This is a genomic window from Stenotrophomonas sp. CFBP 13725, assembly GCF_014841935.1.
GTDB lineage: Bacteria > Pseudomonadota > Gammaproteobacteria > Xanthomonadales > Xanthomonadaceae > Stenotrophomonas.
This window is the reverse complement of sequence record NZ_JACYUV010000005.1, coordinates 281,296-338,966: the sequence shown is the minus strand read 5'-3', so window position 1 is coordinate 338,966 and position 57,671 is coordinate 281,296. Positions and strand designations below refer to the sequence as shown.

The following is a 57,671-nucleotide window of genomic DNA, read 5'->3' as shown; positions in this document are numbered from 1 at the left end:
CAGGACGCCGTGGTGTTCCAGGACCTGGCGCTGGCCATTGTCGATGAGCAGCACCGCTTCGGCGTGCATCAACGGCTGGCGCTGCGTGACAAGGGGGCGGGCGGCAACAGCGTGCCGCATCAGCTGGTGATGACGGCCACGCCGATTCCGCGCACCCTGGCGATGTCCGAGTACGCCGATCTGGATGTGTCGGCCATCGACGAACTGCCCCCCGGGCGCACGCCGGTGCAGACCGTGGCGCTCAACGCCGACCGCCGTCCGGAGCTGATCGAACGCATCGCGCTGGCCTGCAGTGAAGGGCGGCAGGTGTATTGGGTGTGCACGCTGATCGAAGAAAGCGAAGAGCTGGACGCCACGCCGGCGCAGGCCACGTTCGAATCGCTGCAGGCGCTGCTGCCGGGCGTACGCGTGGGACTGGTGCACGGGCGGCTGAAGCCGGCGGAGAAGCTGGCCACGATGGTGGCGTTCAAGGCGGGTGAGATCGACCTGTTGGTGGCGACCACCGTGATCGAGGTAGGGGTGGACGTGCCCAACGCGTCGTTGATGGTGATCGAAAATGCCGAGCGGCTTGGTCTGGCGCAGTTGCATCAGCTGCGTGGCCGGGTGGGCCGGGGCTCTGCCGTATCGCGCTGCATGCTGCTGTACCAGATGCCGTTGTCCGCCATGGCGCGTGAGCGCCTGCAGACCATGCGCGAGACCAACGATGGCTTCGTGATCGCCGAAAAGGATCTGGAGCTGCGTGGGCCCGGGGAGCTGCTGGGAACGCGGCAGACCGGACTGGCGGGGTTCCGTATTGCCGACCTGGCGCGCGATGCCGGGTTGCTGCCGGTCGTGCACGAACTGGCCGAACGGCTGCTGCAGGAGCAGCCCGGCTTGGCCGACCGCGTGGTGGACCGCTGGATCGGCACCGCCGTGCGCTACGCCTCCGCGTGATCCGGTGCGTGCGAGCCAAGGGAGGGGCCGGGCGGGAGGGGATTGCAGGGGACGGCAACAGCCGCATCCTGCGGGCCTCGTTTCGCGCCATCCATGGCGCTCAACGCCCCTGCAAGCCCCTCCCGCCCGGCCCTGACCATCTGCGCGCGCGTCCGGCAGGGTGGTAGCGCCGAGCCGTGCTCGGCGAGCGCGAAGCGCGGCCTGCATCAGGCGGTGCGATGGCGGGTAGCATCCGCGTGATCTGGTAGCGCCGAGCCACGCTCGGCGGATGCCGGATGCCGGATGCCGGATGCAGGACGCAGGACGCAGGCCGCGCTGCGCGCTCGCCGACCATGGGTCGGCGCTACCGGAATGCGGCAGCCTCCCGCCCGGCCCCTCCCCGGAGAAACTGCATCACCCGACGCTGCGGTTGTATTTGCAGGTGATCGGGTGCGACACTCCGTTGCCGCTCAGAAGACGGCACCGATGACCCACAAGATCCCGCTGTTGATCGACACCGACCCCGGTGTGGATGACGCCCTGGCCCTGCTGATGGCGTTCGCCGATGAGCGCCACGAGGTGGTCGCACTGACCATCGCTGCCGGCAACGTCGGCTTGGACTACACCGTCCGCAACGCCCTCAAACTGTGTGAAGTCGTCGGCCGGGATGATGTGCCGGTGTTCGCCGGCAGCCCGGATCCGCTGCTGCATCCTTCGGTGGATGCCGCCCATGTCCACGGGCGGGATGGCTACGGGGACGTCGACCTGCCACCCCCGGTCCGCACGGCCGAAGCCGAGCACGCCGCATTGGCCATCCTGCGTCTTTCGCACCACCACCAGGGCGAGCTGATGCTGGTCATGTTGGGGCCGCTGACCAACCTGGCGCTGGCGCTGAAGCTGGACCCGACGCTGCCGACCCGCATCAAGCGCATCGCGGTGATGGGCGGGGCAGTGACCTGCCAGGGCAACATCACCCCGGCCGCCGAGTTCAACATCGCCTTTGATCCAGAGGCAGCGCACGTGGTGTTTGCCGCCTTCCCGCACCTGCTGGTGTCGGATTGGGAAGCGACCGTGGCCCACGGCCTGCCGCTGCCGCAGGCAGAAACCTGGCTGGCCGCGGACTCGGACCGTGCGCGCTTCTACGAGTTGATCTCCCGCAAGACCCGCGCGCTGTCGGAGGACAGCAAGGGCGATCGCTGGTTCACCGCCGACGCCTTGGCGATGGCGTGGGCGCTCAACCCGGAGGGCGAACAGCGGGTCGAGTCGCGTCCGGTGAATATCGAACTGAACGGCGTGTTCAGCCGCGGTGCCACGATCGTCGACTGGAACCGCCAGACGGGCCAGCCGGACAACTGCGACCTGCTGATGGCGTACGACCAGAACCGCTTCGAAGCGTTGGTGCGCCACGCGCTCGGCGCCTGACCGGGCTGCCTGTGGCGCCCTGCCACCAGGCAGGTTGCCCCCAGAAGCGGCGGGGCTTATAATGCCGCTCTTGCGTTTCCCTTACCCATATTTACGGTGTGAGCCCATGAAGGCCGATATCCATCCCGAGTACCGCGACGTCGTCTTTCATGACGTCACCTCCGATTTCAAGATCCTGACCCGCTCCACCATGGGCGCCAAGGAAACCACCAAGTGGGAAGACGGCAACGAGTACCCGCTCGTGAAGGTCGAAATCTCTTCTGCTTCGCATCCGTTCTACACGGGCAAGCACAAGGTGATCGACACCTCCGGCCGTATCGACAAGTTCCAGAAGCGTTACGCGCGCTGATACGTCGAGTTCCATGCTTGGGCCAGCGGCCGCGCATTGCGCGGCCGTTTGCTTTCCGGCGTATGGCCCGCCTCACCGTATGGTGCTGGAACGCTGCGTCCGTACAGCCGTGATGCGGTGATATGCCCGTAGGCAGGGGCTACGCCGCGACGATCACTTCATCTACGACTTCCGTCTAACCCCGTGAAAATGCTGCTGTGCGATAATGGCGCGATCCGCGGCAGAGGTCGTGGACGTCATTCACGTGCCTGACCAATGCGCTTGGGCAGGCGCCTTCCCCTTGAAGGAGCGCACACAGTGTCCGATCTTGATCAGGTCACGCTCAACGCCGGCGATAAGTCGGTCGTTCTGCCGGTCATCAAACCCACTCTCGGCAACGACTGCGTCGACATTTCGAAGCTGACCAAGGAAACGGGGTATTTCACCTACGATTCCGGCTTCACTGCCACCGCAAGCTGCAAGTCGGCCATCACGTACATCGATGGCGACAAGGGCGTTCTGCTGTATCGCGGCTATCCGATCGAGCAGCTCTCGGAAAAGTCGAGCTACGTCGAAGTTGCCTACCTGCTGATCAACGGCGAGCGTCCCGACGCCGCCCAGTTGAAAGCATTCAACGAAGAACTGGCTGCTGAAGCCACCGTCGACGCGTCGATCAACACGCTGATCGGCAGCTTCGCCAAGGATGCCCATCCGATGGCGATCCTGACCGCCGCCATCGCGCAGCTGTCGGGTATCTACCACGCGTCGCTGGACCTGGCTGACGCCGAACAGCGCCGCCAGGCCGCCGTGCGCCTGATCGCCAAGGTGCCGACCCTGTCGGCCCTGATCTACCGCCATGGCAAGGGCCTGCCGGCCAACACGCCGGATACCTCGCTGGATTACGTCAGCCGCTTCCTGAAGCAGACCTTCGAAGCCGCCGACGGCAGCTACGACCTGAACCAGGACGTCGTCAAGGCGCTGGACCTGCTGTTCATCCTGCACGCCGACCACGAACAGAACGCGTCGACGTCGACGGTTCGCCTGGTCGGTTCGACCGGTGCCAACCCGTACGCGTCGGTCGCTGCGGGCGTCACCGCGCTGTGGGGTCCGGCCCACGGCGGTGCCAACGAAGCCGTGCTGAAGATGCTGGAAGAGATCGGCACCGCCGACAACGTCGAGTCCGCCGTGCTCAAGGCCAAGGACAAGACCTCCGGCTTCCGCCTGATGGGCTTCGGTCACCGCGTGTACAAGAACTTCGACCCGCGCGCCAAGGTCATCGGCGAGATGACCGGCAAGGTGTTGAAGCAGCTGGGCGTGCAGGATCCGCTGCTCGACGTGGCGGTGAAGCTGGAACAGGCAGCGCTGCAGGACGAGTACTTCGTTGCCCGCAAGCTGTACCCGAACGTCGATTTCTACAGCGGCATCATCTACAAGGCGCTGCAGATTCCGACCGAGATGTTCACCGTCATGTTCGCGCTGGGCCGTACCTCCGGCTGGGTCGCGCATTGGCTGGAGCAGCAGGTCGATCCGGAAATGAAGATCGGTCGTCCGCGCCAGGTCTACACCGGTAGCGACGTGCGCGACTACCAGGGCTGATCGTCCAGCTACCTCGTAGTGAAGAACGCCCCGCACTGCGGGGCGTCTTTTTTTCTGGCGCACGGTGGGTGACACGCGGGTGGCCGCCTCATCGGCGGTCGTGACGGGGCAGGAAAAGAGTCAGGCAGGCGCCGCCCAAGGCCGAGTCGTGGATATCGACGCGACCGCCGTGGCGCTCGGCGATGGTGCGCACCATCGCCAGGCCGAGCCCGAATCCACCTGCCGTTTCGCTCAGGCGGACATAGGGCGTGAACACGTCCTGGCGGTGCGCGGGCGGAATGCCCGGGCCGTCGTCTTCCACCCGCAGGTGCAGCCCATCCCGGCGCATCTCCACGCTGACCCTGACCTCGGTCCGTGCGTGACGCACTGCGTTGCCCAGCAGGTTGCGCACAGCCAGTTCCAGCGCGACGGCATTGGCATGTACGCCGGTGCCGGGCGCGCATGCCCATCGCAGGCGCGGCCCCTTCTGGTTCATGAAGTTGGCGGCGGCCGAGTGCAGCAGGCCGGGCATGTCCACCCAGTTCAGCTCCACCAGCGGCATCCGGCCAAAGCGGACATATTCCACCCCCGCCGACGTCAGGTCTTCCAGCCATTGCAGGTCGGCCTGCATCTCGCGCAGCAGATCGTGTGCGCCACTATCGGCCGTTGCAGATGCCTCTTCCACCAGGCTGGCCGTGAAACGCAGTCGTGTGATCGGCGTGCGCAGCTCATGCGCCATGGCCTGTCCCATCAAACGCTGTCCGTCCAGCAGCGTGCGCATCTGCTGCGCCATATCCTGCAGGGCCCGCCCCAGCGGACGAAGCAGGTGGGTGCGCAGCGCAGGTATGGGGTGGTCGAACGCGTTGGCCCGCAGGTGGTGGACGGTGTCGTGCAGCACATGCACGTCATGCCACAGTCGGTGGATCAGGAAGTACAAGGGCAGCGCGATGGCGGCCACCACGGTGGACAACAGGCCCAACAGGTAGAGCACCTCGCTGGCGTGCAGCTCGGACAGGTCCGGCAGCGTGTCGACGAAGCGGACCAGGGTGACGGCCTGGTCGGTCGTGCCCAGGCGCTGGTTGCTGTAGGCGCCGTGCGAGGTCATGATGATTTCGCCCTGCGACAGCGCGCTCCGCTCGCTTTCAGGGACGAGTGCCTGCACCTGATCCAGTGGTCGCAGGTAGATGGGGTAGCCGAATACCGCCTGCAAGGCGTCCATCTCTTTCATCCGGTCGCCCGCATCGTGGCTCAACAGCCGTTGGGCAATCAGGGCGTGGGTCCCCTCCACCTCGTAACGCATCGACTGGTCATGCGTGTCATCGGTCCAACGCTCCCACATCATCGTGCCGGTGAACAGCAGGACCAATTGTGCAGTCACGAAGGCGGCGCAGTAGCGGATATAGAGGGGCAGGCGTCCGCGCAGGCGCGTGGGCGGGGTCATTCCCATGCCGCCGGGCTGAACAGATAGCCTTGGCCGCGTACGGTCTTGATGCGGGTCGGGTCGGGTTCGGTATCACCAAGACGGCGGCGCAAGCGCGAGATGCGCGCATCCATCGAGCGGTCCATGCCGTCAAAGCCGATGCCGCGCAGTCCCTGGAACAACGTCTCACGATCGATGATCCTGCCGGGGTTGCGGGCCAGCAGCACCAGCAGATCGAAGTCGGCCGTGGTCAGACCCACCGGTTGACCACTCAGATGCACATCGCGGCTATCCGGCTCGATACGCAGCTGTCCAAACACCAGCGCAACGTCGTCCTGTGCTGCCGGCACCGATGTCTGCCGACGCAGATGGGCACGCAGGCGCGCCAGCAGCACGCGAGGCTCGATCGGCTTGGTGATGTAGTCATCTGCACCAAGTTCCAGTCCCAGTACCTGCTGAATGTCATCGGCCTGCGCACTGAAGATGCACAGCACGCCGTTGTACTGCGCCCTCACGCGGCGGCATACATCCAGCCCATCCATATCCGGAAGGCCCAGGTCGAGCAGCACCACATCCGGCGGGGCGCACTGGATGCTTGCGATGGCCTGCTCACCACAGTCCACGCGGTGTACATCGAATCCATGCCCCAGCAGGTAGCGCGTTACAAGCGCGGCGAGGCGGTCGTCATCTTCAACCAGAAGCAAGCGTGACATCGGATGCTCGTCATTATCAAAGCCTCATGCTGCGGAGCTCTCTGACGATATGGCATGGGCAATAGCGACAGGGCGCCTGCCGCCGCACCGATGGTTCAGGTGCCATTTTCCTATCGGTTGCACGCGGTCACACACAGTCGCAGTTGCGTACACAACCACCACAGTCGCGCTGAGGAAACCGCGAAGCTGTGTCTCCATCATGACGGCTCCAACCAACGCATCAACCAGGAGTCGCAGATGAAGAAGATTCTCTCCCCGATCGCCGCTGTCGTTGCACTTTCACTGGCGCCCGCCGCCGCATGGGCCGATGTGCAGGACCGTTCCGGTGGCTACGCCGTCGGTGGCCTGGGCAAGACCAAGACCGAGGCGCATGGCAAGAAGATCGACCTCAATCAAGGCAAGCAGAAAGTGGGCACCGGAAAGTTCAACTACACCGTCGGTGGTGGCTACCGCTTCAATGACCACTTTGCAGTTGAAACCAATGTCCATGGTCAGGCCGGTAACAGCAAGAAAAAGTCCTCCCGCAACGGCAGCAAGGACGCCAAGTCGAACGGGGAAGTCGGGTCGCTCAACACCCGCGCCTACACCGTTTCTGGCCTGGTGATCATGCCGGTGGGCGAGCGCGTGGAATTGTTTGGTCGTGCTGGCGTGGGCCGCATGAACACCAGTTTCACCCCGACGGCGGGTAGCGCCATCGGCAAGGCGCGCAGCAGCGGCCTGGCCACGCAGTTCGGTGTCGGTGCCAACTTCCATGTGGGCGAGAACAGCTTCGTGCGCACCGAGTGGACCACGCTTCGGGGTAAAGGCAACGATCAAGTGGCCAAGGCACTAGGTCGCAACAAGCTGGTCTCCTCTGGCGTGATGGTTTCCTACGGCTATAACTTCTGAGCTTGCGGGGCTGCGCAGATGGCGTGGCCCCGCTTTTCCGGCACCTGCCGGTACGGCCCGCACGGAATGGATCATGATGCCCACGCACACACAAGCAGGCCCGGTGCTTCACCCTTCGACGGGCGCTGCCATTGCCGGCGCTTGGGTACTGGATGAGCGCTCGGTGCCGTTGCACGCGCAGGTGGCGCGCATGGCGGCACGACACCGGAGCAACGACCACGATGCAACGTCGTCTGATGGCGCGGGATGCTGGCAGGATGCGTTGCGCGGCATTGCCATGTCCGGGCAGGTGCGTGCGGGCGTCCGTGCATTACGCATCTCACCGTCCGGTCGCTACGTAAGCGTCCTGGATGGCGTGCTGGTCAGTTCCTGCGCGCCAGCCAACGGAGGCAACGGGGAGGAGGCGCAGCAAGGCTGCATGGACGTGTGGGACGCATGGCTGAACGTCCTTGATGCGCGGGGCGTGCAGCGTGCCGTGAACGAGCTGGAGGGGGCATTCGCGATGGCCGTGTATGACCGCGAACGGCACCACGTGACCCTGCTCCGCGATCGCGCAGGCCAGCGTCAGCTGTACTACGCGTTGACCAATGGAATGCTGCTGTTCGCAAGCCAGCCAGGGATGTTGTCCCGCCATCCCGCGTTCGAGCGCCGGGTGGACCGCAACGTGCTTGCGCTGTATCTCCGGCATGGCTACGTGCCTGCGCCCCACTGCATGTTCGCCGGGGTGCTCCAGCTTCGTGCCGGTTGCATGCTGCAATTGGACGCAACCCGCATTCGGCTGGGCGCACGCGGCCACTTGCACGGCGTGGACCAGCGTGCCTACTGGAATGCCGGGCAGGTCTACGAGGCCTCGGCAGCGCGTCGCGACGTGATCGATCCGGCCCATGCAGTCGATGCACTGGATCGTCGGATCCATGCGTCGGTGGCACGCGTTGGCGGAACTCCCGGCTGCGCCGCGTTCCTGTCCGGGGGCGTGGATTCTTCGATGGTGGCTGCGGTCCTGCAGGCGCAGAGCCCCACGCCGGTTACCACGGTGTGCGTCGGATTCGATGACGAAGGACACGATGAGCGCCGTTGGGCCGATGCGGTTGCGCGCGTGCTGGGGGTGAACCACAGCTCGTCCCTGCTGGATGGACAGCGTGCACGCGATCTGGTGCAGCAGCTGCCGCAGGTGTGGTGTGAACCCTTCGCCGATGCGTCGCAGCTGCCCACGCTGGAGGCGTGCCTGCAGCTGGAGCGGGGGCAGACCGTATTGACCGGTGATGGGGGCGATGAACTGTGGTTTGGTCACGGGGCGCACGTGCGGGCCGTGCGCAACGCACGGCTGGCCCAGGCACTGCCCGCCTGCGTGCGGGCATTGGCTCGGCGCAGGCTGCGGGGTGATCCCGAGCAGCCCCGGCTGGGTGGCGCGGCGGCCTTGCTGGCCAACGTGGCCAGCGATGACGTGCGGCATCATTTCCTGCTGCGTACCGTGCGCTGGCGCGACCCGGCGGCGATGGTGAAGGGCGCCGTGCTGCCGCGCACGCTGTACGACGATACCGGCTGCACACTGCGCAATGTGCAGCCTGCCGATCAGGTGCAGTACCTGGACTTCGCCATGGAGTTGAGCAATGGCATCCTGGTCAAGACCCAGCGCGCAGCGGCCAGTACCGGGCTGCAGGTGTATTCGCCGCTGCTCGATCAGCAAACAGTAGAACATGCATGGGCGCTACCGCATGAGCTCAAATTTCGTCATGGCGAACACAAGTGGGTGCTCAAACAGGCGCTGTGCCGCTACCTGCCCACCGAACTTGTGCATCGTCCAAAACGGGGGTTCGGCCCCCCCATCGCCACGTGGCTGGCGGGTCCGCTGAGGCCCTGGGCGGAAGCGCTGCTGTCCCTGCCTGCGCTGCAGGCGCACGGTCTGTTGGATGAGGCACGGGTGAGACGGATCTGGGGTGCGTTCCTGGCCGGCGAACGTCGATGGCATCCGCTGCTGTGGACGGTGCTGATGTTCCAGGCCTGGTACGAGCATCATCTGCGGTCGCATTGATTCCCGGCAGGTAGGGCCTGATCTACACCAGTAGCGATGTGCGCGACTGGCAGAATTCGGTCTTTTTACCGCGTCCAGTCAACCATCATCCTGTTCTGCAGCGTGTTTTTCTGCGCTGCATTACGGCATCTGCAACTTTCCTGCAATCGGTAATTTCCTGTGGTGCTTATCATCTTGCCGCCACCGCAGTACTCGTGGCGCATTTGACTCCAGGCGAACTGCCTGAAACCCCACAGGAGAGAGAACCGCATGAGCATTCATGGAAGCAGGGCGCTGCTTGCCTTGGCCTTGGTGTCCGCTGTTGCAACGGCACAGGCCGCGCAGGCAGATATCAAGGTCTGGGCAGATATCGATACCACACTGGCACTGCGCTCGGCCGATGGCAGTGTGCTGCCGTTGCAGGCGGAGCTGCCGTTCAATCCGGCTACCGGTACGTTGAGCGCCTGGTCGCATCAAGTACGCGTGTTCTCGAATGACATCACCAAGGACGTTGATATACGCGTCAACGGCACGCCCGAGCTGCGTCCTGTTATTGCCGGAACGGGTGCGAAGGAGATCAAGCTGGCTGTCGAGTTGAATGGCAAGAATCTCGAGACCGATCGTAACTTCCCTGCATCGGAGCTGTTCGATGGCGCGCTCCCCGGCGCATCCGTAGCCATGCCGCTGCGCATCGGGCAGGAAGGGAGTGCATCCATCACCGCGGCGGGTCTGTACGAAGGCGTGGTGAGCATCGTCCTGACCCAGCTGACGGCCGCACCTTGATCCTTTCACGGCCGGCCCTGATCAGGGCCGGCCTCTTCAGGTAAGCATCGTGACCAGCACCGTACCGGCCCTTGCCCGGTTGGCGACTGCACTTGCCCTGGCTTTGGGCAGCTCGCCGGCGGGCGCAGGCAGCATCCCCCCCGGTTTCGAAGATATCGCGGAAAGCCGCACCGAGCCGCTCGATGTCCGCCTGTATGGGCGCTCGGCCGGACCGTCGTCCGTGCACATCACTCTGGACACCGTCCAGCTGGAAGCACCGGAGGAGGTTCTGCAGGCACTGGGGTTGTCGATCGAAGCGCAGCAGAGCCTGCGCGCGGCACTGTCTCTGGCCCTGCCACGCAACAGCCACTTGGCCTGCCTTCATGGCGTACCTGCTCCCGGTTGCGGCTACCTGCCGCCGCCGGAAGACCACACGTCGGTGCGCGCGCTGTACAACGAAAATGAAGGGACGGTGGATCTGTTCGTGTCACCGCACTGGCTTGCCACCGAGCCTGCCCACGAACGCCACCACAAAGTCAGCAGCAACGCGGAAAACGCGTTTCTGCACCAGCAGATGTTCAACCTCAGTGGCGGCCGCCGATACCGGGCTTTCACCGGCCAAGGCGCCGGTGTGCTTGGCCTGTTCGACCACGGCCACCTGTCGGCCTCGTGGAACGCCAGCCAACAGGTGTATCGCGATCGCAGCGCGCGCGAGTTGCAATTCGACAATGCGTACTACCGCCACGACCTTGGTGCACGCCATTACATTCAGGGGGGGCGCATGGATCGCCGCAATCTGTCCAGTCCGCTGGGCGGCACCTTCAGCTTCAGCATGCTGCCGCTCGATCGTTTCCAGGGGCTGCGGGTGGGTACCACAGAGGCCTATGTGGACGCGCAGACCGTCATCCAGGCGGCACCGCTGACCGTGCTGCTGGCGCGCGACGCACGCGTGGATGCCTTCGACGGCGACCGCCTGCTGCAGAGCTTCTATCTACAAGGCGGCATCAATGAGTTGGATACGCGCAATTTTCCGTTCGGCATCTATAACGTGAGCCTGCGCATCTACGAAGATGGCGTGCTGGTACGCACCGAGGACGCGCCGTTCGACAAGGGTGGCGGCGTTGTCGATGAGGACCTGCAATGGTTCGTGCAGGGCGGGCGCCGCAACGAGCGTTACAGCGACCCGTTCGCTGACCAGCGGGTGATGATGGCAGGCCTGCGCGTGCCGATCGGCCGGGCCAGCGCGCTCAACGCCGGGGCGATGCAGCTGGGAGGATCGGCCTTCGGCGAGCTGCGCCTGGAATGGCGCCACACCTCGGTTACGCACGAACTGCGTGGTGTGTTCAGTGCCATGCAGGGGAGCGATGGCAGCCGGGGCCAGCAACACCAGCTTTCGTTCCGCCGTCGTGCTTCGTGGAATCTCCATCAGCAGCGCATGCGCAGCGTCACCTGCCACTCCCCACGCGCCGCACTGGATCGGCTGGGGTGTGCCGATGCACTCAGCGCCTCGGTCGCAATGCCAGTGGCCGGCGGTAGCGCTTACCTGGCCTTTACCCGGCGCCAGACCTGGCGGCCGGGCCGCGACCAGGTCGGTATCATCGATGATCCGTTACAGCCTCTGCTGCCGCCGTTGCCGCCCGATACCTTCGGCGGGGTGCAACTGAGCCGCAGCTGGCAGGGCAGCTTCAGCCGCAGTGACTACTGGAAGACCTTCGCCGTATCCAGTCGAGTCGGTGTGTGGCGTCAGCACACCGACGGTGATCTGCGCGGCCAGCGTGACCACGGTGTGTATCTCAACCTCAGCCTGAGTCGGCTGCAGCGTGGCGACCAACGCAGCGTGCAGACCCGCCATGGGCTGGACCTGCGTCAACCTGCGCACGCCAGACCGGATGCCAGCTACAGCATCAGCCGCGACCTGCGGCAGACCTACGATGCCCATCAACGTGATGTCAGCGTACAGCTGCGTGCAGACAACAGCAGCCGCTACAGTGCATCGCTTGGCGCGCAGTTCCAGAATGACATGGGCCAGAGCGGTGGGGTGCTGACACGTCATCAGCAGGGCGGTCGTGACGAACTTACCTACAGCGCCACGCACAGTTCCAGCTTCGCCGTTGGCTCACGCGGACTGTACTGGAGCGGGATGTATGGCGCTGACGCCGGTCTGGCCGTTGCAGTGGACGACAGCCATGATCTGCCGCTGACCGGGCTGGCCGCCGAGCTCCAGGTCAGTGGGCTGCAGCGGCAACGATTGCGGCTGGGTGAGCGCAGATTGCTGTCGCTGGCGGGCTATCAGCAGCACCGTGCCGAGGTCCAGGACGCCAGCGCATGGGACGTGCCGGCCAGCGTCCGTGTCACGGGCGGCGGTGCACAGTCGTTCTTCCTTGCGCCCGGCCGCCTGCTGCACATGCCGATCCCGCTGGAGATCACCTATACCTTCATCGGCAATGCGCAGGACATCGCCGGCAACCCGGTGCACGGTGCGCGCATCTTGAATGCGCCGGTGCCGGGAACAGGCAGCAACGGTGACTTCGTGGCTGATTTTGCAAAGCGCGAAACGGTCCTGTATCTGCTGCAGACCCACCAGGTGCTGCAGTGTCCCCTGCAGGTACGTGAGCAGCGCAGTGTGGTGCTGCTGGTGGGCGCTGTGCAATGCGTCCCCATCACCGTTTCGCAGCTGCCGGCCGCTGTCCGCAGCCAGGCACGGGTCAACCGCCTGCTGCGCGAGCAGTCTCTGATCGTGGAGACGGCTCAGGCCGCTGCGGCGGGGATTGACCGATGAGCGTCTGGCCAAGGTGCATCGTCCTGCTGGCAGCGGCCGCCCTCAGCCTGGCAGACGCGGCGGCGCAGAGTCGTCCAGAACAGGTAGAGCCTGGAAATTTCGGGCCGGTACTGATCGGCCGTGGATGGGACCGTTCCACGCCGCCAGCCAGTATCGAGGTACTGCCACTCAAGGTAGCCGGCCACCGCTGGGACGGAACCGGCGGATATGGGGCACTGTTCTTCACGTGCAGGTCCCGCTCCGACGCGGCCTATGGCCGGTGCGCCACCGAAGATACCGGCGATGACGCTGCAGGAACGGGCAGCCGTGTGGCCGTTCGATTCACCGAGCGGCGTAGTGGGACGCGGGTCGAGATCGACGTTGTGGGCGCTTTGCGCCGGATAGACGCCAGCGACCGATGCCACTCCAGCTACTGGTCGCAGCAGCCCCGTCCGCTGTCGACCTCCAAGAGCAGTCTCTGTGTGGGGAGCGGTCCGGTCGGCACCGGTGTCGAGCTGGAGATTCAAGCTGATCAGTTGCAACGGCTCGTGGCGGGCAAGTGGAGCGCGACGCTGGAGCTTGCACTCAACACGCCCGCGCAGCATGCCCTCGCCGTTTATACGTTCATGTTCGATTTCACGATTACCGACCGCGACGCGGTGGCCATCTACTTTCCCGAGTTCGACCGCACCCGTCCCAGCGTGGGACTGAATCTGCGTTATGACCCGATAACAGACCAGTTGGACGGGCGCAGCAGGCTGGACATGTGCCTCTACGACGGGCTGGGTTCGCTCAGCGACTACCTGGACATCACCGTGCGCGATACCGGTACGCAGCCACCGCCTGACGGCCATTTCTCGGTCTGGCACCAGGACGGTGGACACAGCGTGCGCGATCGCCTGGATTACACCGTGACCCTGGACCACGCAGGTGCAGGCCTGGTCCTGCGCAACGGTGTGACCCAGCAGCTGTCCGGCATTGATGTCGCGCGGTTGCGGCTGGTTCTGCTGCCGGGCATGAACCAGCCGGTCTACTGCGTGCCCACGCCGCTCACGTTCAATACGCCGTCCTTCCTCGTGACGGACAAGCTGCCCGGTTTCTACAGCGGTGGGTTGAAGGTCGAGATGACCGTGCCCGCCTCGAATCCATGAACCAGGGGAACCCTCGATGAAAAGAAGTCGTTACGCCGTCCTGCAGTTGCTGTTGCTGCTGCCCACACTGCCCGCGCACGCGAACTTGACCGTGCATCCGATGCGGACCTCGGTAGACAGCAAACGCGGCGCGCAGATCCGCGTCTATTCGCAGTCCCCGCAGCCCCAGTATGTGCAGGCGTCGTTGCGCCGGATCATCGATCCCGCCGGGACAGGCGAGCATGAAGTGGACGTTGCATTGGATGCAGCGGCCATCGTGGCGACGCCCGGCAAGTTCGCTTTGGCAGGCGGAGGCAACCGGCTGATCCGCTTGATTCCGCTGCAGCCCGTCAGCCACGAAACTGCTTACCGGGTGTACTTCGAAGGCGTCAGTGCGCCGGAAGAAAATGCGATGGATCTGCCTGGAAATCCACAGGCCAAGGTCGGCGTCAGTCTGGTGTGGGGGGCGCTGGTGAATGTGCTGCCCACCAACGGTCGCGTCGAGGTGGAGCTTCATGGCAGGCAACTGGCCAATACCGGCACGCTACGGCTGGGCATCACCAGCATTGCCGATTGCGAGCAGACCCGCTGCGTGGCCCACGACGTGTCCCGCAGCCTCTATCCAGGCAGCAGCCTTGAACTGCCCTTCGTCCCGACGCCCGGCCATCAGCTCCAGCTGCGCTACCGCCTTAGTCGCGATGGGTATCGCGAACACACCACCACGCTTTCGCCCTGACCCCCACCTGTGGGACGTCCCGCGTGGCGGGAGTGTCTCTCTTTTTTTCTCGAGAAATTTCAATGAAGAACGTACCGGCAACTCGCAGACATGCCGCACTGTCTCGGCGCCGCATCACGGTGGTGCTGTTGCTGACGGCAGGCCTGTCACCGCATGCGGGCGCCTACGCAATGAGCGAGCCACCGTTGGACTGGTGGCAGCAGCAGACGTTGACTGCTTTCATTCCCGGGACGGGGGGAGGCAGCCCGTTCGCGCGGTCAGGTGAAGCGGCGGCAGAGTGGGAAGCCGTGCGCAGGACAGCGGACGGGGTTCACCGCAGGGCATCCGCTGTCGCCGCCGATCTGCCCGTACCACGAGCCGCAAGTGAAGCGGTCGAAGTGGGGGGCAATGCGACTGCCTTGAACAGGGCCGTGGCGGTAGGATTCCGCACCTTTGCCTTCACCGATGCCACCGCAGTGGGCAGGGGTGCCAGGGCGGACGTCGAAGGGGTTGCCATTGGCAGCAGCGCCGAGGCGGGCAACTACAGTGTGGCGATGGGGTACGGGGCGAAGGCCTCCGCTGAGTTCAATGTGGCCATTGGCCATGGGGCAAGGGCAGCGGAATCAAGGGCGACGGCCGTAGGCCGCGACGCCATGGCGACCGCGCTGGGGAGCATGGCACTGGGCAATGCCTCCAGGGCCAACGTACGCAACGCCATTGCACTGGGCAGTGGCGCCATCTCAGAGCACGAAGACGCTATCGTGCTGGGCGCTGACTCACGATCCAGTGGCAGCCATCAGGTGTCGGTGGGCACCAACGAAAACCAGCGCCGCATCGTCCATGTTGCCGACGGCGAGGTGAAACAGGGCAGTACGGAGGTCGTGACGGGCAATCAGTTGTTCCGTACCGAGCAGCGTGTCGATGAAGCCAGGCACGAGGCGCTGATGGCCTCGCGCCACGCCGAAGTTGCGCGCCGCGACGCCGGCATGGCGCTTGAAAAGGCGGACCATGTAGGCGGTCTGATAGGCGACAGCACACCTGCCGGCGCGGTGCACCTTGGCCGCGGCAACAGCGGCACGCTGCTGGATATCGCCAACGGCAGCGGCGCACGCAGGACCATCCAGAATGTGGCCGATGGTGCACTGAGTGAACGCAGTACGGATGCGGTGACCGGGCAGCAGCTGTACCGCACCAACCGGGAACTCAGTACACAAGGCGGCTACGTGGCCGAACACCGTGTCCAACTGGAGCAGCTGCGCACCGACTTCGCGGGGTTCGATCGTGATCTGGGGGGCATGGTCCGGTTCAACGAGGATATGAGCGTGGTCGACGTGGGGGGCGCGCGCATCACGGGAGTGCGTGATGGGGATGCCAGCTCTGCACGAAGCACCGACGCGATCAATGGCGCGCAGCTGTTTGCTACCAACCAGCGCATAGATGCATTGGCGACGAATGGCCGCTTTCTCGCTATCGGCGTGCGCGGTGAGGAAAGGCCGGCCGAGGCGGGTCAGTACGGACTTGCACTGGGCAAAAGTGCCGTCGCATCGCCCGGCGGCGACGTGGAAGGTGCGGTAGCGATCGGCTACGGCGCTGAAGCGCTGGCCACCAACGCGGTTGCACTGGGTAGGGGGTCTTACGTCGTGGCCGGAGCAACGGACGGGTTTGCGCTGGGTACGCGGTCATCGGTGGCAGGCGAGGGCGGTATCGCCATCGGGATGAGCAGCCAGGTCGACGCCGGCGCCACCAACAGCGTTGCCATCGGCCGGTATTCGCGCGCTGACAGTGACCTGACGGTTGCCTTCGGCAACGACGCAGTGCGGCGTCGGCTGGTCAGCGTGGCACGCGGCAGGGGCGAACATGATGCCGCTACGATCGGGCAGCTCGATGACGCGCTGGCGGCGCTGGGAGGCGGGGCACGAATGAACGGAGGCAACGTGGTGGCCCCGGCCTACACGGTGCAGGGAAACGAGCACCGCACAGTAGGTGAGGCATTGCACGCACTCGATGGCGCGGTGGTCAATGGCAGCTCGCGGCTGGGCGGGGTGGAAGCTCAGCTGCAAGCGGTCTTTCAGCAATCACCCGCCCTGCGCAGTGACGGACAGCTTCAGCTGCAGTTGGCCGGTGCCAATGGGATGGTGCTCGGCAATATCGCTGACGGACGGGTTGCGGCCGGTAGCCGCGACGCGGTCAACGGCGGGCAGCTGCACGCGGTCCGGCAGCAGCTTGATGGGCGCATCGACGGCCTGCAACAGCGCATGGCGGTGGACTCGCTGCAAGCGCGTACGGACCCTTCCGACGCCGCTGAGCCATCGGCAGCCGCCGCAACGGCCAATGAGCAGGCGCGCGATGGCGCCCAGAGCGAACCGCCTGCGGAGGTGGGTCGCCCTGATACTGCCGCAGCCGCGGAAGCAGGCCCGAAACCGACCCCGCCGGCGCAGCACCGCTCAGCCGCGTCATCGCCGCCGGTGGATGCACGCCAGCTGGAGCAACTGCAGGAGCGGGTCAACGCCTATACCGATCGCGCCGTCGCCGGTGTCGAGCAGCGCATGCAGAGGATGGACCGGCGCCTCAACCGCATGGTGGCGATGAGCAGTGCGCAGAGCGCGATGGCGATGAACACGGCGGGCCTGCAGACCTACAACCGTCTCGGCGCAGGCATCGGCCATGCCGATGGCGAGTCGGCCTTGGCGGTGGGCTATCAGCGCGTGTTGAACGAGCGGGGTTCCTCCACGCTCAGCCTGCATGGTGCCTTCACCCAGAGCGGCGAAAGAGGAGTAGGGCTGGGGGTGGGCGTAGGCTGGTGAAGCCCCCCATGATCGGGCCACACTACGGGGAAGCTGCGTCACCTATAAGCTGACGAAGCTGGGACAGCGATGCGCGACGCATCGGCTTGTCATCCACGGGTGAAAGCGCGGCTTGGCGCAGCGCATCGTAGGGCAGCACGACCAGCTCGAAGGTCAGCGCTTCGGCCTCGAACAGCCAGGCCGGTGCGTCCAGGCTGCGGTGGCGATCAAGCCGCAGTCGTCGTACCCGCACGTCGGTCGGGATGCCATGCTCGTCGAGGAAGCGCTGCACCGCGTCGGCATCATCGTCGAACAACTGCAGCTGCACAGGGCTGTTGCCATCGGCCGTGCCCTCCAGCACCGGCCCGACCAGCCGCGGTGAGAACGCCTGCAGGAATTCCATCGCGCGCAGCGCAGCGTGCCGACGCAGCTGCAGCTGGCGGCCATGGTCGGGGCCGGCAAACAGCCGCTGATGTTCGCGCAGGGCCGCTTCGATCTCGATGTTGCGCGGCAGGCTGGCATCATCGTGGATGCCGAGCTGGTGGGCGGCTTTCATCTTGGCTTGGTGATAATCGCCGATCCCGCTCTCTGCCATCAGGCGGGCGGCTTCGTGGGCGAGCCGATGACGTCGCTCGCGGCTTTGCGTGGCGGTATGCGGGCGTGCGCGGTGCATCGCTGTTCCCCTGTGGGACCTGGGGCCAGCGTACACCGGCAACGTGACCGGCGCGTAGAGCGCTCACCCGCTCGGTAGCGCCGAGCCACGCTCGGCGGATTCCATCACCGCGCGGGGCAAGCGCCGAGCATCGCTCGGCGCTACGCAACGCATCGGCGCGTGACGCCAGGCCCTCAGAAGATATCGAACGCGGCGGCGTCGGCCTGCGGGGCATTGAGATTCAGGTCGTAGTCCTGCAGGCGATCCATGTCTTCGACCTTCACCCACTCGGTCGCCCCGTTGAGGCTGGCCTGGACCATCCCCGTCGGCGGTTCGTTCTGGGCGATGGGCGTGTCTTTCAACGCCGTGCGCATGTATTCGATCCAGATCGGAAGCGCCGCGCGTCCACCGTATTCGCGGTAACCGAGTGAACGGAAGTCATCGCGACCCACCCACACCGTCGTGGCATACGGGCCACCGAAGCCGGAGAACCAGGCGTCGCGATGGTCGTTGGTCGAGCCCGTCTTGCCGCCTACGTCTTCGCGACCGAGCACCTTCGCGGCGGTGCCGGTACCGCGCTGGACCACGTCGCGCATCATCGATACCAACTGGTATGCCGTGCGGGCGTCGATCGCGCGCGGCGCCGTGCGTGCGTCCGGATTGACCGGGGCCGGTGCTTCCACGGCAGCGGGCGCTGTGTCGGTACCGGCTGCCACCGGTGCCGCAGCGGCGCCGAAGTTGAACCCGTCCACGACCTGGCTGGCGGGCTGGCCGTTGCTGGTGCCCGTACACTCGCGGCAGGCCATCGCCGGGTTCTCCTTGAACACCTCCACGCCGTCGCGGTCGGTGACGCGGTCGATCAGCCACGTGTCCACGCGCGAGCCGCCGTTGGCGAACACCGCATAACCGCGGGCAACCGACAGCGGGGTCAGCGATGCAGTGCCGAGCGACATCGACAGATTGGGCGGCAGCTCTGCCTCGGCGAAGCCGAACTGGCTGATGTATTTGCGGGCGTAGTCCACGCCCATGCCGTCCAGCAGGCGCACCGAGACCAGGTTGCGCGACTGCACCAGCGCTTCGCGCAGGCGCATCGGGCCGCGGAAGCCGCCACCGTCGTTCTGCGGCGACCAGGTCTTGCCGCGGCGGTCGCGGAACACCACCGGCGCATCGAGCACGATCGACGCCGGGTTGTAGCCCTTGTCGAATGCCGCCGCGTAGATGAAGGGCTTGAAGCTGGAGCCCGGCTGGCGGCGTGCCTGGGTGGCGCGGTTGAACTTGTTGCCGGAGAAGCTGAAGCCGCCGACCAGGGCTTTCAGCGCCCCGCTGTTGGCATCCACCGACACCAGTGCGGACTGGCCGCGCGGGATCTGGTCGAGCAGCCACTGGCCTTCTTTCTCGCCCACGCGCACGCGCACGATGTCGCCGCGCTTCACCAGCTTGGCGGGGGTCTTGTTGGTCCAGCGCGCCGCACCGGCGGGCAGGGTGACTTCGGTGCGGTTGGCCAGCAGCGCCGTGGCACTGCCATCGGCGGCCGTTGCGGTGATGAGCGCCGGCAGCAGCCCGGCCTGGGCGCTGATGCCGGACAGATGCGCTGCCAGGCTGGCGGCATCGTCAGCGGCGCCCAGCTCCACCTGCTTTTCCACGCCGTGCCAGCCGTGGCGGTGGTCATAGGCCAGCAAGCCATCGCGCACCGACAGGTTGGCAGCGGTCTGCAGTTCGGCGTTGATGGTGGTGGTCACGTGGTAGCCCTTGTTGACCACGTCCCCGCCGAAGCGGGCGATCATTTCCTGGCGTACCAGCTCGGCCACGTAAGGCGCATCGACCTGCACCGGCGGCTCATGTGCCGTGGCATGCATCGGCACGGCCTTGGCCGCATCGGCCTCGGCCTGGGTGATGAAGCGCAGGTCGGCCATGCGCTGCAGCACATAGTTGTCGCGGCGCTGCTGCGCGCGCTCCGGGTTGGAGAGCGGGTTGCCCGACGAGGGGAACTTCGGGATGCCGGCCAGTGACGCCATCTCGTCCAGGTCCAGCTGGTCCAGCGACTTGCCGTAGTAGAACTGGCCTGCCGCCGCCACACCGTAGGCCCGGTTGCCGAAGAAACTCTTGTTCAGGTACAGCTCGAAAATCTCGTCCTTGCTGAGCTCGGACTCGATCTTCCGTGCCAGCAGGATCTCGGCCAGCTTGCGCGTGTAGCTGTATTCGGAGCTCAGGAAGAACTGCCGCGCGACCTGCTGGGTGATCGTCGAGCCGCCCGGGACGCGGCGATCGCTGGTGGTCGCCAACAGCCAGACCGCGCGCGCGATGCCCTTGTAGTCCACGCCGCCATGCTCGTAGAAGCGGGCATCTTCGGTCGCCAGGAACGCCTGCTTCAGGCGCTCGGGCACGTCCTTCATGGTGATCGGCGTGCGCCGGGTCTCCCCGAACACGGCCATCAGCTTGCCGTCGGCGGCGTACACATACATGGGCTCCTGCATTTCCACGTCGCGCAGGGTCTGCACGTCCGGAAGCTTGGAGGAAACAACGTAATAGAGGCCGCCAGCAGCGGCCGCCCCGATCAGCGCCAGGATCAGCGAAACGACCAGGATCCAGCGCAGCCAGCGGCGAAGGCGTGTCATCGGTGACAGATTCCGATTGCAGAATTCATGGCCGCAGAGTATAGATTACACAAGGGGCTGGCTGGGGTCGGTCCTGGGGAGTGCAAGGGGAAGCCGCGACGTTGTGTGACGTTCTGTGAAGACGACTTCACGGCGCGTGGTTGCCATTTGCAAAAAAAACGTTATTAATGCGCGGGCGCAGCTGATGCGTCCAAGTGCCCGTCGGCAGGGGAGAAACCGTGGGGCTCATCCCAAAAAGCCAGTCGCCGCTCATAGGCGTCGACATCAGTTCAACGGCAGTGAAACTGTTGCAGCTCTCTCGTAGCGGCAATCGTTTCCGCGTGGAACACTATGCTGTGGAACCACTTCCGCCGAATGCGGTGGTGGAAAAGAACATCGTGGAAGTCGAAGCGGTAGGCGAGGCGATCCGTCGCGCCGTCAACCGTTCGGGTAGCAAGGCCAAGCACGCAGCGGCCGCCGTGGCGGGCTCTGCGGTGATCACCAAGGTGATCCCGATGCCGGCCGATCTGGACGAGAGCGAGATGGAGGCCCAGATCGAACTGGAAGCCGTCAACTACATCCCGTACCCGATCGAAGAAGTGAACCTGGACTTCGAGGTGCTCGGGACGATCCCGAACAACCCGGAGATGGTCCAGGTGCTGCTGGCTGCCTCGCGTTCGGAGAACGTGGAACTGCGCCAGTCGGCGCTGGAACTGGGCGGACTGATCGCCAAGGTGATGGACGTGGAGGCCTTCGCGGTCGAAAACGCCTTTGCCCTGGTCGCCAGTGAGCTGCCGGTATCCAGTGACGGCGTGGTCGCGCTGGTCGATATCGGCGCCACCATGACCACGCTGAACGTGTTGCGTGGGGGACGCAGCCTGTACAGCCGTGAGCAGGTGTTCGGTGGCAAGCAGCTGACGGACGAGATCATGCGCCGTTTCGGCCTGAGCTATGAGGAAGCCGGCCTGGCCAAGCGTCAGGGCGGGCTGCCGGAAAGCTACGAAATGGAAGTGCTGGAACCGTTCAAGGAAGCCACTGTCCAGCAGATCAGCCGTCTGCTGCAGTTCTTCTACGCGGGCAGCGAGTTCAATCGCGTCGATCACATCGTGCTGGCCGGCGGCTGTGCCGCGCTGACCGGCCTGCCTGACCTGGTGGAAGAGCAGCTGGGCGTGCCGACCGTGGTGGCCAATCCCTTGGCGCAGATGACGCTGGGCCCGAAGGTGCAGGCGCATGCGCTTGCCCTGGATGCGCCGGCGCTGATGATCGCCACCGGCCTGGCGATGAGGAGCTTCGACTGATGGCACGGATCAATCTGTTGCCGTGGCGCGCCGAGCGGCGCAAGCAACGCCAGCGTGAGTTCTACGCAATGTTGGGCATGGCCGCGATCGGCGGCCTGCTGTTGTCGCTGATGGTGTGGTTCTACTACGACCGTCAGGTCAGCGGCCAGGAAGAACGCAATACCTTCCTGCAGGCTGAGATCGACAAGGTGAAGCTGCAGAACACCGAGATCGATCGCCTTGATTCGCAGAAGGAACGCCTGCTGGCGCGCAAGACGGTCATCGAGGAACTGCAGTCCAAGCGGTCGCAGATGGTCCATCTGTTCGACGCGCTGGTACGCACCATCCCCGATGGCGTCGTGCTGACCGCGTTGAAGCAGGAAGGCGACGTGCTGACCCTGGAGGGGCGGACACAGTCCAATGCCCGCGTGTCGGCGTACATGCGCAACCTGGAAACGTCCGGCTGGATGACCAATCCGGAGCTGGCGATCATCGAAGCGCGTGATCCGGAGAAGGAAAAGGAGGGCAACAAGGCCCTCGCGCTTGCCGACATCAGCGCGCTTCCTTATGTGTTCGTGGTGAAGGTGAAGCTGCCGGCACAGAGCGAAGAAACCACGCTCAATCCGGATGGCTCGGTGGCGGATCCGACGGCGCCCGCGCCGGTCGATCCGGCTGCGCTGGCACCGCTGGCGCCGGCTGATGCAGCCGCTCCGGCCGCTCCGGCCGCCGGCCCTGCACCCGCTGCAGCACCGGCATCGACCGCACCGCCGGCGCCTGCAGGCAGCCGCCTGACCCCGGCCGCCCCGCAGACACCGCCGGCCAGCGGCCAGGAGCGCTCGCAATGAGCCAGAAGAAAATCAACCTCAACGAGTTGGACTTCAATGACATCGGCAATTGGCCGCAGCAGGCGAAAATCGTCTTCTGCGTGCTGATCGCGCTGGTGATCATGGCCGTGTCCTGGTTCGCCCTGATCAGCGGCAAGCGCGATGAGCTGGCCTCGCTGGAAGTGCGCGAGACCGAGCTGCGTACCGAGTTCGAAAAGGAACAGGGGCGCGCGGTCAACCTGGAGCCGCTGAAGCAGCAGCTCGGTCAGATGGAGCAGGTGCTGCAGCAGATGCTGCGCCAGTTGCCCAGCAAGACCGAAATGCCGGACCTCATCATCGACGTTTCGCAGACCGCGCTGTCCAGTGGCCTGGTCAACGAGCTGTTCGAGCCGGAGTCCGAAGAGGTGCGTGAGTTCTACGCGGAGAAGCCGATCAAGCTGCGCATGGTGGGCAGTTACCACCAGTTCGGTGCGTTCGTCAGTGGCGTGGCCTCGCTGCCGCGCGTGGTCATCCTGACCATGCACGACATCAACCTCAAGCCGAAGGATCCCAAGACCGGCATCAATCCGGCCTCGATCCGCGCCGGCGCGCTGGAGCTGTCCGGTACGGTCAAGACCTATCGTTACCTCGACGAGGCGGAGATGGAGCAGCAGGAGAAGGAGGCCGCCGCCAAGACAGCCGCCGCCAACGGGGGTGCGCAATGACCCGTTCCTGGATGCTGCGTGGAATCGGCTTGATGATGCTGGTGCTGTTGGCCGGTTGCGGTCGCGGCATCAGCAGCACGCCGGGTGATGCGCCGAACCTGGAGAAGTGGGTGGCGGACGTGCGTGCGCGTCCGGCGCCGCCCCTCGAGCCGTTGCCGGTGATGCAGCAGTTCGAAACGTTTGAATACTCGGCACAGGGCATGCGGGATCCGTTCACCGATGCCTGGGCCAACCCGCAGGGGGGCAGTGGCCTGCGTCCGGACCCGAACCGTCGGAAAGAGCCGCTCGAGGCCTTCCCGCTGGACAGTCTGGACATGGTCGGCACCCTCGGCACCGGTCCGGGCACCGTCGCGGTGGTGATGGCGCCGGACAAGGTCAGCTACCGGGTGCGGCCGGGCGTGTACATGGGGCAGAGCGATGGCCGGGTAACCGGGGTCTTCGAGGACCGCATCGAACTGATTGAGCTGGTGCCGGATGGCGCGGGCGGGTGGCTGGAACGGCCGGCCGCGCTCTCGCTTGAAGATCAATGATCGTTTACTGGGGATAGCACGATGACCTTTCACAATGCCAAGGGGCTGCGTCCGATCCGGCGCCCAACCTTGAACCGCATCAGCGCGCTGGGAGTCGCGTTGATGCTGGCCTGCGGCCACGCGACCGCGGCTGCGCCCAACGGCGCGCCCGCCGCCAGCGCCGCAACGCCCGTTGCCGCGCCGGCTTCGCTGTCGGTCGCCAAGATCGACTTCAAGCGTGGCGCTGACGGCGCAGGCCGGCTGATCCTGCAGTTCGATGGCCAGGGCGCCAACCCGGACCTGCGCAGCCAAGGCAACAGCGTGGTCATCGACGTCGGCAATGCCAGCCTGCCCGCGCAGCTGCAGAAGCCGCTTGATGTCACCGATTTCGCCACGCCGGTGCAGCGCATCGACGCCAAGCCGTATGGCGGTGGTACGCAGCTCGTGCTCAGCACGAACACCGCGTTCGAGTCGCTGGCCTACCAGAGCGGCAACGAATACGTGGTGGAGATCACCCCGAAGCAGGGTCTTGCGGCCACCGGTGCGGTCACCACCAGCAGCATCAACCAAGCTGCGGCAGCCGTTGCGCAGCGCGGTTACAGCGGGCGCCCGGTGACGTTCAATTTCCAGGACGTGCCGGTTCGCACGGTGCTGCAGCTGATCGCTGAAGAGTCCAACCTGAACGTGGTGGCGTCCGACAGCGTGCAGGGCAATGTGACTCTGCGCCTGGTGAACGTGCCGTGGGACCAGGCGCTGGACATCGTGTTGCGGGCCAAGGGCCTGGACAAGCGTCGCGATGGCAGCGTGATCTGGGTCGGCCCGCAGCAGGAGCTGGCGAAGTTCGAGCAGGAAAAAGAAGACGCCCGCATCGCGATCGAGAACCGTGAGGACCTGATCACCGATTACGTGCAGATCAATTACCACAGCGCCTCGGCGATCTTCAAAGCGCTGACCGAAGCCCGTGGCATCGGCGGCTCGTCCGGCGGTGGCGGTGGCGGTGGTGGCGGCGCGCAGCAGGAAGACAGTGGCTTCCTGACCTCGCGTGGCCGCATCGTGGCTGACGAACGCACCAACATGCTGATGATCAGCGACATTCCGAAGAAGGTCGCGCGCATGCGTGAACTGATCGGCGTGATTGATCGTCCGGTCGACCAAGTGCTGATCGAAAGCCGCATCGTGATCGCTACCGACACCTTCGCCCGCGAGCTGGGTGCGAAGTTCGGTGTCAGTGGTAACCGCGACAACGTGTACTTCGGTGGCAACATCGATGACAACTACGACAACATCACGGACCGCTCGGCGCAGAATACGGCCTATCAGCGGGCAGTGAACGAGTGGATCGCGGGTGGTCAGACGGGAGCGGCTCCGGTTCGCGAAGGACCTTCGCTCACCCGGCGGCCGATGTTCAACCTGCCGGTGGCGGCGGCGAGCAACCCGGGCACGCTGGCGCTGTCGATCCTCAATGCGGGTTATCTGCTGGACGTCGAGCTGTCGGCGATGCAGGCAGAATCGCGCGGCGAGGTGATCTCCAACCCGCGCGTGGTGACCACCAACCAGCGCGAAGCGCTGATCAAGCAGGGTAAGGAAATCGGCTACGTCACCATCAGCGGTGGCGGTGCCGGTGGTGCAGCCCAGGCCAACGTGCAGTTCAAGGAAGTGGTGCTGGAACTGCGGGTCACCCCGACCATCACCAACGACAACCGTGTGTTCCTGAACATGGTGGTCAAGAAGGACGAAGTCGACCGCTTCATTGAATTGACGGGCTATGGCACGGTGCCGTCGATCAACCGTCGCGAAGTCAACACGGCGGTGCTGGTCGATGATGGCCAGACCGTGGTCATCGGTGGTGTGTACGAGTTCACCGACCGCAGCAGCATCAGCAAGGTGCCGTTCCTGGGCGACGTGCCGTTCCTCGGCAACCTGTTCAAGCAGCGTGGCCGCAACAAGGACAAGGCCGAACTGCTGGTCTTCGTCACCCCGAAGGTGCTGCGCGTGGCCAAGAAAGCCGACTGACGCATCGTCGCACTGCTGCATGAAGAAGGGCCGCCCTGTGCGGCCCTTTTTCATGGGCGCGACCCGCAGCCTGTGCGGGGCCGTTCGCGGTCGATCAACGCCCCGCTTGAACATGAAGCCCAGCCACATGCCTTCCGCAAATTCATTGCCGTGGCACGGTGCGGGGCGTACCGTCCCCGCTTTGTCGGCCTGTGAGCTGCGCCCGTGATGGAGCGCGCCGCCGCTGACCGAGGTGGTGTCCAATGACAGTAGCGGATTGTTCCAGATGTGATGCGGTGTGCTGCAGGTTGACCGCCATTCTCGAGGCGGACGACGCCGTTCCGCTGCACCTGACGACCGAACACAGCGGCGGCAAGCGGGCGATGGCGCGGGGCGAGGACGGCTGGTGCGTGGCGATGGACCGTACGCAGATGCGCTGCGGTATCTATGACATCCGGCCGGCCGTCTGCCACCGATTCACCATGGCGGGACCCTACTGCGAGGCGATCCGCGAGGATTACTACGAACACGGTTCTGCGCAGGGCTGATGCCGCTGACCGGGTTTGACGCAGACCCGATGCAGATCCTGCCATCATGGGCATGGAACCTATCGCGCGTTGCGGAGGTCATATGGATGCCATGAATACACCTCCCTCCATACCCGACACCTTTCCGACCCCCGGCCTGATCGCGGCCACGCCCGAGCATGCGCGACTGCATGACGACTTCCAGACGCTGCGCGCCGCGCTGAGTACGGAGATCGTCGGCCAGGCCGAGCTGGTCGAGCGACTGCTGATCGCGCTTCTCGCTGACGGCCACCTGTTGGTGGAAGGCGCGCCCGGGCTGGCCAAGACCACGGCGATCCGCGCGCTGGCCAGCCGGCTGGACGCGGATTTTTCCCGCGTGCAGTTCACCCCGGACCTGCTGCCGGCCGATCTGACCGGTACCGAAATCTGGCGCCCGCAGGAAGGCCGCTTCGAGTTTGTTCCCGGTCCGATCTTCCACCCGATCCTGTTGGCCGACGAGATCAACCGCGCCCCGGCCAAGGTGCAGTCCGCGCTGCTGGAAGCGATGGGCGAGCGCCAGGTCACGGTGGGTCGTCATACGTATCCGCTGCCGCCGCTGTTCCTGGTGATGGCCACGCAGAACCCGATCGAGCAGGAAGGTACCTTCCCGCTGCCGGAAGCGCAGTTGGACCGCTTCCTGATGTATGTGCGCATCGGTTACCCCGACGAGAGTGCGGAAACCGAGATCCTGCGCCTGGCGCGTGAGCGCGCGCGGGGTGCGCTGGACGCGCCCGCGACCGCGCCCCCGCGCATGCCGATGGCCGATGTCTACGCGGCGCGTCGCGCTGTGCTGGACCTGCATTTTTCGCCGGCCCTGGAGCGTTATCTGGTCGAACTGGTCCTCGCCTCGCGTCAGCCCGCACGCTACGACGCGGCCCTCGCACGACGCATTGCCTGGGGCGCAAGTCCGCGTGGTTCGATCGCGCTGGAGCGCTGCGCGCGTGCCCGTGCCTGGCTGGCCGGGCGTGATTTCGTCACCCCGGACGACGTACGCGCGATCGCCGGCGACGTGCTGCGTCACCGCGTGCTGCCCAGCTACGAAGCCGTCGCCGAGGGCTGGGATGGCGAGCGGCTGGTGCAGGAACTGCTGGCCCGCGTGCCGGCACCCTGATCCCCATGCCGGTGAACGACAGTCATGACATCGCCGCAGGCGATGGCCTGGTGCCCACGCTGGCCGAGCTGGTCGCGCTGCGCGGTTCCGCCGTGCGCCCGCCGGCGCCGCGGCGAGGCCGGGTAGGGCAGGCCGGGCAGGCACCTTCGGCGATGCGCGGGCGTGGCATGGAGTATGCAGAATCGCGCGAGTACGTCGCCGGCGATGACGCGCGGCATATCGATTGGCGGGTGACCGCACGCAGCGGCCGCACCCATACCAAGCTGTTCCAGGCTGAGCGCGAGCGCGTCAGCCTGATCGTCGCCGACACCGACCCGGCGCTCTATTTCGGCACCCGTACGCGGTTCAAATCCGTGCAGGCCGCTCGGGTCGGTGCGGTTGCGGCCTGGTCGGCACAGCGTCGCGGCGATCGGCTGGCCGCCCTGCGCGGCAGCTTGACCGAGGCCCCGATTCCACCTGCCGGCGGCACGCGTGGTGTGCTGCGGGTGCTTGATGCGCTGAGCCGCTGGTATGCCGCTCCGCCGCCGGATGATGCAGGCCTGGAGCATGCGCTGCACCAGGCCCGGCGCGTGCTGCGTCCCGGTGCACGGATGCTGGTGCTGGCCGATCCCTTGCGCGCCGCCGCGATCCCGCTGGCGCAATGGGCGGGACTCGCCCAGCATCATGAAATCGATGTGCTGTTGATGGTGGATCCACTGGAGCTGGAGCCACCGCGTGATGCCTTGGCGTTTCTGGCCGAATCGCGACGCGTGCGCGTGGACCTGCGCAGCAGCGCCGTGCGCAGTCACTGGCAGGCCCACTTCGCCGATCCGCTGCAGCAACTGCAGGAGACGCTTGCCGCGCGACGTATCGCGGTGCATGTAGTGGCCACCAACGCAGACAGCGCGAGCTGGCTGTCACCGGCCGTACGCGAGGTCGTGGCATGAGCACGAACCTGCCACTGCGCGACGTGCACCTGCCCCCTGCGCCGAGCCTCTGGCCGCCCGCGCCGGGGTGGTGGGCAGTGGCCGCCGTTGTCCTGCTTCTGCTGGCGATCCCGCTGCTCTTGCGTTCGCGGCGCCTTCGCCGCGAACGGGCCTGGCAACGGCAGTTCGATGCCGAGCTCGCCGCCGCCGGCACGGGCGCTGCTCGGGTGGCGGCGCTGTTGGTCCTGCTGCGTCGTGCAGCACGCCAGCAACGGCCCGGCGATGAGGTGCTGCAGGGCGATGCGTGGTTGCAGGTGGTGGACCCGACGGGTTCGCTGTCCCCGCCGCAGAAGGCGCTTCTGCTGCAGGGGGCCTACCAGCCCCACGTGGACCCGCAGCAGCTTGCCGCGCTGGAACCTTGGGCCCGCACACGCTACGTGTCGCTGTTGAAGGAGGGCGCGCGATGACGTTGCCCGCTTGGCCGTGGCCGGATCTTCTGCTTGCCTGGCCGTGGGCGCTGCTCGCCTTGCCGCTGCCCTGGCTGATGCGCTGGTGGCCGCGGCGGGCAGCCCAGCAAGGGTCTGCCCTGCGCGTGCCGTGGTCGGCTCAGCATCTGCAGGAGATCGCCGGCGAGGCCCGCCATGACGGCGCCCGCCTTCATCGCGCGGTGCTGTGGCTGGGCTGGTGTTGCCTGTGCATCGCCTTTGCGCGGCCGCAGCTGCTTGGCGAGGCGGTCAGCCCGCCGGTGCAGGCCCGTCAGCTGATGCTGGCCATGGACGTGTCCGGCAGCATGGGCGAGCCGGACATGGTGCTGGGCAGCCAGGTGGTCGAGCGGCTGACGGCGGCCAAGGCCGTGCTTGCGGACTTCCTGGACCGGCGTGCAGGGGATCGCGTCGGCCTGCTGGTGTTCGGCGACCGCGCGTACGCGTTGACGCCGATCACCCCGGACCTGGCCAGCGTGCGTGAGCAGCTGGGCGATGCGGTGGTTGGGCTGGCCGGGCGCGAGACGGCGATCGGCGATGCGATCACCCTGGCCGTGAAACGCCTGCGCAGCCAGCCTGAGGGGCAGCGCGTGCTGATCCTGCTGACCGACGGCGTCAACAATGCCGGCGTGCTGGCTCCGCTGCGGGCCGCCGAACTGGCGGCCACCGAGCACGTCCGCGTGTACACCGTCGCCTTCGGCGGCGATGGCGGCATGAAACTGTTCGGCATGGACATCGGGCAAGCGCAGGATCCGGTGGATGAAGCCACCCTGCGCAGGATCGCCGACGTCACCGGTGGACGTTTTTTCCGTGCGCGCGACACCGCGCAACTCGCTGGCATCTATGCCGAGCTGGACCGGCTGGAGCCGGTGACAGCGCTCGGGCCGGCACTGCGGCCACGCAACGAAGTGTATTTCTGGGCATTGGCGTTGGCGATGCTGCTGGGCGCGCTGGCATGGCTGTGGCCGGGGCGGCAACGATGATGTCCGACGTTCTGACGATGGTGCACTGGACGCGCCCGCACCTGCTGTGGGGGCTGCTGGTCCTTCCCGTGATCGCACTGTGGGCATGGCGCCGCAGTCGCGTCGCGGGTCGCTGGGAACAGGCCGTGGATGCTCACCTGTTGCCGCATCTGCTGCAGGGCGGAAGTGCCAGCGCGCGGCGCTGGCCGTGGGCCGTACTGCTGGGCTGGTTGCTCGCGGTGGTGGCGGTGGCTGGACCGGGGTGGCGACAACAGACGCAGACCCTGCTGCAGCCGCAGTCGCCGCTGGTGGTGGTGCTGGACCTGTCCACGCGGGTCAGCGCTACCGATCTGCCGCCATCGCGGTTGCTGCAGGTACGCGCGAAGCTGGCCTCGCTGTTGCAGCAGCGCGAGGGGGGCCAGATCGCGCTGGTGGTCTATGCCGATGATGCCTACACCGTGGCCCCGCTCACTGACGACGTCGCCAATGTGGCCCTTTACCTTGATTCCCTGTCGCCGCAGGTGATGCCGGCCGACGGCCAGCGCGCCGACCGTGCACTGGATTGGGCCACGCTGCTGCTGCAGCGAAGCGGCATGCGCGGTGGCCAGATCCTGCTGCTGACCGATCAGGCTGACGACGGCGCGGTAGCGGCGGCTGCGCAGGCGCACGCGCAGGGGGTGCGGGTGTCGGTGCTCGGCGTGGGCACGCCGGCGGGCGCGGCGTATCGCGATGGGCGCGGCCAGATAAGCAATGCCGCACTTGATGAGAAGAGCCTGTCACGGTTGGCAGCAGCCGGCGGCGGCCGCTACCAGCGGCTGGCTCGCGATGGTACGGACCTGCAGGCACTGGACGTGCTGCAGGCGGACCAGGTGTCCGGTGAACAGGAGCGCGGCAGTGCACGGCAATGGCTGGACCAGGGCTACTGGCTGCTGCCGCCAGTGATGCTGCTCGCACTGCTGGCGTTTCGCCGTCGTGCGGCGGTACTGTCCGTGCTGGTGCTGCTGGGCGCGTCGACGATGTTGCCCCTGCCGCTGCAGGCACAGGAAAAGGCGGCAGCCGCGCTGTCGGCGCAGGCCGACAAGGCCACCCCGTGGCTGCGCCTGGACCAACGCCGGCAACAGCGTCTGGAACAAGGCGTGCGTGCCTACCAGCAGGGCGATTTCGGCACCGCCGCGCGGCAGTTCGAAGCGGTGGACAACGCCGAGGGCTGGTACAACCTCGGCAATGCGCGCGCGCGACAGGGCGATCTGGATGGGGCCATACAGGCCTATGACCGTGCATTGAGCCAGCGGCCGGGAATGGAGGATGCCGTCGCCAACCGGGCCGTGGTGGACGCGGCGCGCAAGCGCAAGAAGCCGCCCGGTGCGAAAGCGGGCACATCGCCGCCGTCACAGGGCGGGAAGGGGCAGCAGCAGGCCGGGCAGGGCCAACCGCCGGCGCAACCGCCTGCGCAGCCACCGAAGGCATCCGGCTCGCCAGGCGCTGGCGCCCCACCGTCGCCGCCGCAGCAGAACACGCCCCCCAACGCGCAGCCATCCAACAACGACGGCCAAGGTGCGCCGCAGCAGAAGCCTTCCGCTGATCCGCAGGCACAGGCCCGCGCCGATGCCGAACAGCGTCAGCGCATGCAGCAGGCCATGAAGAGCGGCCAGGGCGATGGTGATGGCAAGCAACAGCAGCCGGCGCAACGCACGGATGGCCGGACTCCGCAGCAACGCGAACAGCAGCAGGCGGTGGACGCCTGGATGCGGCGCGTACCGGACCAGCCCGGCGATCTGCTGCGGGCCAAGTTCCAGCTGGAAACAGAACGCAGGAAACGGGAAGGACCATGATGCGACACGCCCCCCCCTATACCCTCATGCGGATGCCGACGTGGCTGCTGGTGCTGATGCTGCTCTGTCTGCCGGTAGGCGTGCAGGCGCAGCCCCGTGCCTGGCTCGACCGCGCCCAGGTGGACCTCGGCGATACGGTGACGTTGAACATCCAGACCGACAGCGATGCAGCGCCGGATCTGGCGCCGTTGCGCGCCGACTTCCAGCTCAGCAACCAGACCCGCAGCCGCCAGGTGGAGTGGAGCAACGGGTCCATGCAGACCCGCACGCTGCACGGCGTTGCGTTGTCACCGCGACGGGCCGGCACCGTGGTGTTGCCGCCGTTGCAGGTGGGATCGGTGTCCACGCCCGCCCTGCAGCTGCAGGTACGCGAGGCCGCGCCTGCACGCAACGACGGCAGCGCGCTGGCCTTCATTGAAACCGAGGTGGATGATCGCAGCCCGTATGTGCAGCAGAGCGTTGGCGTGGTCGTGCGGTTGTATTACGCCGCGCAGCTTGCCTCCGGTTCGCTGGTGCTGGATACCCCCGCGGGTGCGTCGCTGCAGGTGGTCGGACAGGACCGCACCGACGTGCGCGAAGTGAACGGACGACGCTATAACGTGGCGGAGCGTCGCTACCTGCTGATCCCGGAACGCAGCGGGCCGCTCACGCTGGTTGGTGCGCGCTTCGACGGACGCTCGGCGGGCAGCTTCTTCGATGATTTCTTCGGCGGCCGCGGTGATGGCCGCCTGCGTGCAGCCGCTGCGGACCAGACGCTCCAGGTGCAGGCACAACCGGCGGATGCACCGCAACCCTGGCTGCCGCTGCACGATCTGCGGCTGCGCTACACGCTTGCACCCGACCGTGCACGCAGCGGTGAAGCGGCGACGATCGAGGTCGAAGCAGTTGCCGTTGGCGCGACGCGCGCGCAGTTCACCGAACTGCCGGTGCCCGACGTGGGGGCCGATGCCCAGGTCTTCGCCGAGCCAGCGCAGTACGACGAAACCTTCGTCGGTGGATCGCCGCAGCTGAAGATCACGCGCAAGTACGCGGTCGTGCCGCGCCGCGAGGGTGCCCTGACCGTGCCGGGCATGCAACTGCGCTGGTGGGATGTGACGGCCGGGCAGGCGCGCAGCAGCACGCTGCCCGACCTGACGTTGGCCGTCGCCACGGGGGCGGCCGGCGTGGCATCCCCCGTGCCGCCGGTCCAGCCGGTGGATACCGACGCCGCCTTGCCGGGTAGTGAGGGCGAGCTGTCCGCCAACGGCCAGCATCCGCCGCGCGCGGCGGCTCCGTGGCCGTGGATCGCAGCGGTGGGCGGGCTGGTGCTGCTATGGCTGCTGACCCTGTGGTGGGGCTGGCGTCGCGGGCGCCAGCGTGCTGACGTGAGCGTCCCGGTGGCGGCTGCGGATGGCGCTGGTGCCACGCGTTCCTCCACCAAAGCGTTGCGCCGCGTGCTGGAGTCCGAAGACCTGTCCGTGGTCGCGTCCACCCTGTGCACCCTGGCCGGGGTGGCGCGACTGGAGCAGGTAATGGAAAAGCTGGGCGATCCCCGTCAGCGCGCGGCGCTGCAGGCGCTGCAGCAGGCGCGCTGGGCGGGCGAGGGCGACCTGGTCGCGGTGCGCCGGCTGTTGAAGGAGGCCTTCCATGACGGTCCGCACTGGTCGCAGCCCGTGGAAATCGCGCAGACTGGGTTGCCCCCCCTGTATCCGCGCGGTTGAAACACGCCGCGTGGCGGGGTGCAGCGCTTTGCTAAAGTACGCTCACTTGTAAGGAAAACGACCCGATGACAGCAGCCAGCCCCGCGAAGAAGAAGATGCCCCTGCACTGGAAGATGGGCATCGGCTTCGCCCTTGGCTTGGTCCTTGGCCTCGTGGTGCACGCGCTGGGCGGGCAGAACCCGGCCTTGATGGAGGCGGCCAAGTGGGTGATGCATTACGTCACCACGCCGGCCTCGGGCCTGTTCCTCAATCTCATTTTCATGCTCATCGTGCCGTTGATCTTCTCCGCGCTGGTGATGGGCGTGTCGGAAATGGGCGACGTGCGCTCGCTCGGCCGGATCGGCTGGAAGACGCTGGCCTACACCATCGTGTTGTCCAGCATCGCGGTGGCCATCGGGCTGGTGCTGGTCAACGTACTCAAGCCGGGCGTCGGCGTGGATCCGGCGATGGCCAACCAGATCCTGGCCGAGAACCTGGAGCGCTCCAAGGAGATCGTCGCCGGCGTCGGCAGCCAGCCGAAGGGCGCGGACATGCTGCTGTCCATCGTGCCGAACAACATCGTCGCCGCTGCCTCCAGCAATGGGGCGATCCTGTCGCTGATGTTCTTCGCCCTGATGTTCGGCATCGGCATGGTGCTCACTGCGGAGGAGAAAGTCGCGCCGCTGCGTCGTGCGATCGAAGGCATTTTCGAAGTCTCGATGACCCTGATCAACCTGGTCATCCGCCTGGCGCCGTACGCGGTCGCCTGCTTCATGTTCAACCTGGCCGCGTTGTTCGGCTTCGAGCTGCTGATCCGCCTGGGCGCCTACGTCGGCGTGGTGGTGCTGGCGCTGGGGCTGCACATGGTGGTCACCTACGGCGTGGCCGTCTGGTTGTCCGGCCGCTCGCCGTTGGCGTTCTTCCGCGATACGCAGGAAGCCACGGTGATGGCCTTCTCCACGGCCTCCAGTAACGCCACCCTGCCGACCGCGCTGCGCGTGGCGGACGAGATGGGCCTGCCGCAGAAAGTGTCGCGCTTCGTGCTGACGGTGGGGGCCACGGCCAACCAGAACGGTACCGCGTTGTTTGAAGGTGTCACGGTGATCTTCCTGGCGCAGTTCTTCGGCGTGGACCTGAGCATCGGCCAGCAGGTGATGGTGATGGCGGTCTGCATCCTCGGCGGCATCGGCACAGCCGGCGTGCCGTCGGGCTCGCTGCCGGTGGTGGCGATGATCTGCGCGATGGTCGGGGTGAACCCGCTGGGCATCGGCCTGATCCTGGGCGTGAACCATTTCCTGGACATGTGCCGTACGGCGCTGAATGTCACCGGCGACCTGGCCTTGACCACGCTGGTGGCGAAAGGCGAAGTCGAAGAACCGTTGGTGCCGACCCCTGCGCCTGATCGCATTGCTTGAATCCACGCATCGGCGGTACCGGGCCGAATGATGCCTTGGTAGCGCCGAGCCGTGCTCGGCGGGTTTCCCCGTGCGCCGCTGCGCTCGCCGACCATGGGTCGGCGCTACCGGAGCGGATGATGCCTGCGTAGCGCCGAGCCGTGCTCGGCGGGTTTCCCCGCGCCGCTGCGCTCGCCGACCATGGGTCGGCGCTACCGGAGCGGATGATGCCCTGGTAGCGCCGAGCCGTGCTCGGCGGGTTCCCCGTGCGCCGCTGCGCTCGCCGACCATGGGGCGGCGCTACCGGAATGACTGCCCCGTTGCCTGACCGGGGGGTTACCGTGTGAGTCCGCCCGGCGTAGCGCGGCGCTACAATGACGTGCCCGCACGTCCGCGGCCGCCTCCCTGATTCCTATAGAACCATGACGCAGCCTACCCGCCGCCAGTTGGCCAACGCCATCCGTTTCCTTGCCGCCGATGCAGTCGAGACCGCCAAGTCCGGCCACCCCGGCATGCCCATGGGCATGGCCGACATCGCTGAAGTGCTCTGGAACGACTATCTCCGCCACAATCCGAACAACCCGAAGTGGTTCAACCGCGACCGTTTCGTGCTGTCCAACGGTCATGGTTCGATGCTGCAGTACGCACTGCTGCATTTGAGCGGTTATGACCTGCCCATCGAGCAGCTGAAAGCATTCCGCCAGCTGGGCAGCAAGACGGCCGGCCATCCGGAGCACCACGAAACCCCCGGCGTAGAGACCACCACCGGTCCGTTGGGTCAGGGTTTCGCCAATGCTGTCGGTTTTGCCTTGGCCGAGAAGCTGCTCGCCCAGCGCTTCAACCGCCCGGAGCTGGAGATCGTCGATCACCACACGTACGTATTCATGGGTGACGGCTGCCTGATGGAAGGCGTCTCGCACGAAGCGGCGTCGCTGGCCGGTACGTGGGGCCTGCACAAGCTCGTCTGCTTCTGGGACAACAACCACATCTCGATCGATGGCAACACCGATGGCTGGTTCACCGACAACACGCCCGAGCGTTTCGAAGCCTATGGCTGGAACGTGGTGCGTGACGTGGATGGCCACGATCCGGAAAGCATCAAGGCTGGTATCGAGGCGGCCCTGGGCCAGGACGACAAGCCGACGCTGATCTGCTGCCGTACCACCATCGGCTTCGGTTCCCCGGCCAAGGCCGGCAAGGAATCCAGCCACGGTGCACCGCTGGGCAAGGACGAACTGGAGGCCACGCGCAAGGCGCTGGGCTGGGAGTACGGTCCGTTCGAAATCCCCGAATCGATCTACGCCGGCTGGCGTGCGGGCGGTACCGGCACCCTGCGCCAAGCCGAGTGGGAGCAGCAGTTCGACAAGTACGCCGCGCGTTTCCCGGCGGAAGCAGAGGAGTTGACCCGCCGCTCGCATGGTGAACTGCCGGAAGATTTCATCGCCAAGGCCGACGCCTACATCGCGCAGGTCGCCGCGGAAGGCCCGACCATCGCCTCGCGCAAGGCATCGCAGCTGGCCATCGAAGCGTTCGCGCCGCTGCTGCCGGAACTGGTGGGAGGCTCGGCCGATCTGGCCCATTCCAACCTGACCCTGTGGAAGGCGAGCAAGTCGGTTGCTACCGACGATGCCAATGCCAACTACGTGTATTACGGCGTGCGCGAGTTCGGCATGACCGCGATCGCCAACGGCCTGGCCCTGCATGGCGGGTTCCTGCCGTTCGATGCGACCTTCCTGGTGTTCAGTGACTACGCCCGCAACGGCGTGCGCATGAGTGCGCTGATCCCGGCACATGCCATCCACGTGTACACCCATGACTCGATCGGCCTGGGCGAAGACGGCCCGACCCATCAGCCGGTGGAACACCTGGCGTCGCTGCGCTACATCCCGAACAACGATGTGTGGCGTCCCTGTGACGCGGTGGAGTCGGCGGTCAGCTGGAAGGCCGCCATCACCCGCCAGGACGGTCCGAGCTGCCTGGTGTTCAGTCGCCAGAACCTGCCGCACCAGCCGCGTGACGCCGAGCAGATCACCCAGATCGAGCGCGGCGGTTACGTGTTGGCGGATGCGCAGGGGGGAACGCCGGACGTGATCCTGATCGCCACCGGTTCGGAGGTCTCGCTGGCCACCGAGGCGAAGGCGGAGCTGGATGCCGCAGGCCTGAAGACCCGCGTGGTCTCCATGCCGTCCACCGATGTGTTCCTGCGTCAGGACGCGGCCTATCGTGAAAGCGTGCTGCCCAACGCCGTGCGCAAGCGCGTCGCGGTCGAAGCGGGCGTCACCGGTTTCTGGCGCCAGTTCGTTGGCCTGGACGGCGCCGTGATCGGCATCGACACCTTCGGTGCATCGGCACCGGCTGACGCGTTGTACAAGCACTTCGGCATCACCACCGCGCACGTGGTGGAAGCTGCCAAGTCGCTGTAAACACGGCCTGGAGGGTGCAGCGGGTCCTCGATCCGCTGCACCCGCTGTCCATCGGACCGCGCTGAATCGGCGCGGTTTTCCGGCCGCAGCGCCGGAATGATGCGTTGTCGCCTGGCCTGTTTCCAGCAGTGCATGGCCTTGTCATGCTGGCCCGTCCGCAACAAGCCGCGACGGCCCTTCAATGAAAACCACCCCGTTTCTCGCTGCCTGCCTGATGGCGATGAGCTGCTTCCCGGCCATGGCGGCCACGCCTGCCGTAAAGGCCGATCCGGCACTGTTCCGTTACAGCGTCGAGCAGATGCATAAGATCTCGAACCCGGATCTGCTGGGGCATCGGAATTTCTATGATTTCCGGTCCACCGGTCCCGATGCGGCGTGGTTCGATGCGGTGAAGCAGGGCAATCTCGCCGAGGTCCGCCGACGCGTGGAAGCCGGGCAGAACCTGGAAGCCAAGGACGAAGACGCACTGGGCCAGACCGCGTTGGGCTGGGCGGCCTTCATCGGCTACGAGGACATGGTCCACTACCTGGTGGAGCAGGGCGCGGACATCCGCGCGACGGACCGGGCTGACGTTTACAACGCGCTCAAGTCCGCCGTGATGGGCGGCAACGTGGCGGTGGTCGAATACCTGCACGGGCTGCTGCGCGACGAGACCGACTGGGACGCGCGTGAGAGCGACCAGGAAACGCTGTTCATGGTGGCCGCCGTGGACGGTCGCCTGGAGACGGTGGAGTACATCCTGCAGTTCCATCCGGATCTGAACGCGGTGGCGATCAACGAAAAACCGAAAATCAACGAAAGCCCGCTCAGCGGTGCCTGCGAAGGCGGGTTCGACGACGTGGCGAACCTGCTGATCGCAAAGGGCGCGATCAACCACAAGACCGGCCGATCAAGCTGCAACTGAGGGTAGAGACGGCTTCAGCCGGCTGATCGCTCCGCGCAATCCCGCAGCCGAGCACGCCACGGCGCTACCACCGCGCGCGCGACGCCCACCGCATCGCCAGGTAGAGCCGGCTTCAGCTGGCTGATCGCCCCACGCAATCCCGCCACCGAGCACGGCTCGGCGCTACGGAGGTCGCACCCGCCCGCCGGATCACGCCGTACGCGCCAACGCCAATCGCAGCAGCCGCGCATTCAACCGCTCACCGACGTTCGCAGGTGCCTGTAGACCCATCCGTTGCAGGTACACCGCATCGCCATCGCCGGCAGGTTGCCAGATCGCCGCCCACACGGTGCGCAGCTTCGCGCCGCGCGTCTGGGTATTGGCTTTCAGCCAGCCCAGCGCCTTCAGCAGCACCTGCTCCAGCTCCGTGAAATCACTACCCAGCGGATAATCCGGCAAGGTGCCATCGCTGCGGAACGCGGCCAGCGTGGCCGACAGTAGCTGCGGCGTGTTGCGCTGTGCACGCGGGTCCGGCTGAGCATCGGTGCCGAGCTTGCGCGCCTCCTTCGCCTGCTGCAGCAGCGGGTCCTGGAAAGGCCGCTCGGTGATGCCCGCCATCGCAAGCACGCAATCCGCGTCCGTCAGACCGCGAAGATCCGCGATGCCATATTCGTCGAGGTAGATGTCGCGCAGGTGGCGCGGGATGGTCGTATGCCCGTAGTTCCAGCGTACGTTGCTCTGGCGTGACCCCGCATCGTCGCGCGCGGCACGGAACATCAGGATGCTGCGCGCCTCGGGCAAGGCGTGTGCCATGGCCACGAAGTTGTACTGGCCGCCGACACCGGATACCACGCGGCCATCTTCCAGCGCATCCGACACCGCCGCACCCAGCGCGGTGGCCATCATGCAGGAATTGAAGAAGCGCGCATGCCGCCGCTGCAGCCGCTCAAGCTCTTCATTGCTGCCGTACAGCTGGTTGATTTCGCTGATGCGGCGCATGCCGATTGCGCGACACTCGTCCTCTGGCAGGGTGCGCAGCCAGTCGTAGAACTCGGGCGAGCCCAGATAGAACGCCCCGTGCAGGTACTCGCCTTCCGCCGCCAAGGTGGCGTGGTCGGCGGTGTAGGCGCTCCCGTTGTCCAGACGCTTCATCAGGGTCAGGTCATCGTGCACTTTCCGTTTGATCACGCCGCACTGCACGAGTTTGCGGAATCCTTCGTTGAGCATTTCGCTGCAACCGTACAAGCCTTCCTCGAACGGCCCCAGTCCACCGATCTCCGCCACCAGCGGATGCGTGGCCAACTGAGGGTCCAATGCATGCAGCACGCGGCGGTACAACGCATTGTCGGTATGCCGCAGCACGAGGGCATGGCTGAGTGCATCGGCCAGTGCACCGATGCCGATCTGCAGCGTGCCACCGTCGCGCACCAAGGTGCTGGCATATAGGCCGATGGCATGGTCGGCATCGCTGACCGGCTGCCGCGGCAGGCCGAACAGCGCGGGGTAGGGGCCCGGTGGAGTGATGATCAGATCGAAGAAGGATTCCTCCACGGCAGCCGTGCCGCCGATCCACGGCAGCTGCGGATCCACCTCGGCGATCAGCAGCGGACGTGGCAATCCCCGCGCGGCCATCGCATCGATCGTATCCTGGGTGATGTCGTTGTTGCAGGACAACGACAGCCGGTCGCTGCCCTCCCGACGCGCTACCTTCTGCACGATGGCATGCGGTGCACGCTGCGCCACCGCATCAGCGGCGTGGGTGTAGTTGAGACTGGTGTAGCTGGCCTGCGCCTGCCGCGAGCGCAGCAACGCACCGGACTGCATGTAGAACTCTTCCACCTGCACGTGGTCGGGCAGCGCATCACGCGCCATCGCATCGGCATAGGCCAAGCGCACCACGTCCTTGCCGAAATGGCGCTCGGCGAAGGGGCCCATGAAGCGCGCCTCCAGGCCGTCGCCGCTCGCCACCGGCGGGTTCAACGACAGTGCCGTGTAAATCTGCAGCGGACGTGCGGGATCGTTTTCTACCCGTGCATACAGCGCGTTGAGCAGCCGATGCGGCTTGCCCAAGGCCAGTGGCGCACCGATCCGCACCGCCCCTTGCACCCGTCCCAACAACCAATCCACGGCAGCATCAAGGTCGGTCAGGTGATCGGTCATCGGCGCAGGTTCCTTGTTCGTGATGACCGCATTACAGCATGACCGCCTTGAACCGCCGTCTAAAAAGGGGACGGAGGGGATTAAGTCGCAATCGGCCGACAGCGTGGCCGATTGCGACTTAATCCCCTCCGTCCCCTTTTTCTCCTGCTTGACACTCGCTGCGATTACGTCTGTAATCGGCTTGTCGATTACAGGTGTAAACGCACATGCAGATCAGCGATGCAGAGGCCGTGGTGATGGAGGTGCTGTGGCAGCGGGCGCCATTGGCTGCCGAGGAGGTCATTGCGGCTCTGCGTGCACGGGACTGGGCCGAGCCGACCATCAAGACATGGCTCAACCGCCTGCTGGCCAAGGGCGCGATTGCGGCCGAACGCGATGGCCGACGCTACCTGTATCGCCCGCTGCTGCAGCGGGAGGCGTGGGTGGCCCGGCAGAGCGAACAGTTCATTGAGCGCGTCTTCGAGGGCCGCATCGCGCCCTTGGTCGCGCATTTCAGTGAACGCGGGCAGCTCAGCCCGCAGGACATCGCCGAGCTTCGCAGGCTGATCGGAGAGATGGGCGATGACTGACCTGTTGATGCTCTTATTGCGGGCCAGCGTGTGGCTCACGGTGGGCGTACTGCTGCTGGCCGTCGCGCGCCCGCTGCTGCTCCGGCTGGGCGGCGGGCCATTGGCGTATCGCAGCTGGTGGCTGTTGCCCGTGCTGCTGACGCTGCTGGTGGTGCCGCTGCCGTATCCGCCCGCCGCGCTCCCGGACGGTATGGCGTTGCTCGCCATGACGAAGGGTGCGGCGAGCCAGAACGGACCGTGGGTGACCGCGAGCGGAGGGGCCACGTTGCTGGCAGCGCTGTGGGGGCTGGGTGCAGGGCGTGCTCTGCTCAGGGCATGCATCGCCCAACGCCGGTTCGAACGACAGTTGGGCGTGCTCCGGCAGCGCGGGGACGGTAGCTGGCAGGCAGACGTGGACGCGGGGCTGCCTGCGCTGGTGGGCGTGTGGCGGCCGCGGATCATCGTGGGTCCTGGTTTCGACACGCGCTTCGACCCGCAGCAGCGGAATCTCGTGCTCCAGCACGAACGCAGCCATCGCGACCATGGCGATCACTGGGTGAATGCCGTCGTGCTGATGATGCGCTGCCTGTTCTGGTTCCATCCGCTGGCTGCCTGGAGCGCGCGCCGCCTGCAGCGCGATCAGGAACTCGCCTGCGATGCGCGCGTTCTTCGGTTACATCCGGCCCATCGCCGGTCTTACGCCACTGCGTTGCTGACAGCGCAACTGGCCCACCCGATCGCACCGGTGGCCTGCCACTGGCGCGGACAGCCTGTGTTGAAGGAGAGGATTTCCATGATGAAACAAGGAACGAGCGGACGCGTGCCCGTCGCCTGCGGTTATCTGATGGTGGCGGGATTGTGTATCGGTGCGGGCGGCATGGCCTGGGCAAGCCAAGGCGCAGGCAGCGCACCGGCGCTATCGGCAGCGCCGGTTGACCGCGATATCAAGGCGGCCCAGATGGCGGCCCCTGACTACCCGGAAGAGGCGTTCGAACGAGGCATCACCGGAAAGGTCGTGCTTCGCGTTGATGTCGACGCCGACGGCAAGGCGAGTGGTGTCAGCGTCGTGAGCGCGACGCCGGCGGGAGTGTTCGAGGCGGCCAGCGTTGAGGCCGCGCGGCAGTGGACATTCACGCCCGCGGTGAGGGATGGGCGAAACGTACCGGGGACGCTGCAGATCCCCGTGCAGTTCGCACTCGATCAGCCGCCGGTGGGGCCATGACAGGACGTGCCGCCATCGCGATCGCGGCGTTGATGATGCTCGGTTGCAGCCGCCACGACATCCGCCAGGCGGTGGATACACGCGAGGAGAACATCGACCACCAGCGCCTGGATCCGCTGCCCCCCTCCGGTATCGGGTCCGGCGCCGTGGAGACCTACACCCTGCAACCCGGCGAAAGCTACCGCATGCCGCAGCTGCACACGGCACCGCCCCCGGTGCTGGGGGATCGAGAACAGCGTCAGGAGCTGGCGTTGACCACGGTGTGCGTCCAGCTGGTGGTCGATGCAGATGGCAAGGTGGAGCGCAGTCTCCCGGTTGCCGACCGCACGGAGTGCCGGGCCGGTGCGGCAGCCGAGAACGGGGCGCTGCGGCAAGCGGTCCAGGAGGCGGTGCAGCACTGGAGATTCTCGCCGGCCGCCATCTGCCACTTCGCGCCGGGCAAGCTTCCTCGCGAGCCGTCTGACTGTGAAGGTCCCGACCGCATCGAGCCCATACCGGTGAGCCTGCTGTACGCCTTCACCTTCGAAATAGTGAAGGGCCGACACTACGTCCCCTTTTTTATGCGCCGCCTTGCAGGTTGGCCTTGATGGCCGGGTGCATCAGCTTGGGCTCCGGCAGGGTGGCATCGCGGGCTTGCCGGCTGGCGACGAAGGTCGCTTCATCCGTGCCGACGCGTACGTGGATGTTGTGCGCGCGCTGCTCGGCAATGGTGGTCTCGTTGCTGATCGCGCGGCCACCCGGGCCGTAGTCGTGACAGACGTATACCCGCGTGCTGTCCGGCAGTGCCAGCAGCGTCTGGATGGAGCGGTAAAGCTGGTGGGCATCGCCACCGGGAAAATCACAGCGCGCGGTGCCGGCGTCGGGCATGAACAGGGAGTCGCCGGGAAACAGCGCGTCACCGATCAGGTAGGCGATGCTGTCACTGGTGTGTCCTGGTACCGCGAGCACCCGGCATTGCACGGTTCCCAGCGCGAACGTTTCGCCATCAACGAACAGGTGGTCGAACGCCTCCCCCTCAGCGGCAAGGTCCATCCCGTAGCGCGGGGCGAACGTTGCCTGCACCGCGCGGATGCCCTCGCCGATGGCCAGTGTGGCCTCAGGGAAGCGCTGCTTGAGCCAGCGGCCCGCCGACACGTGGTCGGCATGCGCATGGGTCTCCAGCACCCAGCGCAGCGCCAGTCCCTCGGCCAGCAGATGCCCGAGCACAGGGGTCAACGCCGTCTCGCTGACCGTGCCGGTTTCCAGGTCGTAGTCCAGCACCGGATCGATCAGGGCAGCCTGCCGGGTGGCCACATCGTGCACCACATAGCTGAAGGTGTTGCTGTCGGGATGGAAGAACGACTGGACATGGGCAGACATCGGGTGACTCCTCAGCGCGGGCCGAGTGTGCGGTTCAGCACCTGCGCCAAGTGCTCGCCGGCGATGCGCAGTTCGCTCTCGGCCACGGGACGATAGCGGTCGGTGTAATCGGCTCCGAGCTTACGCGAAGTGGGGTAAACGCCTTTTTCAACCGCGATACGGCAGCTGGACTCAGCCCATGCCTCCGCATCCTTGCGCACGTCGACCCGGCGCGCCAGCGCAGGTTGCGGCAATGCCTGCAGCACCGTCAGGTAGCCGGCATCGTCCAATCCGCGGGTATTGAGCAGCCCGCTGTCCCAGACCGAATGCAGGTTGCTGCCGCGTCCATTGAACTGCACCTGGACCTCATTGCCGCCCTTGTCGTGGCCGAAGCCCGCATGCATGGGCTGGTGGATGTCACCGACCAGGTGGACGACGAACTTCAGCGCTTGCGCGCGCTCGGCGTCGCTATTCCTGCGGTCGGACAGGATACGGGTCTGATCCTTCAGCGCTTCGACCACGCAGTTGCCATCCGGGCAGTGCTTGGCGGCCTGGTAGACGCAGTTGTCTTCGGCGATGTTGACGTAATGCCAGCCAGCGGAACGCTTGCCGAGATCCCGGTCGGTGGCGCGCAGCTGGTCGGCCCAGGGGGCCACACCGGCGAGCGTGGGATCGGCTTCACTTGCCAGAAGTCTGTCTACTTCGGCACGTGCGGTGGGCGTCAGCCTGCTTTCTGCGACGCGCCCGACCAGACGATGGCCCTGTGCGCCCCACGCAAGCGCATCGGTGGAGCAGAGGGCCAGTGCCAGCGCCAGCGCGGTAAGGGGCAGGGGAGAGCGGAGGGGGAAGGGGCTTTTCATCGGCCCTATTCTAGCGGTCGGCCTGCAAGGTGGCTTGCCCCGATAAGGGGGGCCGGCCTCACGCAGCGGTATGCTGGCTTATGCAGGAAATCGAGGAGAGCAGCGTGTCAGAGACCATGGTCGGCCTGATTGGCGGCATGAGCTGGGAAAGCTCCGCGCAGTATTACCGGCTGATCAACGAGCAGGTGCGGGAGGCCCGCGGGGGCGTGCACTCGGCGCGGCTGCTGATGTGGTCTTTCGATTTCGCGCAGATCGAGGCGCTGCAGGCCGCAGGCGACTGGGACGGCGCAGGCACGCTGCTGGTCGACGCGGCCCAACGGCTTGAGCTTGCCGGCGCCAGTGCGGTCGTCATCTGCACCAACACCATGCACCGCCTGGCAGATACCGTGCAGGCCGCAATTGACGTTCCCCTGCTGCACATCGCCGACCCGACCGCCACGGCGGTGAAAGCGGCGGGTATCCAGCGCATTGGACTGCTGGGCACCGCGTTCACCATGGAGCAGGCGTTCTACACGGGCCGGTTGGAACGCCAGCACGGCCTGCAGGTCGTCGTGCCGGATGCAGCAGATCGTGCGCTGGTGCACCGGGTGATCTATGAAGAGCTGGTGCGCGGCCACGTGCTGCCGGCCTCGCGGGAGGCCTATCGCGGGGTCATGCGGCGGCTGGTGCAACGCGGCGCGCAGGGGATCATCCTGGGCTGTACGGAGATCATGTTGCTGGTTACGGATGAAGATGCCAGCGTGCCCCTGTTCGACACGACGGCGCTGCACGCGCAGGCGGCCGCGCAGCATCTGCTGGCGCAGCGGTAGCGCCGAGCCGCGCTCGGCGGGGCATTCATGGGGAAGGCCCAGCAGCGGTAGCGCCGAGCCGTGCTCGGCGGGGCATTTCACGGGGAAGGCCCAGCCTCGGTAGGGCCGAGCCGTGCTCGGCGGGGCATTTCATGGGGAAGGCACAGCTGGCTGAAGCCGGCTCTACCGGCGCCGCCGCCGGTCAGAACTTCACGACGTACGACACGCCATACGCCAGCGGGTCGATGTTGACGGTGCCCAGGTCCTGGCCATCCAGTTTGACCTTGCTGTCGATGTCCATCCAGCGCAGGTCCACCCGCAGGGCGGCTTTTTCGCTGAGGGCGAAGTCCACGCCCGCGTGCGCGGCAAGGCCCCACGAATCGTCCATTTTCAACGTGCTGCCGGCCAGTGCACCGCCGGTCTCCTCGCTGAAGAACGTGGTGTAGTTGATGCCGGCACCGAGGAACGGCGACACCTTGCCGGCACTGTTGAAGTGGTACTGCAGGGTGACCACCGGCGGCAGGTGTTTGGTGCTGCCGACACGGCCCAGGCCGGCGATGCGGATGTCGTGCTTGAACGGCAGCGCGGCGAGGACTTCGATGCCCAGATTGTCGGCGATGAAGTACTCGCCGGTGATCGTCGGCTTGATGTCGCGGTCCACGTCCACCTTCAGCGTACCGCCGGCCAGGGCGCCGTTGTTGGATTTCGGCGCAACCTGGTGGACGCCGGCCGACAGCGTCCAGTCGCCCTTGGATTGGGCCATGGCAGGGGCGGCGGTAAGGGCCGAAGCGGCGGCCAGGGTGGCCATCATCAGGGGGGCGGTGCGGCGCATGGTGCAGGTCTCGTTGCGGGGTTGATGCCCGCAGTCTCTGCCCGCCCTGCACGCAACGCCTTGATCCGGATCAAATCCCTGACGGGCGCGAGGGCTGGCGCGTCCTGTCCGCCGGTAGTGAAGGCGGTTTGCTAGACTAACCGGCCTTATCCATCCCGCCGCGCCGTGCGCGGCCGCAGGAGCTCATCAACATGGCAATCAAGGTTGGTATCAACGGTTTCGGTCGCATCGGGCGCAACGTCCTGCGCTCGGCGGTGCTGAACTTCGGCGACGACATCGAGATCGTGGCCATCAACGATCTGCTGGAGCCGGATTACCTGGCGTACATGCTGAAGTACGATTCGGTGCACGGCCGCTTCAAGGCGGAGGTATCGGTTGATGGCGGACACCTAGTGGTCAACGGCAAGAAAGTGCGCCTGACCCAGGAGCGTGATCCGGCCAACCTGAAATGGGACGAAGTGGGCGTGGACGTGGTGATCGAATCCACCGGCCTGTTCCTGACCAAGGAAACGGCGCAGAAGCATATCGATGCGGGCGCGAAGAAGGTGATCCTGTCGGCGCCGTCGAAGGACGATACGCCGATGTTCGTCTACGGCGTCAACGACAAGACCTACGCCGGCCAGGCGATCATCTCCAACGCATCGTGCACGACCAACTGCCTGGCGCCGTTGGCCAAAGTCATCAATGACAAGTGGGGCATCAAGCGCGGCCTGATGACCACCGTACATGCGGCAACCGCCACCCAGAAGACCGTCGATGGCCCGTCCAACAAGGACTGGCGCGGTGGCCGTGGCATCCTGGAGAACATCATTCCCTCGTCCACCGGTGCGGCCAAGGCCGTCGGTGTGGTGATCCCGGAACTCAACAAGAAGCTGACCGGCATGAGCTTCCGCGTGCCGACCTCGGACGTGTCGGTGGTCGATCTGACCGTCGAGCTGGAGAAGGAAGCCACCTACGCCGAAATCTGCGCCGAAGTGAAGGCACAGAGCGAAGGCGCGCTGAAGGGCATCCTGGGCTATACCGAAGACAAGGTCGTGGCCACCGACTTCCGCGGCGAGACCCACACCTCGGTGTTTGATGCCGATGCCGGCATCGCGCTGGACAGCACCTTCGTCAAGCTGGTGTCGTGGTACGACAACGAGTGGGGCTACTCCAACAAGTGCCTGGAAATGGCCAAGGTCGTCGCGGCCAAGTAAGCCGCTTCACCACGTGACACCCGAACCCCGGCCGATGCCGGGGTTCGTCGTTTCAGGCCTGTGTCGGCGATCACGAAGCCCACGCGACAGGCGGTTTTCCGACAGCCGAGGACACGCCACGGATGCTAAATCTGTCGCTCCTCTTCGTAAGGCACCGCCATGTCGAACCCTCTCTTCCCACTGCTTTCTGCAGGGCTGTTCTGCGTTGTTGCAACGGTGCAGGGGGCGACGGTTGCCCCGCCGGACGATGCGGGTATCGTGGCGGCGATCGTGCAGCAGATGGAGCGGCCGCTTGTACGTTCGTCCGGCACCGTCCGTGCCGAGGCGGCCGCCGATGGCAGCTGGACCGTAGAGCTGGGCGGCCGTTTCCTCGACGATGTACGTGGCCCGCAGATACCGGCCGAGCTGGATGCGCGCCTGCAGGCGATCCGGTTGGCGGTACTGCTGCAGCGTGAGCAGCAGGGGGCCATGCCGCCGTCGCTGGAATTCCGCTTCAATGGCCACCGCCTTGAACATTACTTCCCGTCGCCGCCGGCGCGCCCGCGTGCGCACAATCCGCTCGATGAGGGGGCATCAGGGGTCGACGTTTTCATTTCAGCCAGCCATGGCTGGTACCTGCACGGCGGCACCACGTGGTACCTGCAGCGCCCGCCCACAAACGGCATGATCGAAGATCTGGTGACGCCGCAGTTCGCCCAGAAATTCGCGGACGCTCTGGATGGAAAAAAGGTGCGCTGGGCGTTCTCGCGCTCGGTGGAGACGGCGTTGCATCCGGTCGCCGGTAAACCTTGGTGGCAGATGGCCGCCCGCTATCACGCGCAGGCGCTGTACCCGGACCGCCCCGACATCTGGCAGAGCTACGCCGACCGCAGCACGCCGCTGCGCGAGTACAACGACGATATCCGCAGCCGCCCGCTGATGGCCAATGAAGTGGGGGCCGGTGTGCTGGTGCACCTGCATACCAATGCCGCCAGTCCATTGGCCACCGGCATGATGGCGTTCCATCAGTCCGGTCGCAGCGAAGACCAGCGGCTGGGGCATGTGCTGCTGTGCAAGATGCGCGATGCCATCCAGCAGGTGCCGGCCTATGCCGATTATCGTGTACGCGTGCAGCCGAGCACCGGCAACTTCGGTGAAAACCGCCTGGCACTGGCGCCCTCCATCCTGATCGAACTTGGCTTCCACACCAACCCGCAGGACGCGGCTGCACTGCAGGATCCGCAATTCCAGGCGGCCGTTGCCGAGGGCCTGCGCGAGGGCTATGACGCGTTCCAGCAGGGGGTCGGTGCAGGGGGCGGACGCGTCTGCCAGTGACCAGCGCGCCCAGCAGGCCCGGCTTGACGTAGCATGGCACGGCCCGTCGGCGCCATCGTGGCCCCGTAGCGACAGCAGGAAGCCGTTGAATGGAAGCGTTGATTGTCATGCTGGTGCTGGTGCTGCTGGCCATTCCGTTGTTGCTGGTGGTCGCCCTGGCGAAGATCGCCGGCCTGCGGCGCCGGGTAGGCGTTCTGGAAGAGGCCCTGCTCGGGCGTGAGGCATCACCGCACGCGCAGCCACCCATCGCCGATGCGGCCGCTCCCGCTTCGGCCACGTGGGATCCGCTGCCGCCGATCCAGCCGTGGCCGGTGCAGGCAGCGGCTGCCGATGCGGATGATGTCGAGCGACCGGTGGTGGCCCCGCCCGTGCGCGAGGTCGCCGCCTCGGTTGCCGCGCCGCCGCCGCTTCCGCCCGGCACCCAGGAGGCCCCGCCGCCGCCCGCCTACGTCGCACCGCCGCCGCCCTCCGGCCCGAATGCGGTCGAGCGCGCGCTGAGCGCCGCCAAGCGCTGGTTCACCGAAGGCAACGTGCCGGTGAAGATCGGCATGCTGGTGCTGCTGGCGGGCGTTGCGGCGCTGCTGAAATATGTAAGTGACCAGGGCCTGCTGGATGTGCCGATCGAGCTGCGCCTGGCCGGCATCACGGTGGGTGCGCTCGGCCTGCTGGTGTTCGGCTGGAAGCAGCGCGGCAGCCGCCGCCTCTTCGCGCTGGCGCTGCAGGGCGGGGCGATCGGCGTCCTGCTGCTGACCGTGTTCGCTGCCTTCAAGATCTACCACCTGGTCGACCCGCTGCCGGCGTTCATCGCCAGCATCGCCTTGGTGGCGGGCCTGTGTGTGCTGGCCGTGGTGCAGGATTCGCGCACCTTGGCGGTGCTGGGCATCCTGGCCGGTTTCATGGCGCCGCTCTGGCTGTCCACCGGCAGCGGCAACCACGTTGGCCTTTTCAGTTACTACGCCGTGCTCAACGCGGGCATCTTCGCCATCGCCTGGTTCCGTCCGTGGCGCGTGCTGAACCTGCTCGGCTTCGTGTTCACCTTCGGCATCGGCATCGCGTGGGGCGTGCTGCAGTACCGGCCGCAGGACCTGCCAAGCACGCAGCCGTTCCTTGTGCTGTTCTTCGTCTTCTATCTGCTGATCCCATTGCTGTACGCGCGTCGCCAGCCAGCGGAGAAGCGCGACCTGGTCGACGGCAGCCTGGTGTTCGGCACGCCGCTGGTGGCGTTCTCGCTGCAGGCCGCGATGCTGCATGACCAACCGATGCTGCTGGCCTGCATTGCGGTTGGCGTGGCAGCGCTGTATGCCGTGCTGGCCCGCGCCTTGATCCATCACCGCTCGTTCGCGGTGCTGGCGCAGTCGCACGCGGTACTGGCGGTGGGCTTTGCCACGCTGGCGGTGCCGCTGGCCCTGTCCGCGCGCGTTACTGGTGCCATCTTCGCGCTGGAAGGCGCCGGGCTTGTCTGGCTCGGCCTGCGCCAGCAGCGCCGCCTGCCGCAGATCAGTGGTGCGCTGCTGCAGATTGCCGCCGCGTTTGCGTTCGTGGCCGGTGCCGATTACTGGGACGGCGACGCACGCTTCCTGCTCAATCCCACTGCGATGGGCGTGCTGCTGATTGCCGTGGCCGGTTTTGCCGCAGCGTGGAGCTATCGTCGCCACGGTCGCGACAGCATCGCGCTGGTGTATTACCTGTGGGCGCTGTCGTGGTGGCTGCTGGGGCTGTCGGCCGAAAGCCTGCGCTTCCTGCCCAGCCGTCATGAACCGGCTGCGCTGCTGATCCTGACGGCGCTGACCGGCTGGCTGGCAGCGGAAGTGCATCGCCGGCAGCCGGCGCGCGCGCTCGGATTGACCACGTTGGCGATGCTCGCCTTGGCCTTCCCGTTGCTGCTGGCCCAGGTGGCGATGCACCGCCAGCCGTTCGCGGGATATGGCGGCCTGGCATGGGCACTGGTCGCGGTGCTCGGTACCCGTTCACTGCATGCGCTGCGCCAGGGCGCGGGCAAGCTGGCGCGGGTGGCGCAGTTCCTGTGGTGGCTGCTGTGGCCGTGCGTGTTGTCACTTGCGCTGCAGCAGGTGGCCAGCCGCCTCAACATCGCGCAGGGCTGGGAGATCGTGATGGTGCTGCTGCCCTGGATCGTGCTGGTGGCGCTGACCATGCACCGTTGGCGCTGGATCAGCCAGCCACTGGGGGCGGCATTCGATCCGGCACGTCCGTTGCTGCAGATGGTGCTGTTCGGCGTGCTGGGTATCGCCTGGTTGTTCCTGCACTTCGTGCCGGGCTGGCCGGATCCGTTGCCGTGGTTGCCGGTGGTCAATCCGTCCGAACTTGCGCAGTGGGTCATGCTGCTGCTGGCCGCGCGCTGGTTGTATTCGACGCAGGCACCGGCCGTGCTGCAGCGGATCCGCGTGCCGGTACTGGCCATTGCCGGTTTCATCGCCATCACCAGCGTGACCCTGCACGCCGTGCACCACTGGGGCGATGTGCGTTGGAATGACGCACTGTGGTCGTCCAGCCTCGCGCAGACCAGCCTCACCGTGGTGTGGAGCGTGCTGGGCGTGATTGCCTGGGTGTGGGGCTCGCGCCGCGGCCAGCGGGTGTTGTGGACCGTCGGCGCGGTGCTGATGGCCGTGGTGCTGGCCAAGTTGATCCTGATTGATCGCAACCACCTGGGTAACCTGCTGGGCATTGCATCGTTCATCGCCTATGGCCTGCTGTGCACGGTCGTGGGCTACTTCGCGCCGGCGCCCCCGCGCCCGTCGCAGACCGTGGAGGAAGCTGCATGAAGACCTGGATGGCGCTGATGATGGCGCTGTGCGTGACCCCTGCCGCGCTGGCCCAGGAGCACCGGCAGCAGTATGTCGAGCAATGGCCGCTGCGCTTGTCCAGCGAGCAGTCCGGTGCGTATCGGGTCGTACTGGAGCCGGAAATCTACCGGCGTGCGTGGTCCCCGCAGCTGGCCGATGTGCAGGTCTACAACGCGACCGGGCAGGCGCTGCCGTCCGCCCTGCTGGCGCCGGACCAGCCCCTTGCGCAGCCGCCGGTGCAGCGTGAGCTGCCGTGGTTCGCCCTGCCGGCACTGGATGCGCGCAGCCGCAACGATCTGCAACTGCTCACCGAACGCGATGCCGATGGCCGCGTCCGCCGTGTGGAAGCCCGCGTGGGCGCCAGCACGGGTGCAGGTCCCTCGGCGGGCTGGCTGATCGACGCCAGCGTGCTGGGCCAGCAACCGCTGGCGGCACTGGTACTGGACTGGGCCGAGCGCGAGCAGCCGCTGCAGGTCAACGTGCAGGTGGATGTCAGCGATGACCTGCGCAACTGGCAGCAGATCGATGCGCAGGTGCCGCTGGTGGATCTGCAGCGGGCTGGCAAGCGTCTGCTGCAACGGCGGATCGAGATCGGCCATGGCGCGCGCTACGTGCGCGTGCTGGGCAACGATGCGCAGGCACTGCCGGCGTTGCGCGGCGTGCTGGCCGAAGTGCCGCCGGCACCGGCGACGATTCCCTGGGAGTGGCTGACGCTGCAGCCGAAGCAACAGGCCGATGGCGCGTTCGAGTTCGAGCTGGACGGTCGCTTCCCGATCGGTCGGCTGGACGTGGCAACGACCGGCAACAGTCTGGTGCAATGGACGGCCTTCAGCCGCGATGATCCAGGCGCGGATTGGCAACGCCGCACGGCGCCGTGGGTGGCGTATCAGGTGCAGGCGGACGCGGCCGGGCAGCAGCAGTCGCCTCCGCGCGAGCTCGGCGAGACCACGCGGGATCGCTACTGGAAGCTGGTGGCTGATCCGGCGAACAGTGCCACCGTTCCGCTGCTGCGCCTGGGGTACCGTCCCGAAGTTCTGATGTTCCTGAGCCAAGGGGCCGCGCCTTATGCCTTGGCCGTGGGCAGTGCGACCGCATCGCGGCAGGACGCACCGGTGGGCGTGGTGATTGCTGACCTGCGTTCACGCAATGGACCGGAGTGGCAGCCCAGCCTGGCGCGCCTGGAAGGGCCGCCGGAAGTGCTGGCGGGTGAAGCGGCATTGCAGGCACCGCGCGACTGGAAGCGGTGGCTGCTGTGGTCGCTGTTGATCCTGGGCGTGCTGGTGGTCGGTGGGCTGGCCTTGAGCGTGCTGCGGCAGAAGCCTGCCGACGCCTGACCGAGGGTGGCGAGGGCCGCTGGCCGTCAACCCTGCGCGGCGGCGCAGGGGCGTGCGGCGTCAATCACGTATCCCGGTTTGCGATGCGCCGTGACACCCCGGACAATAGTGGGCTGCGCCCTTCGCGGCGCCCCTACCATCGAACAGGAGTTGCCCATGTCCATCGTCCGCATGACCGATCTCGACCTTGCCGGCAAGCGCGTGCTGATCCGACAGGACTTGAACGTTCCGATCGAGAACGGCCAGATCACCTCCGAGCAGCGCATCACGGCCTCGCTGCCGACGCTCAAGCGTGCGCTGGAACAGGGCGCGGCGGTGATGGTGACGTCCCACCTCGGCCGCCCGCAGGAAGGGCAGTGGAGTGAGGAAAACTCGCTGCAGCCGGTCGCCACCCGCCTGTCGGAGCTGCTGGGCCGTGACGTGCCGCTGATTCGCGATTGGGTAGACGGCGTGGACGTGCAGCCGGGCCAGATCGTGCTGCTGGAAAACTGCCGCATGAACGCGGGCGAGGGCAAGGATGACGAGGCGCTGGCGAAGAAGTACGCCGCGCTGTGCGACGTGTTCGTGATGGATGCCTTCGGTACGGCGCACCGTGCCCAGGCCTCCACCCATGGCGTGATCCGCTTCGCCCCGGTGGCGGCAGGTGGGCCGCTGCTGATGGCCGAGCTGGATGCACTGGCCAAGGCCCTGAAAGAGCCGGCCAAGCCGCTGCTCGCCATCGTCGCCGGCAGCAAGGTCAGCACCAAGCTGGAGCTGCTGGCCAGCCTGGTCGGCAAGGTGGACCAGTTGATCGTGGGCGGTGGCATCGCCAACACGTTCATCGCTGCGGCCGGATACCCGGTCGGCAAGTCGCTGTATGAGCCTGACCTGCTGGACACCGCGAAGAAGATCGTGGCCGATGCCAAGGCGCGGGGCGCGGAGATCCCGCTGCCGACCGACGTGGTCGTGGCCAAGCAGTTCCTGCCGGATGCCGAAGCGACGGTGAAGGCGGTCGACGCGGTGGCCGAAGACGACCTGATCCTGGATATCGGTCCGCAGACGTCGGCGCAGTACGCGCAGTTGATCCAGCAGGCCGGAACCGTGGTCTGGAACGGGCCGGTCGGCGTGTTCGAATTCGACGCCTTCAGCAAGGGTACCGAGGCAATGGCGCGCGCGATCGCCACCTCCAAGGCGTTCTCGATCGCCGGTGGCGGTGACACCCTGGCCGCCGTGGACAAGTTCGACATCGCCAACGACGTCAGCTACATCTCCACCGGTGGCGGTGCGTTCCTGGAGTTCCTGGAAGGCAAGACCCTGCCGGCGGTGGCCGCGCTCGAAGCGCGGGGTGTGTAAGTGTCGGACGACCTGACCACGGCCAGCGTCGAGACGCGCTTGGCCGATGCGGGCCATGAGATGCTGTTCTTCGACCTCGACGGCACGTTGATTGATTCGCAGGTGGGCATCACCCGCTGCATCACCCATGCGTTCGAGCAGATGCAGCATCCGGCGCCGCCTGCAGCGACGTTGCGCAGCTGGATAGGCCCGTCACTGCGGACCAGCTTCGGTCCGGTATTCAACGATGCGGCGAAGGTCGAGCAGGCCGTCGCGTTGTACTGCGAACGTTTCGACACCCACGGCTGGAATGAGCATGCGGTGTTTGACGGCATCGAAGACGTGGTGCGCGCGCTGAAGGCGCGCGGTCATCGGCTGGCGGTGGTGACGGCGAAGAACGAGCCGCATGCGCGGCGCATTGTCGAGCACCTGCCGTTCGGTGACTGCTTTGAGGATGTGATCGGCGCCACGGCGGATGGGTCACGCAGCAGCAAGCCGCAACTGGTGGCCGAGGCGCTGTCGCGGCTGTCAGTGCAGCCGGCCCAGTGCTGGATGATCGGTGACCGCCGCATGGACATCGAAGGGGCGCGTCATCACGGACTGCGCAGCATCGGCGTGCTGTGGGGGTTTGGTGGTGCCGATGAGCTGCAGGCCGCCGGCGCAGGCACGCTGGCAGAAACGCCTGCGGCGCTGTTGACCCTGCTCCCGTAGCGCCGAGCCACGCTCGGCGGAATGTATCCGCCATCGCGGTCGCTGACGCAGGCCGCGCTGCGCGCTCGCCGACCACGGGTCGGCGCTACCGGGTGACCGGCGTCCTGTAGCGCCGAGCCACGCTCGGCGGAATGTATCCGGCATCGCGGTCGCTGACGCCGGCCGCGCTGCGCGCTCGCCGACCATGGGTCGGCGCTACCGGGTGACCGGCAGTCCTGTAGCGCCGAGCCAAGCTCGGCGGAATGTATCCGCCATCGCGGTCGCTGACGCAGGCCGCGCTGCGCGCTCGCCGACCACGGGTCGGCGCTACCGGGTGACCGGCAGTCCTGTAGCGCTGAGCCACGCTCGGCGGAATGTGTCCGGCATCGCGGTCGCTGACGCAGACCGCGCTGCGCGCTCGCCGACCATGGGCTTGCGCCACCCAGGCAGCGCTTACCTGTGCTGCGGACAAACCTGCTTTCACAATGCTGACCCGTATTGTCTTGCAGACATCGGGCAGACTGAGGCGCTGCAACGATGTAACCGCATACATGAGGTGTGAAGGATGTGCTAATTTCCCTGCTTTAACGGGAGCCCATCCACCATGTTCGAGCGTCAGCGTCGCACCAAGATCCTAGCCACCCTCGGCCCAGCCACTGATCCGCCGGGCATCCTCGAGGAGCTTTTCCGCGCTGGCGTCAACGTGGTTCGCTTGAACTTCAGCCATGGTGATCCGTCCGGTCAGGCCAAGCGTGCCGCCGAAGTACGCGCCGCCGCTGCCCGCGTGGGCGTGGAAGTGGGCATCCTGGCCGACCTGCCGGGCCCGAAGATCCGTATCGAGCGCTTCGCCGAAGGCAAGATCCATCTCAAGGCCGGCGACCGCTTCGACCTTGTGGCGGCGACCAACGTACCGGCCGGTGACACCACCCAGGTCGGCGTGAGCTACCTCGGGCTGCCGCAGGACGTGCGTCCGGGCGATGTGCTGCTGCTGGATGACGGCCTGATGCAGCTGCAGGTCGTGGAAGTGCAGGGCGAGCGCATCATCAACACTGTGCTCAACGACGGCGTGCTGTCTGATCGCAAGGGCCTGAACAAGCAGGGCGGTGGCCTGTCGCTGGGCGCGCTGACCGAGCGCGACAAAGAACTGATCGGCATCGTGGCGAAGATCGGCGTGGACTTCATCGCCGTCTCGTTCTGCCGCAACGCGCAGGACATGAACGATGCCCGCGAGATCGCCGAATCGCACGGCTGCTACGCCGCGCTGGTGTCGAAGATCGAGCGCACCGAAGCCATCGAGAACCTGGAAGAGATCGTCGACGCCAGTGACGTGGTGATGGTGGCACGGGGTGACCTGGGCGTGGAAATCGGCGATGCCGAGCTGCCGGGCCTGCAGAAGAAGATCATCAAGGCGTCGCTGGCGCAGAACAAGGTGGTGATCACCGCCACGCAGATGCTGCAGTCGATGGTGGAAAGCCCCATCCCGACCCGCGCCGAAGTGCTGGACGTGGCCAACTCGGTCATCGACGGTACCGACGCGGTGATGCTGTCGGCCGAAACCGCCGCGGGCATGTACCCGGTCAAGGCGGTCGAAGCGATGGCGCGTATCTGCCTGGGTGCCGAACGCCAGTTCCAGACCGAGACCGATTTCAGTGCCTCGCCGCGCAACCTGGAACGGGCCGACCAGGCCATCGCCATGGCCACCATGTTCCTGTCGCAGCACGTGGGCGTGCGGGCCATCGTGGCAATGACCGAGTCCGGCGGCACCGCGCGTTACCTGTCGCGCTTCCGTGCCTCCGCGCCGGTGTTCGCGGTGACCCGCCATGACGGCGCGCGCCGGCAGATGGCGCTGATGCGCGATGTGTTCCCGATCAACTTCGACAGCCGCGGCCTGACCCCGCGTGAAGCGGCGCGTGGCAGCATCCGCCTGCTGGCCGACGCCGGCCTGCTGGAAGCCGGTGACCGCGTCGTGTTCACCAGTGGCGAGCACATGGAAACCCATGGCGCCACCAACACGCTGCGCCTGCTGGAAGTCGGCGTGGACGGCACGGCCAAGGGGCTGGGCGAGCTCTGACCCCGCACGGGCCGGCTCCCTTCTGTCCGCAGAGGGAGCCGGCCTGATCGTGCTGATGGTCTGGAATCGTTTCCATCCGACCTCCACGTCGAGGTCACGGCGTGCGCGGGCTATAATCACGTTTTTCCCGCACCCGCCACAGGAAGTACATGAGCATCGAACAGCTGGCTGAAACCGCCCAGGCCATGGTCGCCCCGGGCAAGGGCATCATCGCGATCGACGAATCCACCGGCACCATTGCCAAGCGCTTCGCCAGCGTCGGCATCGAGAACACCGAAGAGAACCGTCGCGCCTACCGCGAACTGCTGCTGACCACGCCGAAGCTCAACGAGCACATCTCCGGCGCGATCCTGTTCGACGAGACCATCCGTCAGTCCACCAAGGACGGCGTGCCGTTCGCCAAGTACATGTCCGACAACGGCATGATTCCGGGCATCAAGGTCGACAAGGGCGCACACCCGCTGGCGGGCTGCCCGGGCGAGCTGGTCACCGAAGGCCTGGACGGTCTGCGTGAGCGTCTGCAGGAGTACTACAAGCTGGGTGCGCGCTTCGCCAAGTGGCGTGCGGTCATCAACATCGGCGAAAGCATCCCGTCGGGCACCTGCATCGAGTCCAACGCCCATGCGCTGGCCCGTTATGCCGCCCTGTGCCAGGAATGTGGCCTGGTGCCGATGGTCGAGCCGGAAGTCATCATGGATGGCGACCACGACATCGAGACCTGCTACGAAGTGACCGAGGCGACCCTGCGTTCGCTGTTCGACGCGCTGTACCAGCAGAACGTGCTGCTGGAAGGCACCATCCTGAAGGCCTCGATGGTCATCTCCGGCAAGGACTGCGAAGAGCAGGCCGACGCCGAGGAAGTCGCCGAGTCGACCGTGATGTGCCTGAAGAGCACCGTGCCGGCGATCCTGCCGGGCGTGGTGTTCCTGTCCGGTGGGCAGAGCGACGAGCAGTCCACCGAGCACCTCAACCTGATGAACCAGATGGGCAACCTGCCGTG

46 protein-coding genes (2 of these 46 only partly in view) are annotated in these 57,671 nt (G+C 66.3%); 38 read left to right on the top strand and 8 right to left on the bottom strand.

Translation table 11 applies throughout. From position 1 onward, the window contains the following. From recG to IFT65_RS11710, 4 genes are all read left to right on the top strand, one after another. On the top strand, positions 1–933 hold the 3' portion of the coding sequence (gene recG, locus IFT65_RS11725) for an ATP-dependent DNA helicase RecG (protein WP_188326293.1). 1,179 nt of this gene lie to the left of the window's left edge; the window shows 933 of its 2,112 coding nt (coding positions 1,180–2,112); the start codon falls outside the window, past its left edge; it ends in the stop codon at positions 931–933. A gap of 465 nt (positions 934–1,398) precedes the next feature. Next, positions 1,399–2,334 carry a nucleoside hydrolase gene (locus IFT65_RS11720; RefSeq protein WP_192081572.1) on the top strand — a complete coding sequence of 312 codons (936 nt, stop codon included), beginning with the start codon at positions 1,399–1,401 and terminating at the stop codon, positions 2,332–2,334. Between the two features lie 106 nt (positions 2,335–2,440). Further along, positions 2,441–2,683: a type B 50S ribosomal protein L31 gene (locus IFT65_RS11715; RefSeq protein WP_188326295.1), complete on the top strand. Its 243-nt coding sequence runs from the start codon at positions 2,441–2,443 to the stop codon at positions 2,681–2,683. Positions 2,684–2,980: 297 nt separating this feature from the next. Beyond that, entirely contained in the window at positions 2,981–4,258 is a 1,278-nt protein-coding gene (locus IFT65_RS11710; RefSeq protein WP_192081571.1) for a citrate synthase, read from the top strand. Positions 4,259–4,346: 88 nt separating this feature from the next. Here the strand turns inward: IFT65_RS11710 and IFT65_RS11705 are convergent, their stop codons facing one another. Together IFT65_RS11705 and IFT65_RS11700 are read right to left on the bottom strand one after the other, a co-directional pair. Further along, on the bottom strand, positions 4,347–5,678 hold the full coding sequence (locus IFT65_RS11705) for an ATP-binding protein (protein WP_192081570.1): 1,332 nt from the start codon (positions 5,676–5,678) through the stop codon (positions 4,347–4,349). Then, a complete protein-coding gene (locus IFT65_RS11700) occupies positions 5,675–6,370 on the bottom strand; it encodes a response regulator (RefSeq protein ID WP_192081569.1) in 696 nt (231 codons plus the stop codon). The genes IFT65_RS11705 and IFT65_RS11700 overlap by 4 nt, the downstream gene beginning before the upstream one ends. 54 nt (positions 6,371–6,424) lie before the next feature. Between IFT65_RS11700 and IFT65_RS11695 the strand changes: the two genes are divergently transcribed. From IFT65_RS11695 to IFT65_RS11665, 7 genes are all read left to right on the top strand, one after another. After that, positions 6,425–7,258: a porin family protein gene (locus IFT65_RS11695; RefSeq protein WP_192081568.1), complete on the top strand. Its 834-nt coding sequence runs from the start codon at positions 6,425–6,427 to the stop codon at positions 7,256–7,258. A gap of 73 nt (positions 7,259–7,331) precedes the next feature. Further along, a complete protein-coding gene (locus tag IFT65_RS11690; RefSeq protein WP_192081567.1) occupies positions 7,332–9,290 on the top strand; it encodes an asparagine synthase-related protein in 1,959 nt (652 codons plus the stop codon). Positions 9,291–9,539: 249 nt separating this feature from the next. Continuing rightward, positions 9,540–10,052 carry a CS1 type fimbrial major subunit gene (locus tag IFT65_RS11685; RefSeq protein WP_192081566.1) on the top strand — a complete coding sequence of 171 codons (513 nt, stop codon included), beginning with the start codon at positions 9,540–9,542 and terminating at the stop codon, positions 10,050–10,052. A gap of 49 nt (positions 10,053–10,101) precedes the next feature. Then, positions 10,102–12,810 carry a TcfC E-set like domain-containing protein gene (locus IFT65_RS11680; protein ID WP_192081565.1) on the top strand — a complete coding sequence of 903 codons (2,709 nt, stop codon included), beginning with the start codon at positions 10,102–10,104 and terminating at the stop codon, positions 12,808–12,810. Further along, complete coding sequence (locus IFT65_RS11675) at positions 12,807–13,940, top strand: CfaE/CblD family pilus tip adhesin (protein WP_192081564.1); 1,134 nt, start codon at positions 12,807–12,809, stop codon at positions 13,938–13,940. The genes IFT65_RS11680 and IFT65_RS11675 overlap by 4 nt, the downstream gene beginning before the upstream one ends. Positions 13,941–13,956: 16 nt before the next feature. After that, entirely contained in the window at positions 13,957–14,655 is a 699-nt protein-coding gene (locus IFT65_RS11670; RefSeq protein ID WP_192081563.1) for a pilus assembly protein, read from the top strand. A gap of 398 nt (positions 14,656–15,053) precedes the next feature. Then, positions 15,054–17,438 (top strand): YadA-like family protein, encoded by a 2,385-nt coding sequence (locus IFT65_RS11665; protein ID WP_192081562.1) that lies wholly within the window; start codon positions 15,054–15,056, stop codon positions 17,436–17,438. Positions 17,439–17,460: 22 nt separating this feature from the next. Here the strand turns inward: IFT65_RS11665 and IFT65_RS11660 are convergent, their stop codons facing one another. Next, positions 17,461–18,090, bottom strand: coding sequence for a hypothetical protein (locus tag IFT65_RS11660; protein WP_192081561.1), 630 nt, complete (start codon positions 18,088–18,090; stop codon positions 17,461–17,463). 173 nt (positions 18,091–18,263) lie between these two features. Next, a complete protein-coding gene (locus IFT65_RS11655) occupies positions 18,264–20,684 on the bottom strand; it encodes a penicillin-binding protein 1A (protein WP_192081560.1) in 2,421 nt (806 codons plus the stop codon). Between the two features lie 218 nt (positions 20,685–20,902). On the opposite strand from IFT65_RS11655, the gene IFT65_RS11650 reads away from it, so the two are divergent. From IFT65_RS11650 to IFT65_RS11580, 15 genes are all read left to right on the top strand, one after another. Continuing rightward, positions 20,903–21,961 (top strand): pilus assembly protein PilM, encoded by a 1,059-nt coding sequence (locus IFT65_RS11650; protein WP_342365880.1) that lies wholly within the window; start codon positions 20,903–20,905, stop codon positions 21,959–21,961. Then, a complete protein-coding gene (locus IFT65_RS11645) occupies positions 21,961–22,785 on the top strand; it encodes a PilN domain-containing protein (protein ID WP_188326307.1) in 825 nt (274 codons plus the stop codon). The genes IFT65_RS11650 and IFT65_RS11645 overlap by 1 nt, the downstream gene beginning before the upstream one ends. Beyond that, positions 22,782–23,468, top strand: a complete 687-nt coding sequence (pilO, locus tag IFT65_RS11640; protein WP_188326308.1) for a type 4a pilus biogenesis protein PilO — start codon at positions 22,782–22,784, stop codon at positions 23,466–23,468. Before IFT65_RS11645 ends, pilO begins: the two co-directional genes overlap by 4 nt. Then, entirely contained in the window at positions 23,465–23,998 is a 534-nt protein-coding gene (locus IFT65_RS11635; protein WP_188326309.1) for a pilus assembly protein PilP, read from the top strand. The genes pilO and IFT65_RS11635 overlap by 4 nt, the downstream gene beginning before the upstream one ends. A 21-nt stretch (positions 23,999–24,019) precedes the next feature. After that, a complete protein-coding gene (locus IFT65_RS11630; RefSeq protein WP_192081558.1) occupies positions 24,020–25,990 on the top strand; it encodes a type IV pilus secretin PilQ family protein in 1,971 nt (656 codons plus the stop codon). A 242-nt stretch (positions 25,991–26,232) separates the two neighbouring features. Beyond that, complete coding sequence (locus tag IFT65_RS11625; protein WP_192081557.1) at positions 26,233–26,517, top strand: YkgJ family cysteine cluster protein; 285 nt, start codon at positions 26,233–26,235, stop codon at positions 26,515–26,517. Between the two features lie 91 nt (positions 26,518–26,608). After that, entirely contained in the window at positions 26,609–27,646 is a 1,038-nt protein-coding gene (locus IFT65_RS11620; protein WP_192081556.1) for a MoxR family ATPase, read from the top strand. A gap of 5 nt (positions 27,647–27,651) precedes the next feature. Beyond that, positions 27,652–28,572, top strand: a complete 921-nt coding sequence (locus IFT65_RS11615) for a DUF58 domain-containing protein (RefSeq protein WP_188326313.1) — start codon at positions 27,652–27,654, stop codon at positions 28,570–28,572. After that, on the top strand, positions 28,569–29,018 hold the full coding sequence (locus tag IFT65_RS11610; RefSeq protein WP_192081555.1) for a DUF4381 domain-containing protein: 450 nt from the start codon (positions 28,569–28,571) through the stop codon (positions 29,016–29,018). Before IFT65_RS11615 ends, IFT65_RS11610 begins: the two co-directional genes overlap by 4 nt. Continuing rightward, positions 29,015–30,016 carry a VWA domain-containing protein gene (locus tag IFT65_RS11605; protein ID WP_192081554.1) on the top strand — a complete coding sequence of 334 codons (1,002 nt, stop codon included), beginning with the start codon at positions 29,015–29,017 and terminating at the stop codon, positions 30,014–30,016. The genes IFT65_RS11610 and IFT65_RS11605 overlap by 4 nt, the downstream gene beginning before the upstream one ends. Next, the gene (locus IFT65_RS11600; RefSeq protein ID WP_249405136.1) at positions 30,016–31,827 is read left to right on the top strand and encodes a VWA domain-containing protein; all 1,812 of its coding nucleotides are present in this window, start codon (positions 30,016–30,018) and stop codon (positions 31,825–31,827) included. The genes IFT65_RS11605 and IFT65_RS11600 overlap by 1 nt, the downstream gene beginning before the upstream one ends. Continuing rightward, the gene (locus tag IFT65_RS11595; RefSeq protein ID WP_192081590.1) at positions 31,827–33,527 is read left to right on the top strand and encodes a BatD family protein; all 1,701 of its coding nucleotides are present in this window, start codon (positions 31,827–31,829) and stop codon (positions 33,525–33,527) included. Before IFT65_RS11600 ends, IFT65_RS11595 begins: the two co-directional genes overlap by 1 nt. 65 nt (positions 33,528–33,592) lie before the next feature. Continuing rightward, entirely contained in the window at positions 33,593–34,921 is a 1,329-nt protein-coding gene (locus tag IFT65_RS11590; RefSeq protein WP_192081552.1) for a dicarboxylate/amino acid:cation symporter, read from the top strand. A 401-nt stretch (positions 34,922–35,322) separates the two neighbouring features. Next, positions 35,323–37,323 carry a transketolase gene (gene tkt, locus IFT65_RS11585; protein ID WP_192081551.1) on the top strand — a complete coding sequence of 667 codons (2,001 nt, stop codon included), beginning with the start codon at positions 35,323–35,325 and terminating at the stop codon, positions 37,321–37,323. Between the two features lie 181 nt (positions 37,324–37,504). Further along, positions 37,505–38,227, top strand: coding sequence for an ankyrin repeat domain-containing protein (locus IFT65_RS11580; RefSeq protein ID WP_192081550.1), 723 nt, complete (start codon positions 37,505–37,507; stop codon positions 38,225–38,227). A gap of 189 nt (positions 38,228–38,416) precedes the next feature. Here IFT65_RS11580 and IFT65_RS11575 read toward each other — a convergent pair whose 3' ends face one another. Next, the gene (locus IFT65_RS11575) at positions 38,417–40,366 is read right to left on the bottom strand and encodes an acetyl-CoA hydrolase/transferase C-terminal domain-containing protein (protein ID WP_192081549.1); all 1,950 of its coding nucleotides are present in this window, start codon (positions 40,364–40,366) and stop codon (positions 38,417–38,419) included. Between the two features lie 206 nt (positions 40,367–40,572). Between IFT65_RS11575 and IFT65_RS11570 the strand changes: the two genes are divergently transcribed. Genes IFT65_RS11570 through IFT65_RS11560 form a run of 3 tightly spaced genes read left to right on the top strand, consistent with a single transcriptional unit; the run spans position 40,573 to position 42,723 of the window. After that, positions 40,573–40,935: a BlaI/MecI/CopY family transcriptional regulator gene (locus IFT65_RS11570; RefSeq protein ID WP_192081548.1), complete on the top strand. Its 363-nt coding sequence runs from the start codon at positions 40,573–40,575 to the stop codon at positions 40,933–40,935. Next, positions 40,928–42,136 (top strand): TonB family protein, encoded by a 1,209-nt coding sequence (locus IFT65_RS11565; protein WP_192081547.1) that lies wholly within the window; start codon positions 40,928–40,930, stop codon positions 42,134–42,136. Before IFT65_RS11570 ends, IFT65_RS11565 begins: the two co-directional genes overlap by 8 nt. Next, entirely contained in the window at positions 42,133–42,723 is a 591-nt protein-coding gene (locus IFT65_RS11560; protein WP_192081546.1) for a hypothetical protein, read from the top strand. The genes IFT65_RS11565 and IFT65_RS11560 overlap by 4 nt, the downstream gene beginning before the upstream one ends. Here IFT65_RS11560 and IFT65_RS11555 read toward each other — a convergent pair. Both IFT65_RS11555 and IFT65_RS11550 read right to left on the bottom strand, forming a co-directional pair. Next, entirely contained in the window at positions 42,695–43,495 is an 801-nt protein-coding gene (locus IFT65_RS11555) for an MBL fold metallo-hydrolase (RefSeq protein ID WP_192081545.1), read from the bottom strand. The two genes, IFT65_RS11560 and IFT65_RS11555, sit on opposite strands and share 29 nt — an antisense overlap. Before the next feature lie 11 nt (positions 43,496–43,506). Beyond that, the gene (locus IFT65_RS11550) at positions 43,507–44,334 is read right to left on the bottom strand and encodes a S1/P1 nuclease (protein WP_192081544.1); all 828 of its coding nucleotides are present in this window, start codon (positions 44,332–44,334) and stop codon (positions 43,507–43,509) included. A gap of 116 nt (positions 44,335–44,450) precedes the next feature. Here IFT65_RS11550 and IFT65_RS11545 point away from each other — a divergent pair, with 116 nt between their 5' ends. Further along, positions 44,451–45,143, top strand: coding sequence for an aspartate/glutamate racemase family protein (locus tag IFT65_RS11545; protein ID WP_197974105.1), 693 nt, complete (start codon positions 44,451–44,453; stop codon positions 45,141–45,143). Positions 45,144–45,324: 181 nt separating this feature from the next. Here IFT65_RS11545 and IFT65_RS11540 read toward each other — a convergent pair whose 3' ends face one another. Further along, positions 45,325–45,954, bottom strand: coding sequence for an OmpW family outer membrane protein (locus IFT65_RS11540; RefSeq protein WP_192081542.1), 630 nt, complete (start codon positions 45,952–45,954; stop codon positions 45,325–45,327). 191 nt (positions 45,955–46,145) lie between these two features. Between IFT65_RS11540 and gap the strand changes: the two genes are divergently transcribed. From gap to IFT65_RS11500, 8 genes are all read left to right on the top strand, one after another. Next, positions 46,146–47,150 carry a type I glyceraldehyde-3-phosphate dehydrogenase gene (gap, locus tag IFT65_RS11535; RefSeq protein WP_188326327.1) on the top strand — a complete coding sequence of 335 codons (1,005 nt, stop codon included), beginning with the start codon at positions 46,146–46,148 and terminating at the stop codon, positions 47,148–47,150. Between the two features lie 159 nt (positions 47,151–47,309). After that, positions 47,310–48,464, top strand: coding sequence for an N-acetylmuramoyl-L-alanine amidase (locus IFT65_RS11530; RefSeq protein WP_192081541.1), 1,155 nt, complete (start codon positions 47,310–47,312; stop codon positions 48,462–48,464). A gap of 89 nt (positions 48,465–48,553) precedes the next feature. Next, positions 48,554–51,244 carry a DUF2339 domain-containing protein gene (locus IFT65_RS11525; protein WP_192081540.1) on the top strand — a complete coding sequence of 897 codons (2,691 nt, stop codon included), beginning with the start codon at positions 48,554–48,556 and terminating at the stop codon, positions 51,242–51,244. Further along, complete coding sequence (locus IFT65_RS11520) at positions 51,241–52,599, top strand: DUF3999 domain-containing protein (protein ID WP_192081539.1); 1,359 nt, start codon at positions 51,241–51,243, stop codon at positions 52,597–52,599. The genes IFT65_RS11525 and IFT65_RS11520 overlap by 4 nt, the downstream gene beginning before the upstream one ends. A gap of 156 nt (positions 52,600–52,755) precedes the next feature. After that, positions 52,756–53,931, top strand: coding sequence for a phosphoglycerate kinase (locus IFT65_RS11515; RefSeq protein ID WP_192081538.1), 1,176 nt, complete (start codon positions 52,756–52,758; stop codon positions 53,929–53,931). 60 nt (positions 53,932–53,991) lie between these two features. After that, complete coding sequence (locus IFT65_RS11510) at positions 53,992–54,621, top strand: HAD-IA family hydrolase (RefSeq protein ID WP_192081589.1); 630 nt, start codon at positions 53,992–53,994, stop codon at positions 54,619–54,621. A 583-nt stretch (positions 54,622–55,204) separates the two neighbouring features. Then, positions 55,205–56,671, top strand: a complete 1,467-nt coding sequence (gene pyk / locus IFT65_RS11505) for a pyruvate kinase (protein ID WP_188326332.1) — start codon at positions 55,205–55,207, stop codon at positions 56,669–56,671. 149 nt (positions 56,672–56,820) lie between these two features. Then, positions 56,821–57,671 carry the 5' portion of a class I fructose-bisphosphate aldolase gene (locus IFT65_RS11500; protein WP_188326333.1) on the top strand. 154 nt of this gene lie beyond the right edge of the window, so the window shows 851 of its 1,005 coding nt (coding positions 1–851); the start codon lies at positions 56,821–56,823; its stop codon lies beyond the right edge, outside the window.

Coding starts and splice junctions, on each gene's coding strand:
- IFT65_RS11560 (WP_192081546.1), top strand. CDS start 42,133: ATGACAGGACGTGCCGCCATCGCGATCGCGGCGTTGATGATGCTCGGT.
- IFT65_RS11670 (WP_192081563.1), top strand. CDS start 13,957: ATGAAAAGAAGTCGTTACGCCGTCCTGCAGTTGCTGTTGCTGCTGCCC.
- IFT65_RS11590 (WP_192081552.1), top strand. CDS start 33,593: ATGACAGCAGCCAGCCCCGCGAAGAAGAAGATGCCCCTGCACTGGAAG.
- pilO (WP_188326308.1), top strand. CDS start 22,782: ATGAGCCAGAAGAAAATCAACCTCAACGAGTTGGACTTCAATGACATC.
- IFT65_RS11595 (WP_192081590.1), top strand. CDS start 31,827: ATGCGACACGCCCCCCCCTATACCCTCATGCGGATGCCGACGTGGCTG.
- IFT65_RS11685 (WP_192081566.1), top strand. CDS start 9,540: ATGAGCATTCATGGAAGCAGGGCGCTGCTTGCCTTGGCCTTGGTGTCC.
- IFT65_RS11700 (WP_192081569.1), bottom strand. CDS start 6,370: ATGTCACGCTTGCTTCTGGTTGAAGATGACGACCGCCTCGCCGCGCTT.
- IFT65_RS11510 (WP_192081589.1), top strand. CDS start 53,992: ATGCTGTTCTTCGACCTCGACGGCACGTTGATTGATTCGCAGGTGGGC.
- IFT65_RS11530 (WP_192081541.1), top strand. CDS start 47,310: ATGTCGAACCCTCTCTTCCCACTGCTTTCTGCAGGGCTGTTCTGCGTT.
- IFT65_RS11635 (WP_188326309.1), top strand. CDS start 23,465: ATGACCCGTTCCTGGATGCTGCGTGGAATCGGCTTGATGATGCTGGTG.
- gap (WP_188326327.1), top strand. CDS start 46,146: ATGGCAATCAAGGTTGGTATCAACGGTTTCGGTCGCATCGGGCGCAAC.
- IFT65_RS11610 (WP_192081555.1), top strand. CDS start 28,569: ATGAGCACGAACCTGCCACTGCGCGACGTGCACCTGCCCCCTGCGCCG.
- IFT65_RS11695 (WP_192081568.1), top strand. CDS start 6,425: ATGGGCAATAGCGACAGGGCGCCTGCCGCCGCACCGATGGTTCAGGTG.
- IFT65_RS11605 (WP_192081554.1), top strand. CDS start 29,015: ATGACGTTGCCCGCTTGGCCGTGGCCGGATCTTCTGCTTGCCTGGCCG.
- IFT65_RS11720 (WP_192081572.1), top strand. CDS start 1,399: ATGACCCACAAGATCCCGCTGTTGATCGACACCGACCCCGGTGTGGAT.
- IFT65_RS11705 (WP_192081570.1), bottom strand. CDS start 5,678: ATGACCCCGCCCACGCGCCTGCGCGGACGCCTGCCCCTCTATATCCGC.
- IFT65_RS11620 (WP_192081556.1), top strand. CDS start 26,609: ATGAATACACCTCCCTCCATACCCGACACCTTTCCGACCCCCGGCCTG.
- tkt (WP_192081551.1), top strand. CDS start 35,323: ATGACGCAGCCTACCCGCCGCCAGTTGGCCAACGCCATCCGTTTCCTT.
- IFT65_RS11600 (WP_249405136.1), top strand. CDS start 30,016: ATGTCCGACGTTCTGACGATGGTGCACTGGACGCGCCCGCACCTGCTG.
- pyk (WP_188326332.1), top strand. CDS start 55,205: ATGTTCGAGCGTCAGCGTCGCACCAAGATCCTAGCCACCCTCGGCCCA.
- IFT65_RS11660 (WP_192081561.1), bottom strand. CDS start 18,090: ATGCACCGCGCACGCCCGCATACCGCCACGCAAAGCCGCGAGCGACGT.
- IFT65_RS11655 (WP_192081560.1), bottom strand. CDS start 20,684: ATGACACGCCTTCGCCGCTGGCTGCGCTGGATCCTGGTCGTTTCGCTG.
- IFT65_RS11645 (WP_188326307.1), top strand. CDS start 21,961: ATGGCACGGATCAATCTGTTGCCGTGGCGCGCCGAGCGGCGCAAGCAA.
- IFT65_RS11630 (WP_192081558.1), top strand. CDS start 24,020: ATGACCTTTCACAATGCCAAGGGGCTGCGTCCGATCCGGCGCCCAACC.
- IFT65_RS11575 (WP_192081549.1), bottom strand. CDS start 40,366: ATGACCGATCACCTGACCGACCTTGATGCTGCCGTGGATTGGTTGTTG.
- IFT65_RS11540 (WP_192081542.1), bottom strand. CDS start 45,954: ATGCGCCGCACCGCCCCCCTGATGATGGCCACCCTGGCCGCCGCTTCG.
- IFT65_RS11525 (WP_192081540.1), top strand. CDS start 48,554: ATGGAAGCGTTGATTGTCATGCTGGTGCTGGTGCTGCTGGCCATTCCG.
- IFT65_RS11555 (WP_192081545.1), bottom strand. CDS start 43,495: ATGTCTGCCCATGTCCAGTCGTTCTTCCATCCCGACAGCAACACCTTC.
- IFT65_RS11520 (WP_192081539.1), top strand. CDS start 51,241: ATGAAGACCTGGATGGCGCTGATGATGGCGCTGTGCGTGACCCCTGCC.
- IFT65_RS11545 (WP_197974105.1), top strand. CDS start 44,451: ATGGTCGGCCTGATTGGCGGCATGAGCTGGGAAAGCTCCGCGCAGTAT.
- IFT65_RS11675 (WP_192081564.1), top strand. CDS start 12,807: ATGAGCGTCTGGCCAAGGTGCATCGTCCTGCTGGCAGCGGCCGCCCTC.
- IFT65_RS11615 (WP_188326313.1), top strand. CDS start 27,652: ATGCCGGTGAACGACAGTCATGACATCGCCGCAGGCGATGGCCTGGTG.
- IFT65_RS11625 (WP_192081557.1), top strand. CDS start 26,233: ATGACAGTAGCGGATTGTTCCAGATGTGATGCGGTGTGCTGCAGGTTG.
- IFT65_RS11580 (WP_192081550.1), top strand. CDS start 37,505: ATGAAAACCACCCCGTTTCTCGCTGCCTGCCTGATGGCGATGAGCTGC.
- IFT65_RS11570 (WP_192081548.1), top strand. CDS start 40,573: ATGCAGATCAGCGATGCAGAGGCCGTGGTGATGGAGGTGCTGTGGCAG.
- IFT65_RS11715 (WP_188326295.1), top strand. CDS start 2,441: ATGAAGGCCGATATCCATCCCGAGTACCGCGACGTCGTCTTTCATGAC.
- IFT65_RS11550 (WP_192081544.1), bottom strand. CDS start 44,334: ATGAAAAGCCCCTTCCCCCTCCGCTCTCCCCTGCCCCTTACCGCGCTG.
- IFT65_RS11690 (WP_192081567.1), top strand. CDS start 7,332: ATGATGCCCACGCACACACAAGCAGGCCCGGTGCTTCACCCTTCGACG.
- IFT65_RS11515 (WP_192081538.1), top strand. CDS start 52,756: ATGTCCATCGTCCGCATGACCGATCTCGACCTTGCCGGCAAGCGCGTG.
- IFT65_RS11565 (WP_192081547.1), top strand. CDS start 40,928: ATGACTGACCTGTTGATGCTCTTATTGCGGGCCAGCGTGTGGCTCACG.